44 protein-coding genes and 2 CRISPR repeat arrays (1 of these 46 only partly in view) are annotated in these 57,671 nt (G+C 63.9%); of the genes, 27 read left to right on the top strand and 17 right to left on the bottom strand.

Annotated elements, in window-relative coordinates; genetic code table 11:
* The 5 genes from recB to pdxA form a co-directional block, all read right to left on the bottom strand.
* A protein-coding gene (gene recB / locus H146_RS0106115) for an exodeoxyribonuclease V subunit beta (protein WP_019950983.1) crosses the window boundary here: on the bottom strand, positions 1-910 show its beginning. 2,921 nt of this gene lie to the left of the window's left edge; 910 of the gene's 3,831 nt are visible here — the first part of the coding sequence; it begins with the start codon at positions 908-910; its stop codon lies beyond the left edge, outside the window.
* Positions 907-4,539: an exodeoxyribonuclease V subunit gamma gene (recC, locus tag H146_RS0106110; protein WP_019950982.1), complete on the bottom strand. Its 3,633-nt coding sequence runs from the start codon at positions 4,537-4,539 to the stop codon at positions 907-909. The genes recB and recC overlap by 4 nt, the downstream gene beginning before the upstream one ends.
* A gap of 133 nt (positions 4,540-4,672) precedes the next feature.
* Positions 4,673-5,617 carry an NAD(P)-dependent oxidoreductase gene (locus H146_RS0106105; protein WP_019950981.1) on the bottom strand — a complete coding sequence of 315 codons (945 nt, stop codon included), beginning with the start codon at positions 5,615-5,617 and terminating at the stop codon, positions 4,673-4,675.
* A 28-nt stretch (positions 5,618-5,645) separates the two neighbouring features.
* The gene (locus tag H146_RS18610) at positions 5,646-7,388 is read right to left on the bottom strand and encodes a glycerol-3-phosphate dehydrogenase/oxidase (protein WP_019950980.1); all 1,743 of its coding nucleotides are present in this window, start codon (positions 7,386-7,388) and stop codon (positions 5,646-5,648) included.
* Between the two features lie 316 nt (positions 7,389-7,704).
* Positions 7,705-8,721, bottom strand: coding sequence for a 4-hydroxythreonine-4-phosphate dehydrogenase PdxA (pdxA, locus tag H146_RS0106095; protein WP_019950979.1), 1,017 nt, complete (start codon positions 8,719-8,721; stop codon positions 7,705-7,707).
* 175 nt (positions 8,722-8,896) lie between these two features.
* Between pdxA and H146_RS0106090 the strand changes: the two genes are divergently transcribed.
* Positions 8,897-9,850, top strand: coding sequence for a cyclase family protein (locus tag H146_RS0106090; protein WP_156826718.1), 954 nt, complete (start codon positions 8,897-8,899; stop codon positions 9,848-9,850).
* A gap of 63 nt (positions 9,851-9,913) precedes the next feature.
* Here the strand turns inward: H146_RS0106090 and H146_RS0106085 are convergent, their stop codons facing one another.
* The 5 genes from H146_RS0106085 to typA form a co-directional block, all read right to left on the bottom strand.
* Entirely contained in the window at positions 9,914-13,027 is a 3,114-nt protein-coding gene (locus tag H146_RS0106085; protein WP_019950977.1) for an efflux RND transporter permease subunit, read from the bottom strand.
* A complete protein-coding gene (locus H146_RS0106080; RefSeq protein ID WP_019950976.1) occupies positions 13,024-14,211 on the bottom strand; it encodes an efflux RND transporter periplasmic adaptor subunit in 1,188 nt (395 codons plus the stop codon). The genes H146_RS0106085 and H146_RS0106080 overlap by 4 nt, the downstream gene beginning before the upstream one ends.
* A gap of 230 nt (positions 14,212-14,441) precedes the next feature.
* Positions 14,442-15,074 carry a peroxiredoxin gene (locus H146_RS0106075; protein WP_019950975.1) on the bottom strand — a complete coding sequence of 211 codons (633 nt, stop codon included), beginning with the start codon at positions 15,072-15,074 and terminating at the stop codon, positions 14,442-14,444.
* A gap of 194 nt (positions 15,075-15,268) precedes the next feature.
* Positions 15,269-15,592 carry a hypothetical protein gene (locus tag H146_RS20200; RefSeq protein ID WP_019950974.1) on the bottom strand — a complete coding sequence of 108 codons (324 nt, stop codon included), beginning with the start codon at positions 15,590-15,592 and terminating at the stop codon, positions 15,269-15,271.
* 96 nt (positions 15,593-15,688) lie between these two features.
* The gene (typA, locus tag H146_RS0106065; RefSeq protein ID WP_019950973.1) at positions 15,689-17,521 is read right to left on the bottom strand and encodes a translational GTPase TypA; all 1,833 of its coding nucleotides are present in this window, start codon (positions 17,519-17,521) and stop codon (positions 15,689-15,691) included.
* Between the two features lie 227 nt (positions 17,522-17,748).
* On the opposite strand from typA, the gene H146_RS21280 reads away from it, so the two are divergent.
* The 8 genes from H146_RS21280 to H146_RS0106030 all read left to right on the top strand — a co-directional run bounded on the left by H146_RS21280 (position 17,749) and on the right by H146_RS0106030 (position 26,655).
* Entirely contained in the window at positions 17,749-17,943 is a 195-nt protein-coding gene (locus H146_RS21280) for a hypothetical protein (protein ID WP_156826717.1), read from the top strand.
* A gap of 70 nt (positions 17,944-18,013) precedes the next feature.
* Positions 18,014-19,420 carry a glutamate--ammonia ligase gene (gene glnA / locus H146_RS0106060; RefSeq protein WP_019950972.1) on the top strand — a complete coding sequence of 469 codons (1,407 nt, stop codon included), beginning with the start codon at positions 18,014-18,016 and terminating at the stop codon, positions 19,418-19,420.
* Positions 19,421-19,660: 240 nt separating this feature from the next.
* Positions 19,661-20,209, top strand: coding sequence for a DUF4124 domain-containing protein (locus tag H146_RS21845; RefSeq protein ID WP_019950971.1), 549 nt, complete (start codon positions 19,661-19,663; stop codon positions 20,207-20,209).
* A gap of 240 nt (positions 20,210-20,449) precedes the next feature.
* Positions 20,450-21,523 carry a nitrogen regulation protein NR(II) gene (gene glnL, locus H146_RS0106050; protein WP_019950970.1) on the top strand — a complete coding sequence of 358 codons (1,074 nt, stop codon included), beginning with the start codon at positions 20,450-20,452 and terminating at the stop codon, positions 21,521-21,523.
* Entirely contained in the window at positions 21,516-22,931 is a 1,416-nt protein-coding gene (gene ntrC / locus H146_RS0106045; RefSeq protein WP_019950969.1) for a nitrogen regulation protein NR(I), read from the top strand. The genes glnL and ntrC overlap by 8 nt, the downstream gene beginning before the upstream one ends.
* Positions 22,932-23,034: 103 nt before the next feature.
* The gene (locus H146_RS0106040) at positions 23,035-23,898 is read left to right on the top strand and encodes an isocitrate lyase/PEP mutase family protein (protein WP_019950968.1); all 864 of its coding nucleotides are present in this window, start codon (positions 23,035-23,037) and stop codon (positions 23,896-23,898) included.
* Between the two features lie 59 nt (positions 23,899-23,957).
* Positions 23,958-25,295, top strand: coding sequence for a deoxyguanosinetriphosphate triphosphohydrolase (locus tag H146_RS0106035; RefSeq protein ID WP_026351781.1), 1,338 nt, complete (start codon positions 23,958-23,960; stop codon positions 25,293-25,295).
* Positions 25,296-25,446: 151 nt separating this feature from the next.
* Entirely contained in the window at positions 25,447-26,655 is a 1,209-nt protein-coding gene (locus H146_RS0106030; protein WP_033195490.1) for an MFS transporter, read from the top strand.
* Between the two features lie 78 nt (positions 26,656-26,733).
* Here H146_RS0106030 and H146_RS0106025 read toward each other — a convergent pair whose 3' ends face one another.
* A complete protein-coding gene (locus tag H146_RS0106025) occupies positions 26,734-28,293 on the bottom strand; it encodes a carbohydrate porin (protein WP_019950965.1) in 1,560 nt (519 codons plus the stop codon).
* Between the two features lie 255 nt (positions 28,294-28,548).
* Between H146_RS0106025 and H146_RS0106020 the strand changes: the two genes are divergently transcribed.
* The 7 genes from H146_RS0106020 (at position 28,549) to betT (ending at position 38,075) form a co-directional block, all read left to right on the top strand.
* Positions 28,549-29,817 carry an ABC transporter substrate-binding protein gene (locus tag H146_RS0106020; RefSeq protein WP_019950964.1) on the top strand — a complete coding sequence of 423 codons (1,269 nt, stop codon included), beginning with the start codon at positions 28,549-28,551 and terminating at the stop codon, positions 29,815-29,817.
* A gap of 68 nt (positions 29,818-29,885) precedes the next feature.
* On the top strand, positions 29,886-30,848 hold the full coding sequence (locus tag H146_RS0106015) for a carbohydrate ABC transporter permease (protein ID WP_051090980.1): 963 nt from the start codon (positions 29,886-29,888) through the stop codon (positions 30,846-30,848).
* Entirely contained in the window at positions 30,845-31,687 is an 843-nt protein-coding gene (locus H146_RS0106010; protein ID WP_019950962.1) for a carbohydrate ABC transporter permease, read from the top strand. The genes H146_RS0106015 and H146_RS0106010 overlap by 4 nt, the downstream gene beginning before the upstream one ends.
* Before the next feature lie 42 nt (positions 31,688-31,729).
* Positions 31,730-32,860, top strand: coding sequence for an ABC transporter ATP-binding protein (locus H146_RS0106005; RefSeq protein WP_019950961.1), 1,131 nt, complete (start codon positions 31,730-31,732; stop codon positions 32,858-32,860).
* A gap of 155 nt (positions 32,861-33,015) precedes the next feature.
* On the top strand, positions 33,016-34,632 hold the full coding sequence (locus H146_RS0106000; RefSeq protein ID WP_019950960.1) for a glycoside hydrolase family 13 protein: 1,617 nt from the start codon (positions 33,016-33,018) through the stop codon (positions 34,630-34,632).
* Positions 34,633-34,681: 49 nt separating this feature from the next.
* Positions 34,682-35,749, top strand: coding sequence for a LacI family DNA-binding transcriptional regulator (locus H146_RS0105995; protein WP_019950959.1), 1,068 nt, complete (start codon positions 34,682-34,684; stop codon positions 35,747-35,749).
* A 265-nt stretch (positions 35,750-36,014) separates the two neighbouring features.
* Entirely contained in the window at positions 36,015-38,075 is a 2,061-nt protein-coding gene (gene betT / locus H146_RS0105990; protein ID WP_019950958.1) for a choline BCCT transporter BetT, read from the top strand.
* 71 nt (positions 38,076-38,146) lie between these two features.
* Here the strand turns inward: betT and H146_RS0105985 are convergent, their stop codons facing one another.
* Complete coding sequence (locus H146_RS0105985; RefSeq protein ID WP_019950957.1) at positions 38,147-39,334, bottom strand: MFS transporter; 1,188 nt, start codon at positions 39,332-39,334, stop codon at positions 38,147-38,149.
* 44 nt (positions 39,335-39,378) lie between these two features.
* Positions 39,379-40,386, bottom strand: a complete 1,008-nt coding sequence (locus H146_RS21705; RefSeq protein ID WP_281169608.1) for a TauD/TfdA family dioxygenase — start codon at positions 40,384-40,386, stop codon at positions 39,379-39,381.
* A 341-nt stretch (positions 40,387-40,727) separates the two neighbouring features.
* Between H146_RS21705 and H146_RS0105975 the strand changes: the two genes are divergently transcribed.
* On the top strand, positions 40,728-41,624 hold the full coding sequence (locus tag H146_RS0105975; RefSeq protein ID WP_019950955.1) for a LysR family transcriptional regulator: 897 nt from the start codon (positions 40,728-40,730) through the stop codon (positions 41,622-41,624).
* A 32-nt stretch (positions 41,625-41,656) separates the two neighbouring features.
* Here the strand turns inward: H146_RS0105975 and H146_RS0105970 are convergent, their stop codons facing one another.
* Both H146_RS0105970 and H146_RS18595 read right to left on the bottom strand, forming a co-directional pair.
* Complete coding sequence (locus H146_RS0105970; protein ID WP_019950954.1) at positions 41,657-41,920, bottom strand: ATP-grasp domain-containing protein; 264 nt, start codon at positions 41,918-41,920, stop codon at positions 41,657-41,659.
* 39 nt (positions 41,921-41,959) lie between these two features.
* On the bottom strand, positions 41,960-42,886 hold the full coding sequence (locus H146_RS18595; RefSeq protein ID WP_019950953.1) for a nuclease-related domain-containing protein: 927 nt from the start codon (positions 42,884-42,886) through the stop codon (positions 41,960-41,962).
* Between the two features lie 98 nt (positions 42,887-42,984).
* Between H146_RS18595 and H146_RS0105960 the strand changes: the two genes are divergently transcribed.
* Positions 42,985-43,851, top strand: coding sequence for an NAD-dependent protein deacetylase (locus H146_RS0105960; RefSeq protein WP_019950952.1), 867 nt, complete (start codon positions 42,985-42,987; stop codon positions 43,849-43,851).
* On the opposite strand, the gene H146_RS0105955 is transcribed toward H146_RS0105960, so the two are convergent.
* Together H146_RS0105955 and H146_RS0105950 are read right to left on the bottom strand one after the other, a co-directional pair.
* A complete protein-coding gene (locus H146_RS0105955; protein WP_019950951.1) occupies positions 43,841-44,248 on the bottom strand; it encodes a YbaY family lipoprotein in 408 nt (135 codons plus the stop codon). The two genes, H146_RS0105960 and H146_RS0105955, sit on opposite strands and share 11 nt — an antisense overlap.
* A 2-nt stretch (positions 44,249-44,250) precedes the next feature.
* Entirely contained in the window at positions 44,251-44,610 is a 360-nt protein-coding gene (locus H146_RS0105950; RefSeq protein WP_019950950.1) for a translation initiation factor, read from the bottom strand.
* Between the two features lie 342 nt (positions 44,611-44,952).
* Positions 44,953-46,407: a CRISPR direct-repeat array (repeat unit 33 nt; unit sequence GTCGCGGCCCGCACGGGCCGCGCGGATAGAAAC).
* 250 nt (positions 46,408-46,657) lie between these two features.
* Between H146_RS0105950 and H146_RS0105945 the strand changes: the two genes are divergently transcribed.
* The 9 genes from H146_RS0105945 (at position 46,658) to cas2 (ending at position 55,076) form a co-directional block, all read left to right on the top strand.
* Positions 46,658-48,925, top strand: a complete 2,268-nt coding sequence (locus H146_RS0105945; protein ID WP_019950949.1) for a CRISPR-associated helicase/endonuclease Cas3 — start codon at positions 46,658-46,660, stop codon at positions 48,923-48,925.
* A gap of 55 nt (positions 48,926-48,980) precedes the next feature.
* On the top strand, positions 48,981-49,172 hold the full coding sequence (locus tag H146_RS0105940; RefSeq protein WP_019950948.1) for a type II toxin-antitoxin system HicA family toxin: 192 nt from the start codon (positions 48,981-48,983) through the stop codon (positions 49,170-49,172).
* 4 nt (positions 49,173-49,176) lie between these two features.
* On the top strand, positions 49,177-49,398 hold the full coding sequence (locus H146_RS0105935) for a type II toxin-antitoxin system HicB family antitoxin (protein ID WP_019950947.1): 222 nt from the start codon (positions 49,177-49,179) through the stop codon (positions 49,396-49,398).
* Positions 49,399-49,767: 369 nt separating this feature from the next.
* The gene (gene cas5c, locus H146_RS0105930) at positions 49,768-50,436 is read left to right on the top strand and encodes a type I-C CRISPR-associated protein Cas5c (protein ID WP_019950946.1); all 669 of its coding nucleotides are present in this window, start codon (positions 49,768-49,770) and stop codon (positions 50,434-50,436) included.
* Positions 50,433-52,214: a type I-C CRISPR-associated protein Cas8c/Csd1 gene (gene cas8c / locus H146_RS0105925; protein WP_019950945.1), complete on the top strand. Its 1,782-nt coding sequence runs from the start codon at positions 50,433-50,435 to the stop codon at positions 52,212-52,214. The genes cas5c and cas8c overlap by 4 nt, the downstream gene beginning before the upstream one ends.
* Complete coding sequence (gene cas7c / locus H146_RS0105920) at positions 52,211-53,080, top strand: type I-C CRISPR-associated protein Cas7/Csd2 (RefSeq protein WP_019950944.1); 870 nt, start codon at positions 52,211-52,213, stop codon at positions 53,078-53,080. The genes cas8c and cas7c overlap by 4 nt, the downstream gene beginning before the upstream one ends.
* 10 nt (positions 53,081-53,090) lie before the next feature.
* Positions 53,091-53,732 carry a CRISPR-associated protein Cas4 gene (cas4, locus tag H146_RS0105915; RefSeq protein WP_019950943.1) on the top strand — a complete coding sequence of 214 codons (642 nt, stop codon included), beginning with the start codon at positions 53,091-53,093 and terminating at the stop codon, positions 53,730-53,732.
* Between the two features lie 2 nt (positions 53,733-53,734).
* Positions 53,735-54,775, top strand: coding sequence for a type I-C CRISPR-associated endonuclease Cas1c (cas1c, locus tag H146_RS0105910; protein ID WP_019950942.1), 1,041 nt, complete (start codon positions 53,735-53,737; stop codon positions 54,773-54,775).
* 10 nt (positions 54,776-54,785) lie between these two features.
* The gene (cas2, locus tag H146_RS0105905; RefSeq protein ID WP_019950941.1) at positions 54,786-55,076 is read left to right on the top strand and encodes a CRISPR-associated endonuclease Cas2; all 291 of its coding nucleotides are present in this window, start codon (positions 54,786-54,788) and stop codon (positions 55,074-55,076) included.
* Positions 55,077-55,277: 201 nt separating this feature from the next.
* A CRISPR array of direct repeats spans positions 55,278-57,671; the repeat unit is 33 nt; unit sequence GTCGCGGCCCGCACGGGCCGCGCGGATAGAAAC.

The raw sequence follows: 57,671 nt of genomic DNA, 5'->3' as shown, positions 1-57,671 counted from the left end.
TGAGTTTCTGGGCATTGAAGGCCTTGCGTTGGGCGGCATCTTCCAGCGTCGCTTCAAGCTCGTCGAGCCATGCCGGCCACGGCGCCTTGAGTTCGGCCAGCGCGCTGGCGTGCTGCTGGCGGTAGTGGGCCAGCGCTTCTTGCGGCGGTCGCGCCGTGGGCAGGGTGGCGGCGTGGCCGTGCAGCCGGGCGGCGCTGTTATGGAGCGCGTCCGGCGTTTGCCAGTAGCCGGCGACAATCGCCAGTGCCTCGGGGTCGAGGTCGTAGTAGAAGGTGCGCCAGTAGTCGCGGGCGATCTCGAGCTCCATCTCCGACTGGTCGAGCGTCAACTCGAGGGCGAACAGGCTGCCGCTGTCGAAGGCGTGCTCGCGCAGCATGCGGTAGCACCAGGCGTGAATGGTGGAGACCGCCGCCTCGTCCATCCATTCGGCGGCCAGCTGCAGGCGCCGCGCGCAGGCCGGCCAGCTGTCGCGGGGGTAGCTGTCGCGCAGCGCGATCAGCGGGTCGCCGCCCGGCGTTGCGGCCTCGGACGCGGTGTTGTCCACAGCCGGTTGGGCGAACAGGTCGCCCATCGGCGCGTTGTCGTCCGCCTCTGCGCGCGGCATCTCGGCGGAGAAGGCGGCGGCGGCCTGTACCAGCCGGGCTCGAATGCGCTCGCGCAGCTCCTGGGTGGCGGCGTTGGTAAAGGTGACGACGAGGATTTCCGGCGGCGTCAGCGCCCGGGGGAAGTTGATCGTGTCATGGTCGTCGCGCTGCCCGAGCACCAGCCGCACGTAGAGCAGGGCGATGGTGAAGGTCTTGCCGGTGCCGGCACTGGCTTCGATCAGGCGGCTGCCGATGAGTGGCAGCGCCACCGGGTCGAGGCGTGGCGTGGCGGCCTCCCGTGGCTGCCTGGAGTGGGCTGCCGTCATGGCGCGCCTCCCTTGCCGCGACGGCTGTTGCCGCCGCGTTTGACGGTGTCATGCAGCGGTGCGTAGAGCGCCGCGCACAGCTCGGTGAAGTGTCGGCCATCGGCACGGTGGCGCATCAGTCCCTCCAGGTGGCGCCACTGGCGGGCGATATAGGGGTCGCGCTCACGTTCGCCGCTCTTGTGGTCGCTGCCTTCGAACTCGCTGCGTGCCGCACGCCACGCCTTGAGGTCGGCGTCTTCTGCTGTCGACTCGTCGCCGAAAAGTCGGCCCATGGCGTTGTCGTCGCCGCCCTTCTCGTGCCAGGCGAAGGCGGTGTCGCGGGCCAGCGGCAGCGGGGCGCGCATGCCGCTGTACCAGGCGCTGGCGATGGCTTCCAGGTGGGCGCGCGCGGTGGCGGCGTCCAGCGGCGGCAGTTGGCCGCTGCCGGCGCGGGAGAGCAGTACCGTGGTCATCGGTCCAACGGCGAGCTGGCCGGCCAGATGCGCCACCCAGGGCGCCAGCCAGTGCTTCCAGTGGTATTTCTTGTCGCGGATCAGGCTGCTGGTCATCAGCACCAGCCGACAGTGTTCGCCGGCCTCGTTGCGGCGCAGGCTGTCCAGCCAGTCCTCGAGCTGCAGCGGCCCGGCGCCGGTGTTGAGCGTCAGCGCTACGGGGGTCGGCATGTCGAGGGCGTGGGGCCAGGCCCGGCGCTTTTCGGCGTAGTCGCTGAACAGCGTATCCAGCGGCGCCACCAGATCGTCGCGCATGCGCTCGGCGAAGCCGCCCATGGCAAGCGCGCCCTCGCGCTCCAGCCGCGCCAGAGTGCTCTCGACCGCGGGCATCGGTGCGTCGCCGCTGTCCACTGCGCGGCGTCCGGCTTCGATCAGTGCCTGCTGCAGCTGCCAGCGCGTCAGGCCATCGAGGGCGAAGGGTTCGTGATCGGGGCTCTCCTGCACCTCGCGCTCGAAATAAACCCCGAGCCGGGTGGTAAAGAAGGCTTTGGCCGGATCGCGCAGGAAGTCGGCGAGGCGTTTAAGCGTCAGCGCGGTGGCCAGCGTCGGCGGCGTCAGCGCGGGCGCCTCGGCGCGGGCGGCGGCCGGCTGATGCACCGCCTGCCACTCGTGGGCGTAGGTGAACAGTGCCGTGTCGCCGGCGAAGTAGCGGCGGCTGAACGGCTGCAGCGGGTGCTCGGTGGTGAGGGCGTCGACCAGCGCCGCGCCGCTGTCGCCGTCGTGCTGGCCGCCGGTTGGCGCGGCGAGCTGCCAGCTGCTGGCGATATGGTCGCGCAGCTGGCCCAGCAGTACCGAGGGCGGCCGTGGTGTGTTGTCGTGAATGCTGCGGCCGACCCAGCTGATCGTCAGCCGGTCGCGGGCGGAGAGCAGCGCTTCCAGAAACAGATAGCGGTCGTCCTCGCGGCGCGAGCGGTCGCCGGGGCGGTAGTCGCGGCCCATCAGATCGATGTCCAGCGGGCGCTGGGTGCGCGGGTAGTCGCCGTCGTTCATGCCCAGCAGGCAGACGTGGCGAAAGGGGATGGCGCGCATCGGCATCAGGGTGGCGATATTGACCGCACCGGCCAGAAAGCGCTGCGACAGGTGGTCGTCATCGAGCTGGCCGAGCCAGTGCTCGCGCACCACCGACAGCGGCAGCGCTTCCTGCAGCCCGGCATCCTCGGTGGTCTCCTGCCAGCTCTCCAGCAGGGTTTCCAGCCGGCTCAGGGTGGCCAGATCGGCCTCATCCTGTGCGATGAAGCAGTCGCTCAGCAGGGTGCGCAGCCGCTGGCACCAGGTGGGCACGTCGGCGGGCTCGGCAAGGGCGCGCCACTGCGCTTCGAGTACGTCGAGCAGGTCCATCAGCGGGCCGGCCAGCGCTGCCTCCAGGCCGCCGATGTCGTCGAAGGGTTCGATGCCGTGCCACGGCCCCTCGGCGCCGCTGTCAGGGGTGCTGCTGCCCACCGCGTAGCCCAGCAGCAGCCGGCGCAGGCCGAAGGCCCAGGTGTTGGCGCTCAGCCCCTCGGGCAGGTCGAGGCGGGCGCGCTGCTCGGCGTCCAGCCCCCAGCGAATGCCGGCGCCCTCGATCCAGCGGCGCAGTACCGGCAGCGCCTCGGCGTCCAGCTCGAAGCGCTCGCGCAGGGCGGGCACCTCCAGCAGGTCGAGCAGGTCACTCACCGTCAGCCGCGCCTGGGGCAGGTGCAGGAGCGACTCCAGCGCCACCAGCAGCGGCTGGCGATGGCGGCGGCTGCGGTCGGAGAGCGTAAAGGGAATGTGGCGCGGGTCGTCCGCTGCCAGGCGGCCGAACACCGCCTGCACGGCGGCGGCGTAGGCGTCGATATCCGGCACCATCACCAGCACGTCGCGCGGGCGCAGCTCGGGGTCGGCGTCGAAGGCGGCGAGCAGCTGATCGTGCAGAATCTCCACCTCGCGCAGGGCGCTGTGGGCGATATGAAAGCGCAGGCTGGGGTCCGCGGCCGGGTCCACGGCGGGCCACAGCGCGCGGCTCTCGTGGGACGGGCGCAGTTCCAGAATATCGTCCTGCAGCTGCTGCAGCAGGCCATTCGGGCCGTGGTCGAGGGGGGAATCGAACAGGTCGATACGCAGCGCCTCGGCGTCGAACAGCGCCCGGTAGTCCTGCGCCTCGTCGAACTCGTCGAGCAGACGCAGGTAGTCGCGGCCCTGTTTGCCCCACGCCGCCAGCAGTGGCTGGGCGTGAAGGTGTAGCTGGTTATCGTCCACGTCAGTGGGCATGCCGGGGCGCTGGTGCTGGCGCCGGCGCGCGGCGCGCAACAGGTCCTTGTGCTCGATGATGTCCGCCCAGTAGTGGCGGCAGGGGTTGTGCACGAACAGCAGCACCTGGGTGACCTTCGACACTGCGGCAAGTGCCTCCAGCGTCTGGCGCGGCAGCGAGGAGATGCCGAACACCACCACCCGGCGGGGCAGATCGGCGGGGCGGGTCTCCTGCGTCAGCTCGCGGCACGCCGCCACAAAGCGGTCATGCACCCAGGCGCGGCTGGCGGCGAGGCCATCGGCGCCCTGTCGTTGTGTAATGTCATCGCACAGGCGCCGCCACAGGGCCGGCTGCCAGCATTGATCGGCGGCCAGTGGTCGGGCCTGACCGCGGGCGTCGATCAGCTCGTCGCGGCCCTCGGCCCAGACGGTGAGCCAGTCGGCGCGGTAGACCTGATACTGATCGAACAGATCGGCCAGCCGTTCGGCGAGCTGGTGGCGCTTGCGCAGGTCGTCATCGTCGGCCAGAAAGCGCGCCAGTGGCGCAAAGGTGGGGTCATCCAGCAGTTCCGGCAGCAGGCGCATCAGCCGCCACACCAGCCGCGGCTTGTCGAGCGGCGACGCCTGCGGCACGGCGCCTTCGCCGTCGCGCTGGGTGAGCACTGCGCGGTAGGCCTGCCACAGATAGCGCGCCGGCATGGGCATCTCCATGGCCGCGGCGATACCCGCCCCTTCGGGGGGATCGGCGGCCAGTGCCAGCTTCAGCCACTGGCTGATGCCGTTGCTCTGCACCAGTACCACCTCATCCTCCAGCGGCCCCAGCGGGTGGCCGCGCAGCCACTCCACCGCCAGATCGCGCAGCGCCTCCAGCCGATTGCCGTGGATCACCATGAAACCGGGGCGGAGTTCTGGGCCTTGAAGCAGGGGCATGGCACGTCCTTGCGGGGCTGGAAGAGGCCTTTATGGTGCCGCAAATCTTTGGGGGGTTAAATGCGGCTCGGCTCTTCTGGCGCCACGACGCCATGTTGTGGTCCAGCGTTCCGGGCCACGGCAGAGCCGGGAATTAACCCCTCACCGGCGTGACCATCTCGCGTCCTTCGTCAAACGCCTTCAGGTTGTCGACGACCCGCTCGATGGTGGCATCCAGCGCCTGCGGCGAGAGGCCGGCGGTATGGGGCGTCATCACCAGTCTTTCCAGGGTTTTCATCGCCGCGGGAATCTCCGGCTCGCTCTCGAACACATCGAGCCCGGCGCCGGCGATGCGCTTTTCACGCAGCGCCGTGATGAGTGCCTCGCTCTCCACCACGCTGCCGCGCCCCACGTTGATGAAGGTGCCGCGCTCCCCCAGCGCCGCCAGCATACGGGCGTCGACCAGGTGGCGGGTGTCGGCGCCGCCGGGCAGGGCCGCCACCAGCACGTCGGCCTGCTGCGCCACGGCCAGCGGGTCGCGCTCGTGGCGCCACGGCAGCTCGGTTTTCGGGCTGCGGCTGTAGTAGACCACCGGCATCGAGAAGCCGTAATGGGCGCGGTGGGCGATGGCGCGCGCTATCGCGCCCATGCCCAGCAGGCCGAGAGTGGCGCCGTGCAGGTTGGGCGCGCTGCGGCGGATCGCTTGCCACTCGCCGGCGCGCAGGCCGGCGTCGCCTTCGCGAATGCGGCGCAGGCTGGCGAGCATCAGGGCGAAGGTGTGATCCGCCACCGTTTCGGCGTTGGTGCCGGGGCCGTGGGTGACGTGAATGTCGCGTGCCCGCGCGGCGGCCAGGTCGATGTTTTCATGGCCCACGCCCTGGGCGCAGATCAGGCCGAGCCGGGGCAGAGCATCCATCTCCTCGGCGGAGAAGCCGATGGTGCCGATGGTCAGCACCGCGCGGATACGCTCGCCGTATTCGGCGATCACACTGGCGCGGCGTTCGGCATCTTCGGCCATATGGACGTTGAATCCCGCCTCGGCGATTCGCGCCTGATGGCGGCGCGAGAGGGCGGTAACGACCAGCAGGTCAAGGGGCATGGGCAATATCCTCTACGAGCTATGATGTCTACCAGTTCAGCGTCTCGAAATCCCCTTCCTTGCTCTGCGGCGGCTGCGCTTCATGCTCGCTGGCGGGGTCGTTGGTGGCGCCCCGTGCGGGCAGCGGGCCGGCGCCGGGGTCTCGGGCGATGCCGTTGGTAACAGGGTGCTCGCGGAAGTATTCGTCAAAGCGCATCTGCGCCTCGTCACCGAACAGTATTTCGCACGCCTCCATCAGTCCCGCCGACTGCTGGATGGTCTGCTGGCGCGAGACGAGGCTGATCTTGGAGCGGCGGCGCAGGAAGTCCTCGAGTTTGGTGATCATCTCGCGCCGCGCTGCCTGGCGCACTTCGGCGCGAATGTACTCGGTCCCCTCGATCAGAATTTCCGCCTGACGCGGGTCCTCGCGAATGTTTTCCAGAATGCCGATGGCGTAGGCCGCGTAGCGCCGCCACAGCCGGATCGACAGCGGCTCGGAGGCGCCGGGGTCGGTGTGGTCGTCCAGTTTCATCAGGCTGGCCTGATGGAAGAACTCGTCGCGCACGGCGTCCACCGGCTCGCCATACCAGCGGTAGTCGCGAAAGCGGATATCGATGCCCATTCGGCTGACCAGTTCGGTGATCTCCTCGCCGACGTTGATGCAGTCGGTGAGCTTGCCGCCGAAGATGCTGATAAAGCCCTGGTCGATGTCGGTGTCGATCTCGTGCTTGCGCGACAGCTGCAGGAAGTCGCGGTCGTTGCCGCTGCTGTTCTGCACCGCCAGCGGCCGTACGCCGCAGCGGCTGGCGATGATGTCGTCGCGATCCAGCGGCTTGTCGAGACTCAGCCGTGCATTGATGTTGTCGAGCACGAATTTGATGTCGTCATCGTTGATGGCGGCGTGCGGGTCTTCGGTGCGGGTATCGGTGGTGCCGATGCAGGTGCGGTTGCCCATGGGGATGGCGAAAAAGAGTCGGCCATCCTCGTCGAAGAACGCCAGTACGCGGGTGTGAGGCGTGATCCGGTCGACGATCAGATGAATGCCCTTGGAGAGCACGTGGCGGTGCTCGGTCACCTTGCCGGCCAGGGCGTTGGTGCGGTCGGCCAGCGGGCCGCAGGCGTTGACCAGGGTCTTCGTTTTGAGCGTCCATTCGTGGCCGCTCATGGCGTCCTTCAGGCCCACGTGCCAGAGCTCGCCCTGGCGTTCGAAGCCGGTGGCCTCGACGTAATTGGCCGCCACGCAGCCGCTGTTCATGGCGGTGCGCACGAAGTTCCACACAAAGCGCGCGTCGTTGTCGTGGAGGAAGGCGTCGGAGTACTCGAAACAGCCGGTGGCCGGCGCGGTGTTGATCACCGGCTCTTCGCTGTTGACGGTGGACAGGCTCGGCAGTCGCGGCGGTCTGGTGAAACAGTTGCCGAACAGCCAATAGATCCAGGTGCCCGCCCACAGCATCAGTGGATGCCAGCGAAAGCCCTTTGTGATGGTGGTAAGAAAGCGGATCTCCTGCACCGTCGAGGGGTAGTGCTTGATCAGGTGGTTACGCGACACGCACAGTTCGCGCACCAGCTTGAAATCCCGCGACTCCATGTATTTGATGCCACCCCAGATGAGGTTGGACGACCACATGCTGGTCATGCCGGCGAAGTCGCCCTGCTCCACCAGGCCGACCTTCACGCCGCGCCCGGCCAGCGCCGCGGCCGAGACCGCGCCGTTGATGCCGCCGCCGATGATCAGGGTGTCGTAAACCTCGCCATCGGCGAGTTTTTCGATATTGCTCTGTCTGAGTTGCATCGCCTTGCTCCGCATTTCGAGACAATAGGGCGCCATGACGGGATATCCCGCAGAGGCGTTGTCATGCCGTTCAGTGTACAACCCTCTCAGTGTAAAACCGATGGCAGTCGTTGCATCAGGGCGGGCCGCTTTCAGCGGCGGAGTCTGCTGACAAAGTGTTCCAGCATTGCTGTCGGAGGGGAAAAGCCTTCCACGAGGGCGCTATCAACCCTTCCATGGGCGCTAAATTCGCCATCCCTGGCGAATAACCCTCGTTTCAGGCTGTTTCCGCTCCTCTCGGCCAGGTCTCAAGACCTTTGCGGGCGCTGGTCCGCTTTCAGTCGTGTTGCGCTGCCCGCACCATGGCCTCGGCGCAGGCCAGCGCCTCGGCAAGGCTTGCCGGGTCGGCGCGGCCCTGGCCTGCGATATCGAAAGCGGTGCCGTGATCGACGCTGGTACGGATGAAGGGCAGGCCGACGGTGATATTGATTCCCTCGTCGAGGCCCAGGTACTTGATCGGGATCAGCCCCTGGTCGTGGTACTGCGCCACGACGATGTCGAAGTCGCCGCGGCGAGCGTTCATGAAGACGGTATCGCCCGGCAGGGGGCCACAGGCGTCGATGCCCTCGGCGCGGGCGCGCTCGATGGCGGGGGCGATGATGGCCGCATCCTCGTCGCCGAACAGGCCGCCTTCGCCGGCGTGGGGGTTGAGCCCGGCCACCGCCACCCGCGGCGCCTGGATGCCTAAATCGCGACAGGCGCGCGCGGCAAGGCGAATGGCGCGCAGCTCGCTCTCTTGATTGACGGCGGCGATGGCGTTGCGCAGAGAAAGATGAATCGACACCAGCATCACCCGCAGCTCGCGGTTGGCCAGCATCATGCCGAAGTCCTTCGTGCCGGCGCGGTCGGCGAGGATCTCGGTGTGGCCGGGATAGACCACGCCGGCCAGCGCCAGCGCCGCCTTGTTGATCGGCGCGGTAACGATAGCGGCAATCTCGCCGCTCAGCGCCAGATCGATAGCACGGCTGACGTAAGCGTAGGCGGCGGCGCCGGCACGGGCATCGACGCGGCCGATGGGCAGGTCCACCGGCAGCGCCTCGCCGGTCTGCAGCACGTACAGCGCCTGCCCCTGGCCGCTGTCGGGCAGTTCGCTGGGGTGGGCGATGGTCTCGATGGCCGGCCTGAGCGCCATATGGGTGGCGGCGCGCCTGAGGATGGTGGCATCGCCGATAATCAGCAGCGGCGCCTGCTCCGGCGCGCGCGTCAGAGCGAGGCGCACGATGATCTCGGGGCCGATACCGGCCGGGTCACCCATGGTGATGGCGATGGGGGGGGCAGGCTGTAGGGCGGACATGCATGACTCCAGCGGTCGGCGGTGCAGGGGGCTCTGCTGCCGGGAATGGATACTGAAGAGAGAGTTTAACAATGATCCTGCCAGCGGTATGGCAAAGGTTTCGGGGTGACATCCCTGATGTAAGCTGAGATTGTATTCAGTGCCATTCGAATAACTTTCCCTGGAGATAACAACAATGAGGATGTTTCATTCGAGAATTGCGCATCGGAAAACGGCCACGCTTCTGATATTGGCCTGTTCATGTTTCTCCGCCCCACTGATGGCGGATGAAGATGCCCTCTGGCGGCTTTACGAGTCGTCGCTCAAGGATGCTCGTTATATTGATTTAACCCACCCCTTTGAGCCCGAGCAGCCAGTCTGGCCGGGCTTTGATAATGCCGAATTCCGTCCCGCTACAGCTGGTAGAACCATTGAGGGCTATGTTGAGAAAGGGGATGAATTTACCTATGAACAACATGGCTTTGTGGCTACGGCTTACACTCTGCCGACCGATCAGTACGGTACCCAGCTGGATCCGCCCGCGCACTGGAATCCGAACGGTGCCACGATCAGCGATATCCCGCCGACCTATGCCATACGTCCATTGGTGGTGGTTGATATCAGTGATCAGGTGGCGCAGGCCCCCGGCTATCATCTTCAGGTGTCGGATGTTGAGTCCTGGGAGGCCGAACACGGTCGTATCCCGGAGGGCAGCGTGGTAATGGTGCGTTCGGACTGGTACAAACGATGGCATGATCGCGAACGCTTCAATCAGAAACCGTTTCCCGGTGTGGGACTGCAGGCGCTCAAGTTTCTACATGAACAGCGCCATATCCTGTTTCATGGCCATGAACCGCTGGATACCGATACGACTCCCACCCTGGAGGGGGAAGCATGGCTAATGCATCATAACTATGCTCAGGCGGAAGGCGTGATGAATCTCGACAAGGTGCCCGAAAAGGGAGCCCTGGTCGCCATCGGCTTTGCCAGACCGCTGGGCGGCACGGGCGGCTATGCGCGTTATATTGCGATTGCTCCCGGCGACTGGTCTTATGGCGTGACTCTGGAACAGGCTCCCGGCGCGCCATTACCACAACAGTCGGCTCCCCTGATGCGGGATGCAAAAGGCGTAATGCGTCCCGGCGGCTGAGTCCTGTCTGCCACGCTACAGGATCTCGGCCACCTGCCTTGTCAGCTGGGCAAGGGCGCGGCGCTACTCCCGTGGCGACTCATCCGGCGTGCGCGCCTCCAGCGACTGTTGCAGCGCCCGGGCACGGTGGCCGGGCGGTTTCTGCATGCCGGCCAGCCACTGATAGGCAATGGGCACCACGCCCAGCGTCAGCACCGTGGCGCTGGCGCAGCCGGCCAGCAGGGTGACGCCCAGCCCGAAGCGGCTCGCCGAGCCGGCGCCGCTGGCGACGATCAAGGGCAGTGCCCCGGCCATGGTCGACAGCGAGGTCATCAGGATGGGGCGCAGGCGCACTCGCGAGGCTTCCAGCACCGCCTCGCGCAGCGCCATCCCCTGATCGCGCAGCTGGTTGGCGAACTCGACGATCAATATACCGTTTTTGGCCGATAGCCCGATCAGCATCAATAGCCCGATCTGGGCGTAGATGTTGAGACTCTGGCCCAGCAGCAGCAGCGCCACCCCGGCGCCCAGCATCCCCAGCGGCACGGTCAGAATCACCACCAGCGGGCTGATGAAGCTCTCGAACTGCGCCGCCAGCACCAGCCAGGTGACCGCGATGGCGATGACGAAAACCAGCAGCAGCTGGTTGCCGGCCTCGAGAAAGTCGCGAGTGGCGCCCTTGTAGTCGACCACCGCGCTCTCCGGCAGGCGCTCGTCGACGGTGGCGTTCATGTGATCGAGTACTTCCTGCAGACTGTAGCCTTCCGCGGGCTCCGCCGAAAAGGTCACCGCGCGCAGGCGGTTGAAGCGGTTGAGCGAGGAGGCGGCGGCAACCTCCTCGACTTCCACCACGTTGGCCAGCGCCATCAGTTCGCCGCTGCGGGTGCGCACCTGCAGCTCGCCCAGCGCTTCGGGGGTCAGACGCTGATCGCGCTGGCCCTGCAGGATGACGTCGTAGGACTGGCCGTCGCGTTCGAAGGTGGTCAGGCTGCGGCGGCCGAAGAAGGTCGCCAGGGTTTCGCCCACCGCCTCGGCGCTGACCCCCAACTGGCTGGCGCGGGTGCGGTCGAGGCGTACTTCGAGCTGCGGCGTGGTCTCGATCAGGTCCTGGTCAAGATCGGTCAGTCCCGGATAGCGGCGCCACTCTGCCATCAGGATGTCGCGCCACTCACCCAGGGTGTCGTAGCCGGGACCGCCGACCACGAACTCGATGCTGCTCGAACTGCTGGAGGAGAGGCCGCTGGGCAGCCAGTTGAAGACGCTCAGCGGCGAGAAGTTTGCCAGCCGTTCGCTGATCGCCCGGCTCACCTCCTGGGTACTCTCATCGCGCTCCTGCCAGGGGGCGAAGCTCAGAATCCAGCGCCCGGAGTTGACCGGACCACTGGTGCCGGGCCCCGGTATCCGCATCGAGACGTTGTCGATCAGCCCCTCGTCCTGCAGGATCGGCGCCAGCTGTTCGCCCATCGCCGCCATGCGCCGCACCATCTCCTCGAAGTTGGTGCCCTCGGCGGCGCGGGCGTAGAGGCGCAGGGCGCCGCGATCCTCGTAGGGCTCGTAGCTGGTGGGCAGCTGGATGATGGTCGCGGCGGTAACGATCACCATCGCTATAAAGCCGCCGCCGACCAGCACCGGCCGCGCCAGCATGCCGTCGAGATGGCGGCCGTAGAGGCGCGCCACCGCGCCCAGCAGCCGCTCCGCCGGCGAGCGCCGGCGGCGTTGGCCCATCGATAAAAGCCAGGAGGCGAGCACCGGTGTCAGGGTCAGCGACACGAAGGTGGAGAAGGCGATCGCCGCGGCGATGGTGACCGCGAACTCGCTGAACAGCCGCCCGGTCTGGCCGCTCATCAGGGTGATGGGCAGAAAGACCGCCATCAGCACCAGGCTGGTGGCGAGAATCGCAAAGGCGACCTGGCGAGCGCCGCGAAAGGCAGCCACCAGTGGCGGGTCACCCTCCTCGAGGTGGCGCTGGATGTTCTCGATCATGACGATGGCGTCGTCGACCACCAGCCCCACTGCCAGAATCAGCGCCAGCAGGGTCAGCATGTTGATGGTGAAGCCCAGCCACAGCAGCACCATGCCGCTGGCCAGCAGCGACACCGGGATGACCACCGAGGCGACCAGGGCAGCGCGCCATGAGCCCAGAAACAGAATGATGACGCCCACCACCATGGCGACCGCGATCGCCAGCGTTTTGACCACTTCGGTCAGTGCCGCCTCGATATAGCGGGTGTCGTCGGAGACGATGTCGATACTGAGCCCGGGCGGCAGTTCGCTTTGCATACTGTCGAGGGTGGTACGCACTGCGCGGGATACCGCCAGGCTGTTGGCGGTGCTCTGGCGGCGAATGGCGATCGATACGGTGGGTTCGCCGTTGACCAGAAACAGCTCGCGGCGCGTTTCCGGGCCGATCTCGACCCGGGCGACGTCGCCCAGGGTGACGCTGCTGGTGCCGCTGCCCCGGCGCAGCGGCAGGGCGCGAAAATCCTCGGCGCTGCGATAGCCGGTCAGCAGCCGCACGGTGAACTCGCGGGCGCTGGACTCGATGCGCCCGCCGGGATACTCGACGTTTTCGCTGGTGAGTGCGCCGGTGATGTCCTGCACGGTGATATCGCGCGCGGCCATGGCGCGGCGGTCGAGGTCGACGCGCATGGTAGGCAGCCGGTCACCCCACAGGCTGACCCGGGCGACCCCCGGCAGGGTCGCGAAGCGGTCGACCAGCAGCCGGTCGGCGTAGTCGGAGAGCGACATCGCATCCATGCTGTTGGAGCGCACCGAGAGAATCATCATCACTTCGTCGCCGCCGCCGTCCTTGCTGATTTCTGGGGCGCTGGCCTCTTCGGGCAGGTTGTCGGCCACGCCCGAGACGCGGTCGCGCACGTCGCTGGCGGCGCTGTCGAGATCGGTCTCGGTGGAGAAGGTCAGGCTGATATCGGCCTCGCCGTCTTCGCTCTCCGACTCGATGGTTGCGATGCCGCTGATGCCGGCCACCGCGTCCTCCAGCGGCTGGGTGAGGCGCGACTCCACCACTGCCGCCGAAGCGCCCTGCCAGGTCACTTCGATGGAGATCTCCGGCTCCTCGACGGCGGGATATTCGCGAATCGGCAGCTCCATGAATCCCAGGGTGCCGAACAGCACCAGCAGCGCCGAGGCGACCAGGGTGGCAACGGGGCGGGTAACGGCCAGATCGGTCAGCTTCACGGTGATTCGGCTCCGCTGCCGGTCGATGCGCTCTGCGGTTCGCCGCTGTCCTGAGCGAGGCTGCGCTGGAAGAGCAGGGCGGTGTCCAGGTGGGCGCTGTCGTCGAGCACCACCCGGCGCTCGGCGTCGAGCCGGGGCAGGCCGCTGACCACTACCCGGGCATCGGGCGGCAGGGGCGTCTCGCCACCGGGGGTTACCGCCGCCCAGCCGGGGCGGCGGGTGACGACCGCCACCGGCACGCGGCGCACGAACATGCCCGCATCATCCTCGGCCAGCATGAACACCCAGTGGCGCTCGGCCTCGCTCATCAGAGCAGTCTCCGGCACGATGCGCCGTAGCTGCGCTGGCAGCTGTACCGCTACCTCCATCAGCATGCCGGTTCTCAACCGCTGCTGCGGGTTGTCGAAGGCGGCGCGCAGCGTGAGGGTGCGGGTGTCGGGGTTGAGCCGCGGGTCGATGGCGACGATAGCCCCCTTAAAGCGCTGCTCGGGCCAGGCCGGCGAGGTGGCGGTGGCCGTCATGCCGATGGCGACCTGCCCCAGCTGACGCTCCGGCAGCGGGAAGTCGACGTGCACGCGGGAGAGCCGATCGAGGGTCACCAGCGGCGTGCCGGCACTGATCATCTCGCCGGGGCTGAGATCGGCAAGGCCCACCACGCCGTCGACCGGCGCGCGAATGGTGCGATCCTCCAGCGCCACCTCAAGGCGTGCGACCTCGGCCTCGGCGTTGTTGAGCAGGTTGCGCTGCTCGTCGAGCTGGCGGGTAGCGATCGCCCCACGGCTGGCCAGCGGCTCCAGCCGCTGCAGTTCGCGCCGCTCCTGCTCGGCCACCAGTCGCGCGGCGCGCAGCTCCTCGCGCTCCTGGCGGGCGTCGAGCTGAATCAGGATGTCGTTACGCGCCACCTGCTGGCCGCTTTCGAAGCGGATATCGGCGATGCGCTCGCTGACCAACGAGGAGATGTTCAGCGACTCGCTGGCAAGGACGCTGCCGAGGCCGCTGAGGGAGGCACTGACGTCGCGCTCGATCACCGGCGCGACGCCGACGGCGACCGGCTCGGGGGCGCGCTGCTCGGTCGGGGCGCTGTCGCGGTAGAACCACCACCACAGCACAAGCAGCGCCAGCGCGATCAGTACCAGCGCAGCGAGCCAGGCCAGCGGACGCCGGGCATCGTGGGTATCGGGCATGAAGGCGTTTTCCGATCATTGCGAGAGAACTGGGCATTGAGCATGTCAGTCAATCGACACCGGAGCGAGCCCCGAGCGCACAGGGAGGTGATTTTTTCAAAGCTGATTAAGCCAAAAGTATAGGGTCGGGGTGACGGTGCCGAGGCGGGATCGATCTCTTGTCTAAGGAGGCCTGCAACGACAACGCCCGGCGAGGCCGGGCGCTGGAGTCGCTTCCTGGAAGAGGGCGCTTACTTGTTCAGTTTGGTAAAGCGCAGGTAGGGCTTTTTCTCGTCCCAGCCCTGCGGGAAGAGTTTGGCGGCCTCTTCGTTGCTTACCGTGGGCACGATGATGACGTCGTCACCGTGGCGCCAGTTGACCGGGGTGGCGACCTTTTCGCCGTCGGTCAGCTGCAGGCTGTCGATGACGCGCAGAATCTCGTCGAAGTTGCGGCCGGCGCTGGCCGGGTAGGTCAGGGTCAGGCGCACCTTCTTGTTGGGGTCGATGATGAATACCGAACGCACCGTCAGGGTGCTGTCGGCGTTGGGGTGAATCATGCCGTATTTTTCGCTGACGCTACGGTCGGCGTCGGCCAGCAGCGGGAAGTTGAGCGCGGTGCCCTGGGTCTCCTCGATATCGCTGCTCCAGGCGTGATGCTCTTCCAGCGGGTCAACGGAGAGGCCGATCGCCTTGACGCCACGCTTGTCGAATTCCGGCTTGAGGCGCGCCACTTCGCCCAGCTCGGTGGTGCAGACCGGGGTGAAGTTCTTGGGGTGCGAAAACAGCACGACCCAGTCGTTACCGACCCACTCGTGAAAGTGGATCGTGCCCTCGGTGCTTTCCTGGGTGAAATCCGGTGCGGTATCGCCAAGTTGCAGCGCCATTTGTCACTCCTTGCTGAATCGATATCAATGACGGCCGACGGTGACCGTCGGCCGTGCCGTGGAAGTCCCTGTACGCATAATGGCGGCTACCACGGCCAAAACCAAACAACGATTTGTCCTTTTTTAATTCCTGAAAAGAATATAAAAAGGTTTTGCGAAGTGCCAAAAGCTATAATGCGGCAAGTATTCGGGCTTTAATCGTCGCCGTAGCGCAGCCAGGCACGAGCGTCATCCGGTACCAGTACCGTCTCGTTCACCGACAGCCCTTCGTGTTGATCGACGCGCCTGTCGTCATCATGGCTTTTGCGGTCGGTGACGCCGATACCGATAACCTGCGCAATGGAAGTGTCGTCCCCTTCGCGTTCCAGCACCTTGAGGCGCACGTTGGCCTCCCGGTAGCGGGCGGTGATGATGCTGCCCTTTTTGGGCTTGTCGTGTAGAAACTGGGTCAGCTCATCGTGGCTGGCGACGCTTTCGGCGCCCGGGCTGTCCCACTGGATCTGGCGTGCGTTGCTCATGGCGGTTCTCCTGCTCTGTTTTCTCAAGGATAGCAGTACACATAACGCAAAACGGCCTGCGCAGGGCAGGCCGTCATTGGTCGAAGGCAGCAGGGGTTACTTTTTCGCCCGCTTGCGCTCGTTCTCTTTCAAAAGCTTCTTGCGCAGGCGAATGTGGCTCGGCGTCACCTCGACCAGTTCGTCGTCGTCGAGGAACTCCACCGCCTGCTCGAGGGTGAAGCGCACCGGCGGGGTCAGCACGATGTTCTCGTCGTTGCCCGAGGCGCGCATGTTGTCGAGCTTCTTGCCCTTGGTGGGGTTGACCACCATGTCGTCGGCGCGGTTGTTGATGCCGATCAGCATGCCCTCGTAGACCTCGGTGCCGTGCTCGATGATCAGCTTGCCGCGGTCCTGCAGGGCGAACAGCGAGAAGGCCAGCGCCTTGCCGTCGACCATCGACACCAGCACACCGTTGCGCCGCTCGATGGTGGCATCGGGGCGGTAGGGGCCGTAATGGTCGAAGCGGCTGGTGAGAATGCCGGTGCCGGAGGTCAGCGTCAAAAACTGGCCGCGGAAACCGATCAGCCCGCGCGAGGGGATGATGAAGTCGAGGCGCACCCGGCCCTTGCCGTCCGGGTTCATGTTGGTCATCTCGCCCTTGCGATAGCCCAGCTCCTCCATGATGGCGCCCTGGTGCTGCTCCTCGCAGTCGATGATCACCTCTTCGTAGGGCTCCTGCTGCTCGCCGTCGATCTCGCGCACGATAACCTCGGGACGCCCCACGGCCAGCTCGTAGCCCTCGCGGCGCATCGCCTCGATCAGGACCGCCAGGTGCAGCTCGCCGCGCCCGGAGACCTTGAAGCGCTCCGCCGATTCGCCCTGCTCGACGCGCAGCGCCACGTTGTGGATCAGCTCCTGGTCGAGGCGATCGCGAATGTTGCGGCTGGTGACGTACTTGCCCTCGCGCCCGGCGAAGGGCGAGTCGTTGACCTGAAAGGTCATCGACACGGTGGGCTGATCTACCGTCAGGGCCGGCAGCGCCTCGACGGTCGCCGGATCGCAGAGGGTGTCGGAGATCGCCAGGTTATCGACCCCGGTGATACAGACGATATCGCCGGCGCTGACCTCGTCGGCCTGCACCCGCTCCAGCCCCAGGTGGGTCATCACCTGACCGATCTTGCCGCGGCGCGTGACGCCGTGACGGTCGATCACGGTGACCTGCTGGCCCGGTTTGACCCGGCCGCGCTTGACGCGCCCCAGGCCGATAACGCCCACGAAGCTGTTGTAGTCGAGCGCCGACACCTGCATCTGGAAGGGGCCGTCGAGCTCCACGGTGGGCGGCTCGACGATATCGACGATGGCGCGGAACATGGGGGTCATGTCCTCGGCCAGCGACTCCGGGTCTTCGCCGGCGATGCCGTTGATCGCCGAGCAGTAGATGATCGGGAAGTCGAGCTGCTCATCGGTGGCGCCGAGGTTGTCGAACAGATCGAAGATCTGGTCGATCACCCAGTCGGGGCGTGCCCCCGGGCGGTCGATCTTGTTGACCACCACGATCGGTTTGAGCCCCTGGGCGAAGGCCTTCTGGGTCACGAAGCGGGTCTGCGGCATGGGGCCGTCGACCGCGTCGACCAGCAGCAGCACCGAGTCGACCATCGACATCACGCGCTCGACCTCGCCGCCGAAGTCGGCGTGCCCGGGGGTGTCGACGATGTTGATGTGGTAGTCGTGCCAGCGGATCGCGGTGTTTTTGGCCAGGATGGTGATGCCGCGCTCTTTCTCCTGGTCGTTGGAGTCCATGATGCGCTCCTGGTTTTCCGCCTTGCGGTCCAGGGTGCCGGACTGTTGCAGGAGCTTGTCGACCAGGGTGGTCTTGCCGTGGTCGACGTGCGCGATGATGGCAATATTTCTCAGCTTTTCGATATTGCCGGAGGTCAGCGTATCGGACATAAGGCGTTTTTCACCCTGATAAATAGAACGCTTGTACGGCGAATTCACGCACGGCCCGAGTCAACGGGGCGTGCCGCCGGCGCGCAGGAAATTTGGGCAGGCATTGTATAGGCTAATACTACAGTCGAACAGCGATCATCGCGCTTGTGCGGCGCTGTCGGCGTTGTCAGCATTGAAGAGGCGGGGAAACAGTGGTTTCGTGCCGCTATGGTGCATAAAGAAGTTATATGAACTTTTTTGGTGCATTGAATGGCCTTGAATTACCCCTGAAGGCGGCCATGGCGCTGTCAAAGCGTTTTGAAAGCGACGTCAGAGGGCTGTTTTTAAAGGTCATGGCGACAGTGCGGCGGCGCGGTGCGCCACTTTGGCACGCTGCATGCATTATTCGGGAACACATCCTGGGCTGTCTGCACTGCCGTTGAGCGTGATACAAGGTTAACGGCATCTCGCCCATCCTTATCAAAGTCCAGGCTTTTCCACCGGAGGAGTAACATGTCAGAGAAAACGCTTGCCCTGATCGAAGAGAACGACGTCAAGTGGGTCGATCTGCGCTTTACCGATACCAGGGGCAAGGAGCAGCACGTCACCGTTCCGGCGCGCAGCGTGGATGCCGAGTTCTTCGAAACCGGCCAGATGTTCGATGGCTCCTCCATCGAAGGCTGGAAGGGCATCAACGAGTCCGACATGATTCTGATGCCGCAGGACGGTACCAGCTACATGGACCCCTTCACCGAAGATCCCACCCTCGTACTGCGCTGCGACATCATCGAGCCGGCCACCATGCAGGGCTACGAGCGTGACCCGCGCTCCATCGCCAAGCGTGCCGAGGCCTATCTCAACAGCACCGGGCTGGGCGACACCGCCTTTTTCGGCCCGGAGCCCGAGTTCTTCATCTTCGACCAGGTTCATTTCAAGAACGACATGAACCACGCCTTCTTCAAGATCTCTTCCGAAGAGGGGGCATGGTCCACCGACGGTGAGTTCGAAGGCGGCAACATGGGTCACCGTCCCGGCATCAAGGGCGGCTACTTCCCGGTACCGCCGGTCGACTCCTTCCACGACATCCGTAGCGCCATGTGCGCCACGCTCGAGGCTACCGGCCAGAGCGTCGAGGTGCATCACCACGAGGTGGCCAACGGCGGTCAGAACGAGATCGGCGTCAAGTTCAACACCCTGGTGCAGAAGTGTGACGAGGTGCAGGGTCTGAAGTACGTGGTGCACAACGTGGCCCACGCCTACGGCAAGACGGCCACCTTCATGCCCAAGCCGATGGCGGGCGACAACGGTTCCGGCATGCACGTTCACCAGTCCTTCTGGAAGGACGGCGAGAACATGTTCGCCGGCGACGAGTACGCCGGGCTGTCCGAAACCGCGCTCTACTACATCGGCGGCATCATCAAGCACGCTCGTGCCCTGAACGCCTTCACCAACGCTTCCACCAACTCCTACAAGCGTCTGGTGCCGGGCTTCGAAGCGCCGGTCATGCTCGCCTACAGCGCGCGTAACCGCTCCGCCTCGATCCGTATTCCGTATACCTCGAGCCCCAAGGCCAAGCGCATCGAGACCCGCTTCCCGGATCCGACCGCCAACCCCTATCTGGCCTTCTCCGCGCTGCTGATGGCCGGTATCGACGGTATCCGCAACAAGATTCATCCCGGCGAGGCGATGGACAAGAACCTCTACGATCTGCCGCCGGAAGAGGCCCTCAACGTGCCCACCGTGGCGTCCAGCCTCGAAGAGGCGCTCAACGCGCTCAAGGAAGACCACAGCTTCCTGACCGAGGGTGGCGTCTTCACCGAGGATGCGATCGAGGCCTACATCGAGCTCAAGATGGAAGAGGTTACCGCCGTACGGATGGTACCCAGCCCCATGGAGTACGAGCTCTACTACAGCGTTTAAGCGCGTGAGCGTGTAACGCCCTGCCTGATCAGCGCCCCGCGCCGGTATGGCGTCAGGGGCGCTGTCAGCGCTTCGAAAAGCCCCGCGAAAGCGGGGCTTTTTTAGTGGTGCGCCAGGCATGGCGCGCAGCGCCTTGACGGCGCTGTTCCTGAGGGTGGTGCCTCGGGATGACTCGTTTGTGTTGGTGGCGATGAGGTAAAGGATGTCAGGCTAGGGCTTTCCTGCCTGTGTGAGCTGCCCATGCCCGTCGCGCTGCTGGTGATCGTCCTGCTGTCGGTGATGTCGCTGCCCGTGGAGGGGGCGGTCTATCGGCATACCGATGCCGATGGCAATGTGAGCTGGAGCGACCATCCCGATGGGGAGGCGGTAACGCTGCCGCAGCCGGAGGTCATTGACCTGACCGGCACCCCCGACCCCGACCCCGACCCCGACCCCGACCCCGACCCCGACCCCGACCCCGACCCCGACCCCGACCCCGACCCCGTGCCCGCAGCCTTTACTCCCTATCGCCGGTTCGAACTCATGGCCCCGGGGGAGCCGCTCTCCGCCGCGCGTGGCCGGCGCGGTGTGGCGCTGCGAGTGATGCTGTCGCCCGGCCTGCGAGAGGGCCACCGGCTGCGCCTGAAGGTCGATGATCGGCACCATCAGAGCGCGCTGGCCAGCCGGGTGCTGATGGCGACCGGCCTCACCAGCGGCCGGCATCGGCTGGTCGCCGAACTGGTGGACGGGGCCGGTCGAGTGCGCCAGCGCTCGCCGGTGTTGACCGTTGAGGTGGCCACGCCGCACTGAGCTCCTCGGCGCCATATCCTCGGCATGCCATCCATCCCTTGCCACCCCGCTCGCAGTGATCGGGCTGCGTGAAGTGCAGCCCCTGTTTTATTTGCACATAAATGGTGCATAAACTGAGGGCGATGATGCCGCTGCGCTACTCCTGTGCCTTTTGCTGATGCCGGTTGTCGCTTGTGGTGCGCAGGCTGTGACATCTGGCGCAGTTCTTGCACTACGACAGGGAAAGGAGGCAGAGAGCGCATGTATCAAGGTCTGCTGGAACATCTGACGACCGCCGTGGTGGTGCTCGACGCCCGGCTGCAAGTCATCTGGCTCAACCCCTCGGCGGAGGATCTCATGGGGTTGAGCCTGGCGCGGGTGCGCGGTACCCGGCTGGAGTCGCTGGAGGACGACGGCGGCCGCTTGGCCAGGGCGCTGGCCGACCAGCACCCCTATACTCAGCGCGAGGCGACGCTCGTGCTGGCCAACGGCGAGCACAGCATCGTCGACTACACCGCCACGCCGCTCTCCGACAGCGAGCTGCTGCTGGAACTGGCCTGCCGCGACCGATTGGTGCGTATCTCCCGCGAGGAGGCGCTGATCGCCCGTCAGGAGATGGTCAAGGTGTTGACCCGCGGGCTGGCGCACGAGGTCAAGAACCCGCTCGGCGGCATTCGTGGCGCTGCCCAGCTGCTGGAACGCGACCTGCCCGACGAGGGGCTCAAGGAGTTTACCCGCATCATCGTCGAGGAGGCCGACCGGCTGCGTGACCTGGTCGATCGCATGCTGGGCCCCAACCGGCCGGTGGCGCAGCAGCCGCTCAACGTTCACGAAGTGACCGAGCGGGTGCGTCGGCTGCTGCTGGCGGAGACCGACCGGGTAACGCTTTCGCGCAATTACGACCCCAGCCTGCCGCCGATCATGGGCGACGCCGCCCAGCTGATCCAGGCGGTGCTCAACGTCTCGCGCAACGCCGTCCAGGCGCTGGAGGAGAACGACATCGCCGAGCCGCGAGTGACGCTGCGCACCCGCGCGCGGCGCCAGTTCACCCTCGGCGCCGAGCGCCACCGGCTGGTGTGCGAAGTGGCGGTGATCGACAACGGCCCGGGAATCCCCGAGTCGCTGCTGGAGTCGCTGTTCTACCCGATGATCTCCGGTCGTCCGGAGGGCAGCGGGCTGGGGTTGTCGATCGCGCAGTCGATCCTGCACCAGCACCAGGGGCTGATCGAGTGCGACAGTCGCCCCGGCCACACCGAATTTCGTCTGCTGATTCCCCTCGACGGGCTCAGCGATAACGATCATGGAAGATTTGATCAGGGAGAGAGCGATGACTGAGGTTGCCCGCGTCTATGTCGTCGACGACGACCGCGCCATACGCTGGGTGCTGGAGCGCACCCTGGCCCAGCCGGACATCGAAGTGGAGAGCTTCGAGCGCGCCGACCAGGCCGAGGAGGCGATCAACCGCCAGCCGCCGGATGTGCTGCTGACCGATATTCGTATGCCGGGCATCGACGGGCTCGATCTGATGGCGCGGGTGCGCGAGCAGCACACCGAGATGCCGGTGATCGTGATGACCGCTCACTCCGATCTCGACAGCGCAGTGGCCTCCTATCAGGGCGGCGCCTTCGAGTATCTGCCCAAGCCGTTCGATGTCGACGATGCCCTGTCGCTGGTGCGCCGGGCGATCGCCCACGCCCGCGAACGGCGCACGCCGGCGCGGGCGCCGGAGGGCATCCAGGCCGAAATCATCGGCGAAGCGCCGGCCATGCAGGAGGTGTTTCGCGCCATCGGCCGGCTGTCGCAGTCGCACATTACGGTGATGATCAACGGCGAGTCGGGCACCGGCAAGGAGCGCGTCGCCCGCGCGCTGCACCAGCACAGTCCGCGCGGCCGCGAGCCCTTTATCGCGCTCAACATGGCGGCGATCCCGCGCGATCTGATGGAGTCCGAGCTGTTCGGCCACGAGAAGGGCGCCTTTACCGGCGCCACCTCTCAGCGGCGCGGGCGCTTCGAGCAGGCCGACGGCGGCACCCTGTTTCTCGACGAGATCGGCGACATGCCGGCCGAGACCCAGACCCGCCTGCTGCGGGTACTGGCCGACGGCGAGTTCTACCGGGTGGGCGGGCACACGCCGGTGCGCGTCGATGTGCGCATCATCGCCGCCACCCACCAGCATCTGGAGCAGCTGGTCGAGGATGGCCGCTTTCGCGAGGACCTGTTCCACCGCCTGAATGTGATCCGCATCTATCTGCCCAAACTGGCCGAGCGGCGCGAGGACATTCCGCGTCTGGCGCGCCACTTCCTGGCCGAGGCGGCAAAGGAGCTCTCCGCCGAGCCCAAGGTGCTCACCGAGGCCGCCGAGACGCATCTGTCGCGGCTCGGCTGGCCCGGCAACGTGCGCCAGCTGGAGAACACCTGCCGCTGGCTGACGGTGATGGCCTCCAGCCGCGAGGTGCTGATCGATGATCTGCCGCCGGAGCTGCGCGAGGTCGACGCGGCAGTGGAGAGCGCCGGTGACTGGCGCGGCGCCTTCCGCGAGTGGGCCGACCGTGCGCTGGCCGCCGGTCATACCCACCTGCTGGAGGAGGCGGTGCCGGATTTCGAGCGTATTCTGATCGAGACCGCACTCAAGCACACCGGCGGGCGCAAGGGCGAGGCCGCCGAGCTGCTGGGCTGGGGACGCAATACCCTGACCCGCAAGCTGAAGGTGCTGTTACCGGCGCTGGCCGACGGCAGCGACTGACGGCGCGCCATTGGTGCCGGGGGCGACGAACGTATAAAGTAGGTTGCCCTTCACTCACGCCCGCAGCGGCCGCCCGGCGCGGCCCGGCCCATTTGGAGTTGTCATGGCCACCCCGTCTCAGCACGATCTGCGCAACCGCTTCCGCGAGCTGCTCGAGCGCGACCAATGCTTCTTTACCGCCTCCACCTTCGACCCCATGTCGGCTCGCATTGCCGCTGACCTGGGCTTCGAGGTGGGCATTCTGGGCGGCTCGGTCGCGTCGCTGCAGGTGCTGGCGGCGCCCGACTTCGCCCTGATTACCCTCAGTGAGTTCGTCGAGCAGGCGACCCGCATCGGCCGGGTGGCGCGGCTGCCGATCATCGCCGACGCCGACCACGGCTACGGCAACGCCCTCAACGTGATGCGCACCATCGTCGAGCTGGAGCGCGCCGGGGTGGCGGCGCTGACCATCGAGGACACCCTGTTGCCGGCCAAGTACGGCCGCAAGTCGACCGATCTGGTACCGCTGGAGGAGGGCATCGGCAAGATCGAGGCGGCGCTGGAGGCGCGTATCGATCCCGCCATGGCGATCTTTGCCCGCACCAACGCCGGGGTGCTCAACGAGGAGAACACCGCCATTCGGGTGCAGGCCTACGAGCGTGCCGGCGCCGACGGTATCTGCCTGGTGGGGGTGCGCGATTTCGATCATCTCGAAAGGATCACCGCCGGCGTCAACCTGCCGCTGATGCTGGTCACCTACGACAATCCGGAACTGCGTGATGCCGAGCGCCTCGCCCGTGCCGGCGTGCGGGTAGTGGTCAACGGCCACGGCGCCTACTTCGCCGCTATCAAGGCGACCTATGACTGCCTGCGCGAGCAGCGTGATATCGCCGCCGGCAATCTCGACGCCTCGCAGCTCTCGACCCGCTACTCGACGCTGGAAGAGAACCGCGAGTGGGCGCGGCGCTATATGGATGTGAACGAATAAACAGCACCGGGCGCTATACAGGGCGCTCGATACCATCGGCCCGCCGTAGCGAGGAAGGCATGTCCGCCATGAAATGGGAGCAGTTGCTCACCCCCACCCGGCTCAACGACAAGGACACCGCCCGCGAGCTGGAGATGGGGCGCTCGCCCTTCCACAAGGATTTCGACCGCATCGTCTTTGCCGGCTCCTTTCGCCGCCTGGGGCGCAAGACCCAGGTGCACCCGCTGACCGAAAACGATCATATCCATACCCGCCTGACCCACTCGCTGGAGGTCGGCTGCGTGGGCCGCAGTCTCGGCATGATGGTGGGCGAGCAGCTCGAACCGCGGCTGCCGGCGGGGGTGTCGTCGGCCGATCTGGGAGTGATCGTGCAGGCCGCCTGCCTGGGGCACGATATCGGCAATCCGCCCTTCGGCCATGCCGGCGAATACGCCATCCGCGACTGGTTCAAGCGCGCCGAGGCGGAAGGCAGTGGGTTCCTCGAAGGGCTCAGCGATACCCAGCGTAAGGACCTGCTCACCTACGAGGGCAACGCCCAGGGGTTCCGGGTTGTCACCCGGATCGAGTACAACCAGTTCCGCGGCGGCATGCGCCTTACCGCCCCCACCCTGGGGGCAATGCTCAAGTATCCCTGGACGGTGGAACACGCCGGCAAGGCCGGCAAGTTCGGCGCCTACCAGTCGGAGCGCGAGCAGCTCGCCGGCGTGGCCGAGCTGTTGGGGCTGAAAAGCCGCGGCGACAGCCACTGGTGCCGCCACCCCTTCGCCTGGCTGGTCGAAGCCGCCGACGATATCTGTTATGCCCTGCTCGATCTCGAGGATGGCCTTGAGATGGGCATTCTGCGTTTCGATGAAGTGGCCAGCGTTTTGACCCATATCGCCGGCGGCGCGCCGGCTGAGTACGCCCGCATGGAGCGCGATCAGGTCTCCCAGCGCCGGCGCGTGGCGGCGCTGCGCGGCGCGGCGATGGAGCGGGCGGTCAACGAGGTGGCGGCGGCCTTCGTCACTCACGAACAGGCGCTGCTGGAAGGGGGCCTCGAGGAGGACCTGCTCGATCTGTGCCACCCCGACCTGGGCTGGGGGGTGACGGAGGCGAAGCAGATCGCCCGCGAGCGCATCTTTCGCAACGCCCGCAAGGCGAAGCTGGAGATCGGCGCCTACACCACCCTGGGGATACTGCTCGAAGCCTTTATTGGCGCCGCCCACGAGCTACACCATACCGGCCAGTCGAGCTTCAAGCACCAGCGTGTGCTGGCGCTGATCGGTGAAAACACCCCGCAGCCCAGGTGGCCGCTCTACGACAGCTACCGGCGCATGCTCGACTTCATCGGTGGCATGACCGACAACTTTGCCGTCGATCTGGCCCAGGAGATGGGCGGGCGGCTGCGGGGGGAATGATGCGGGTTGATCATGGCGGCCGGCAGTGACGTGATAGCGCCGTAGCGTGAACAAGGCCGCGACACTCTATCGGTTGCGGCAGTGAAAGAACCCGAAGATAATCCTCGAGCGAGATCCACCTACCCGACGAGAAGCCACAGGGTTTTATATCGTGACCAGATCAACCTTTCGAACGTGGGGCGGCGTTGGCGTCCTCTGTCTGGCGTCCTTCACGATGGTGACCACCGAATTCGCGCCGATCGGGCTGTTGTCCCGGATCGCCTCGGATATTGATGAATCTCCCTCGATGGTCGGGCTGGCCGTCACTCTGTATGCCTGGATCGGAGCGGCCAGCGGCCTGTTATCCAGCTGGGTCAGTCACCGGATCTCGCGCAAGGCCCTGTTGATCTCCCTGATGCTGATTCTTGCTGCCTCCAGCGTCCTGGCGGCGCTGTCTTCCGATCTGTCGACCCTGCTGGGCGCTCGGGCCCTGGGGGCCATCGCCCATGGCGTGTTCTGGGCGAGCGTTGCCGCGACCGCGGCGCAGATGGTGCCAGAGGGACGGGTGGGGCTGGCGACGTCCATCGTGCTGGGGGGCATCACGGTAGCGACCGTCATGGGCGTGCCGCTGGTCAACCTGATCGGTCAGTACGTGGACTGGCGTACCGCCTTCGGGTGTCTGGCGGGCATGTCTGCCCTCTGTGCCGGCGCCCTTGCGTGGATGCTTCCCCCCATGCACCTGCCGTCGTCATCCGGCGCCAGTGGTTTCATGGCGACCATCAGGCGCCGGGACCTGAGAGTGACCTATGTCATCACCGGTCTGACGGCCGCAGCGCATTTCGGGGCGTATACCTTCATCGAGCCATTCCTGAGCGCCATTCCGGGCATCTCGGCCTATGCCGTTGCGGTCATGCTGTTTGCCTTCGGGGCTGCCGGCTTTGCCGGCAATCTGTTGAGCGCCCTGCTGATTGACCGCCATTTGAGAGTCTTCATTTTCATGGCACTGGTCGGTATGGCACTGGCCATCATGGCGCTGGGCCTGGGCGGTCCCACCACGGGAGTGTGGTGGATCGTCGGCCTGCTCATTGTCTGGGGCATGACCATATCTGCCCTGTTTACAGGCCTGCAGACCTGGGTGCTGTCACTGGCCGGTGAGCATACCGTACCGGCCACCGCCATTCACACGGCGGTCCTGAACGCGGCCATCGGCGTGGGCGTGATTGTCGGAGGCGGCGCCCTCGAGTCGGTCGGCATCGACGGTGCCATGCTGTCGGCCAGCCTGGTGATCCTGCCGGCGATCGTTTTGATGGTCGCCTCCGGGAGGCGTGGCGCATCACCTGCGCCGGCTCGGGAGGCGGGTAGTGGCTGGGATGAGGCGTGAAGGATCAAGGGCGTGAAGGATCGGGAGGGGCGCGGCCCGGCCGCGCCCCTTGTGTCCCTGTATCCGGTGCCTTGAGGCCTAGAACCAGATCTCCATCTGGGTGCCGAAGGTCCACTCGCTGCCGGTGAAGTCGTCGCTGCCCAGCGCATCGGTCTGGGTAAAGTTGTTGAGGTCGCTGTCCCAGTCGCTCCAGGTGACGAAGAAGCGGATCTCCGGGCGGTTCCAGAATCCCCCCACCATCGGCTTGAAGGTCGGCGCCACGGTCAGGCGGGTGTAGCCGCCCTCGACGTCGTTGAGCCCTTCATAACCTTTCGGGTCGAGATCCATCCACTGATAGCTGCCCTCGTACTGCATCTCGAAGTTTTCGGTCAGCTCGTTGGCCAGCCGCGCACTGAGGGTTGCCCAGTTGTAGCTGTCGCCACTGGCGTAGCGGTCTTTACTGGTCTGTGCCAGCAGCGTGGGGGCAATGCGCCAGTGCGGGGCGATATAGGTGGTGCCGTTGAGGGCCAGGCGTGCGGTATCGGCCTGCTCGAGCAGGTTGCCGTCCGATCCCATCGCCTTGACCTCGGCGCCCAGTCCGTGACCGTAAAGCAGTGCGGCGACCGTGGTGCCCTCGCGCAGGCCGAAGAAACTGTCGCCGTGGTAGGCCGCCATGGTATGGAAGCCCTTGTCGGCAGCGCCCGTGCCGACAACGTTGTCGCGTGAGTCGTTATCGCGCGCGTCGTTGTCGTTGGCCGACATACCGCTGACCATCCACTGCCAGTCGCCGAAGAAGTTGTTGCTGGTGAGAATCAGGTTGTCGGTGCTGCCCTGCAGATCCGGCGCATCGCTGGTAACCACCGGATAGTCGCTGAAGCTGCGACCGTAGAGTGACAGGTTGGTGGTGGCGTTATCACCAAGCGCCACGTCGTAGATACCGGCACCGGTGCCGGCGAGGAAGACGACATCGCTGTCGAGCCAGTGGATATCGAAGTTATCGCGGTCAAAGCGTTTGCCGGCCCAGATGGAAGCTCCCTCGAAAGCGCCGGTGAAGGTCGGCAGGTCGCTGAATTCGGCGTAGACCTGGCGCACATTGAGCTGTGACTCGTCGGCGGTCCAGTCGTTGAGAGAGGTGTTACCGTCGGCCAGCATGACGCGATAGCGCGATTTGGCGCCGTTTTCGTAATTCTGCCGATAGTCGAACACCGTTTCGACATAGGTGTCGGGCTCGTTGCCCAGCCGTCCCACCGAGCCGCCGGAGCGCCCCGCCGGGGTCAGGTAGGGACCGCCGGGCGCGCTTTTGAGATGGTCGTCGAGCAACAGGCCGGAGCGAGCATAGGCGCTCATCGACAGCCCTTCATCGCTCGGCGGCGGCGGTGGCGGATTTTCGCTATCGCGGGCCTCGATCTGGGCTACGCGAGCCTCCAGCGCGTCCTGATCGGCGCTCTGCTCACGACTGTCGGCCAGTGCCGCTTCGGCTCTCTCGGCGCGCTGCTGTGCCTGCTCGGCACGGCGCTCGGAAGCGGCCACGCGCGCCTCCAGTTCGGCAAGGCGCTGCTCGAGGGTCTGGTTCTGGTCGGCCATGACGCTGGTGGACGGTCCCAGTAGTGCGATGGCCACGGCGATAGCCAGTGGCCGGCGTGTCAGCTTTGATGACATGACGGTATTCCCCCAATTGTTTTCTTGTCGTGTTGCCGCCAGCGGCGGAATCACTGGTCCGTTTCAGTCACGAACGAGCGCTGAAGGTAAACTGTAGAAGAGGGCGTTGTTGAGCTGTTCATTGGTCGCATAAACCAAGGGTTATCAGTCCAAGGTCTTATGTATCGCCATTGTAATTGGGCGTAATTTTTCGGTGTCTTAAACGATTAAGCCGATACTGAAAAAAATTTACTTCGAGAAAGGGGTGTTGCCATTATGAAGGCCCGATTGCTTCCCGCAGGTTTTCTTCTGGTTGTCGCCAGCGCCGGCCAGGCGCAGGCGGCCGATCTCACTATCTCCTGCGGCGCCGTGGGTGCCGAGCTGCAGCTTTGCCAGGCAGGGGTGGCCCGCTGGGAAGCGCAGAGCGGCCACAGCGTCGAGGTGGTCTCGACACCCAATTCCGCCACCGAACGTCTGTCGCTTTATCAGCAGATTCTCGGCGCGCAATCCAGCGATATCGATGTGCTGCAGATCGACGTCGTGTGGCCCGGCATGCTGGCACCGCATCTGGTCGATCTCAATCAATACCTGCCGACGAATGCCACCCAGGACTTTTTCCAGTCCATCGTCGACAACAACACCGTTGACGGCCGGCTGGTGGCGATGCCCTGGTTTACCGATGCCGGTGTGCTCTATTACCGCAAGGATCTGCTCGACAAGTATGGTCTTGAAGTGCCCGCCACCTGGCAGCAACTGACCGAGGCGGCGCGCACGGTGCAAGCTGGTGAGCGCGAGGCGGGCAACAGCGGTTTCTGGGGCTATGTGTTTCAGGGGCGCGCCTACGAGGGGCTGACCGTCAACGCGCTGGAGTGGATCGCCAGCTATCCCGAGGGTGGCACCATCGTCAATGACCAGGGCGATATCACCATCGACAATCCGCAGGCGGCGCAGGCGCTGACACTGGCTGCCAGCTGGATCAACGATATCTCGCCGCAGGGGGTGCTTAACTACACCGAGGAGGAGGCGCGCGGCGTCTTCCAGTCGGGCAATGCGCTATTCATGCGCAACTGGCCCTACGCCTGGGACCTGGTGCAGTCGGAGCAGAGCGATATTCGCGACAATGTCGGCGTCGTGGCGCTGCCCGCCGGCGGTGAAAACGGTCAGAGCGCGGCGGTGCTGGGCGGCTGGAACCTGGCGGTATCACGCTACAGCGAGCACCCGCAGCTGGCCGCCGAACTGGTCGCCTTTTTGACTTCTCCCGAGGAGCAAAAGCGCCGTGCCATCGACGGCTCCTACAATCCTACGCTGCCGGCGCTCTATCAGGACGAGGAGGTGCTGGCCGCAGTGCCCTTCTTCGGCACCCTCTATAACACTTTCACTTCGGCGATCCCGCGTCCCTCGGCGGTGACCGGCGACAAATATCCGCGCGTCTCCAACGCTTTTTTCAATACCGTCCATGAAGTGCTGTCCGGGAATACCGAGGCGCAACAGGGGCTGGATGGCCTGCAGAGCGAGCTCAGGCGCATCAAGGGACGGGGCTGGTAAACGGTTGAAGAAGGAGGCGCGTTATGGCGACTCGGCAGCAGGCCGCGACGAGCGATGTCGCGGCCGATATGACGGATAGAGCGTTTTTGCAGCAGCAGGCTGACAGCCCGCGCCGCGAGCGAGGAACCCGGGTACGGCGGCGGCGGGTACGCGCCGCCTGGCTGTTTCTCGCCCCGATGCTGGTAGTGCTGGCAGCGGTTGCCGGCTGGCCGCTTGTGCGCACCTTCTGGTTCAGCATGACCGATGCCAGCCTGTCGAGCCTCGAGGGCGGGCAGTTTATTGGTCTCGAGAACTACCTGGTGTATGACAACGGCTGGTACGGCATCATGGCCGACCCGATGTGGTGGCAGTCGGTGTGGAACACCCTCTACTTCACCCTGGTGTCGGTCTCGCTGGAGGCGGTGCTGGGAGTGATCGTGGCGCTGGTACTCAATGCCCACTTTCGCGGCCGCACCCTGGTGCGCGCGGCAATGCTGATCCCCTGGGCGATTCCCACCGTGGTGTCGGCCAAGATCTGGGCGTGGATGCTCAATGACCAGTTCGGCATCATCAACCATATGCTGCTGGGCCTGGGGCTGATCGACGCGCCGCTCTCCTGGACTGCCGATGCCAGCCTGTCGATGTGGGCAGTGATCATCGTCGATGTGTGGAAGGCGACGCCCTTCGTGGCGCTGCTGGTGCTGGCCGCGCTGCAGATGCTGCCGTCGGACTGTTACGAGGCGGCGAAGGTCGACGGCATCCATCCGGTCAGGGTGTTCTTTCGCGTCACTCTGCCGCTGATTATGCCGGCGCTGCTGGTGGCAATCATCTTTCGTGCGCTGGATGCCCTCAGGGTATTCGACGTCATCTACGTGTTGACCTCCAACGCCGCCTCGACCATGACGATGTCGATCTACGCCCGTCAGCAGCTGGTGGAGTTCCAGGACGTGGGCTACGGCAGCGCCGCCTCGACGCTTTTGTTCATGATCATCGCGCTGATCACGGTGGTCTATCTGTATATCGGTCGTCGTCAGCTGGGAGGTGGCTCATGACCCTGCGCACGCTGAAAGGCATTGTGCTCAAAATCGGCTTCTGGCTGCTGGTGGCGGTGCTGATGGTGTACGCCATCTTCCCCTTCTACTACGCGCTGGTGACCTCGCTGAAGCCCTCCAGCGAGCTGTTTCAGGTGAGCTACTGGGTCGACAGTGTCGATTTCTCCAACTATGCCACGGTGCTCTCTCAGCCCACCTTCCTGGCGGCCATTCGCAACTCGGTGATCGTTGCCGTCAGCGTGGTGCTGATCGCCCTGCTGCTGGGTCTGACCGCCGCCTGGGCGCTGGGTCGGGTGCGCTTTCGCGGCCGCACCACGGTGATGATGATCGTGCTCGGGGTGTCGATGTTCCCCCAGGTGGCGGTGCTCTCCGGGCTTTTCGAGGTGATCCGCACGCTCGATCTGTACAACTCGCCGGGCGGGCTGATCCTCAGTTACACCATCTTCACCCTGCCGTTCACGGTGTGGATTCTGACCACCTTCATGCGCCAGCTGCCCGATGAGCTGGAGGAAGCGGCGATCGTTGACGGCGCCTCGCCGTGGGTGACGCTGACGAAGGTCTTCATGCCGCTTTTGTGGCCGGCGATGGCGACCACCGGGCTGCTGGCTTTCATCGCCGCCTGGAACGAGTTTCTGTTCGCCCTGACCTTCACGCTCACCGACTCTCAGCGCACGGTGCCGGTGGCGATTGCGCTGATCTCCGGCGGCAGCCAGTACGAGCTGCCCTGGGGGCCGATCATGGCGGCCTCGGTGATCGTCACCGTACCGCTGGTGGTGCTGGTGGTGATCTTCCAGCGCCGAATTGTCTCCGGACTGACCGCCGGTGCCGTCAAGGGCTGAGCATTGGTCGCAAGGGTTTCCCGTTGTTGGGCAGGAGGAATTATGGCTGGTGTAAAACTGGAACGGGTCAACAAGCGCTTCGGTTCGACCCGGGTGATCGATGATGTGTCGATGGCGATCGGCGATGGCGAGTTCGTGGTCTTCGTCGGCCCCTCCGGCTGCGGCAAGTCAACGCTTTTGCGGCTGATCGCGGGGCTCGAGTCGATCACCAACGGCGATCTGCTGATCGACGAGCAGCGGGTCAACAACCTGACGCCGCAGGAGCGCGGCATTGGCATGGTGTTTCAGTCCTACGCGCTCTATCCGCACATGAGCGTGTATCAGAACATCGCTTTCGGCCTCAAGCTGGCGAAGACCGACAAGCAGACGGTCGATGAGCGCGTGCGTCAGACGGCAAGGATTCTGCAGCTCGATGGCCTGCTGGAGCGGCTGCCGAAGGCGCTCTCCGGCGGTCAGCGCCAGCGCGTGGCGATCGGCCGGGCGATGGCACGCGAACCGAAGATATTGCTGTTCGACGAGCCGCTTTCCAACCTCGACGCCGCGCTGCGAGTACAGACCCGCAATGAGATCGCCGGGCTGCACAAACGTCTCGGCTCGACCATGATCTATGTCACCCACGACCAGGTGGAGGCGATGACGCTGGCCGACCGGATCGTGGTGCTCAACGCCGGCCACGTCGAGCAGATCGGCACCCCGCAGGAGCTCTACGAGCGCCCCGCCTCGCGTTTCGTGGCCGGCTTCATCGGCTCGCCGCGGATGAACTTCATTCACGTCGAGGCGCGCACCGGCAACGATCGCGGCTGTCGCATCAATGTGCCCGGGGTGGGCGAGCGCGACCTGCCGCAGCAGCTGCCGGCGGACGCTGTCGGCGAGCGGCTGGAGCTGGGCGTGCGCCCCGAGCACCTGCACCTGACGCCGGCTGCGCAGGGCGAGGGTGTCGAGGTCGTCAACGTCGAGTATCTCGGCAGCGAGGCCTATCTCTATCTGCAGATGGCCGACGGCGAGCTGCTGGTGTGCCGCACCGAGGCGCCCAGCCGCTTCGAGCGCGGCGAACGGGTAACGCTCGACTTCGACGCCGACAAGGTGCACCTGTTCGATGGTGAGGGCCGTGCGCTGCCGGTGGCCGATGCCGCGCGCCGCAGCGATCGCCACAGCGAGCAGGCGCCGACCTGACGGCGGCCGGCGCAGTCGCGTCATGCGCCATCTTTCTCTATACACAAGTTGACACCCTTTTCATCTATAACCGGCAAAGAGCGCGAACGCGATGGCGGCGAGCAGCATTGGCCATCGGGTATCGTCTCCGAACCCTTGCGATCACGGGAACTCTCATGATTCACCCGCAGTGGTGGCGCGACGCCGTCATCTATCAGATCTATCCGCGTAGCTTCATGGACGCCAACGGCGACGGCATGGGGGACCTGGCCGGTGTTACCGAACGCCTTGATTACCTCGCGGCACTCGGCGTCGATGCGCTCTGGCTGTCGCCCTTCTACCGCTCGCCGCAGTGCGATGCCGGCTATGATGTGGCCGACTATCGCGACGTCGACCCGCTGTTTGGCACCCTGGACGATTTCGACCGCATGCTGGCGGGTGCCCATGAGCGCGGTATGAAGGTGATCGTTGACCTGGTGCCCAACCACACCTCGAGCGAGCACGTCTGGTTTCGCCAGGCACTGGCCAGCCCGTCCGGCAGCCCCGAGCGGGCGCGCTATATGTTCCGCGAAGGACGCGGCGAACACGGCGAGCTACCGCCCAACAACTGGCAGAGCATCTTCGGCGGCCCGGCCTGGACGCGTATCGATGACGGCCAGTGGTATCTGCACATGTTCGATACCGGCCAGCCCGATCTCGACTGGCGTAACCCGGAGGTGCGCGAGGAGTTCGAAAACGTATTGCGTTTCTGGCTCGGGCGCGGCGTCGATGGCTTTCGCGTCGATGTTGCCCACGGCATGATCAAGCAGCCCGACCTGCCCGATTGGGACGGCGAGCAGGTAATGGTCGAGGGCGGCAACCGCGGCCCGATGTGGGACCAGGATGAGGTGCATGATATCTATCGGCGCTGGCACCGGGTGCTGGCCGAGTACGGCGACGACCGCATGATGGTCGCCGAAGCCTGGCTCAAGCCGGAGCGAGTGATTCGCTATATTCGCCCCGATGAGATGCAGCAGGCGTTCAATTTCGACTACCTGATGGCGCACTGGAAGGCCGATGAGCTGCGCAACGTAATTGACCGCTCGATCGCCAGCAGCAGTGAGGTCGGGGCCACCACCACCTGGGTGATGTCCAATCACGACGGCGTGCGTCACGCCTCGCGGCTGGGGCTCTCCGACCCCGGTGCGCGCCCGCAGAAGATCGGCGCCGAGGATGAACAGCCCGACGAGGCGCTGGGCCTGCGGCGGGCGCGGGCGATCATCATGCTGACGCTGGCGCTGCCGGGCTCGGCCTATCTTTACCAGGGTGAGGAGCTGGGCCTGCCGGACCACACCACCATGCCGGATCGCTACCGTCAGGACCCGGGCTTTCTACGCACCGGCGGCGAGGACGGCGGGCGCGACGGCTGCCGCGTGCCGCTGCCGTGGCGGGCGGACGCACCGGCCTTCGGTTTCAGCGATGGCGCTGCCGCCGAGCCCTGGCTGCCGCAGCCCGTCAGCTACGCCCGCTATGCGGTCGATATTCAGCAGGATGCGCCGGATTCGACCCTGTCACTCTATCGGCGCCTGCTGGCGCTGCGCCGCGATTACAATCTCGGCCGCGGTATGCTGGTCTGGCATGTGAGCCCGCGCGATGACGTCATGAGGGTCAGTAACGGCGATATCACCGTGGTGCTCAATCTGGGCAGTGCGCCGGTGGCGCTGCCCGAGGGGCAGGTGATCGCCCACAGTCTGCCGGAGGCGGCAGGCGGACGTGAGCTGGCCGGCAACGCGGCGGTATGGCTCCTGTCATGATCAAGACTGTCTGCGCCGGTAGTGCGAGCCGGCGTCGGTTGGATCGCGTATGAGCCCCCGTCGCCGCGCGGCGACGCGCATTACCCTCAAGCAGGTGGCCGCACGGCTGGGCGTGTCGGCGGCCACCGTCTCCAACGCCTTCAATCGTCCCGACCAGCTCTCTGCGCGCCGTCGCCGGGAGATTCTCGCCGCGGCCCGGGCGCTGGGCTACAACGGCCCGGACAGCCGTGGCCGCACGCTGCGTACCGGGCTCAGCCGGATCATTGGCGTCGTGCTCTCCGACGACCTCGGCTACAGTTTCTCCGACAGCGTGGCGAGCGAGTTTCTGGCCGGTATCTCGCAAGTGTTTGACGCCCACGACTACCGTATTCTGCTGCTGACCAACGCGACCCGCACCGATCGTCCCTTTTCGTCCTTCAACGGCGTGGCCGACGGCTACCTGGTCTACGGCTCGCTTCCCGACAACGATCAGTTGACACAGATCGGCGAGCCGCAGTCGCAGCCGGTGGTGACCGTCGATAACCTGATGCCGGGGCGGCCTTCGGTCGGCATTGATAATCGCGACGCGGCCTTCGAGCTGGCGCGCCGAGCGCTGGCCGGTGGCGCTCGGCGCCCGGCGGTACTGGCGCTGCGTCTGACGCTGGACGCTCCGGCGGGGAGCTGCGAGCGTCATAGGCCGTTGCAACATCCCAATGCCATGATGCTGGAGCGCCTCGCCGGCTTCGACCGCGCGCTGGCCGAGGCCGGCTTCGAGCCTGCCGCAGTGCCGCTTTACAACGTCGATGGCAACACCTTTGAAGCAGCGGCGCCGGTGATCGAGCCGCTGCTGGATGACGATACTCCCCCCGACCTGCTGCTGTGCATGTCGGACCGGCTGGCGCTGACTGCCCTGAGCCTGGCCGAGCAGCGCGGCATTCGGGTGCCGCAGGCGCTGCAATTGACCGGCTTTGATGGCATTGCCGAGGGGCAGCGCCGCCCGCCGTATCTGACCACGGTCTACTACGACAGCCGCGCAAAGGGCATTCGCGCGGCGCGCATGGTGACCGGCCTTGACGATGATAAGGAGGTGGTAATACCCACCTGGCTGATCCACGGCCAGACCTGTCCGATCGACTGACTTATCCGACATTCTGCCTATACCTGTAACCTTTCCGCCGCAGGGGCATCGCGCCAGAGGGGCCGCTACCAGGGCGATGACGGGCGTTCCATCGGCGTCGCATAAGCGTCGCTTCTACATCGATTGCGACCCGATAAGTGATTTTTTTTGAATGTCCGTTAAACTATAAACCGGCAGCGTATCCTTTGGCGCCGATCGGGCGCTCCGGATCGGAAGGTAACGCGCTACGTAATGGGGTTCTTTTAACAATCAATCGGGAAACCTTATGAGCACAGCAACGGACAAGGACAGGGTGAACGAGGACCGGCTCAATCCGGTCGTCTTCTACGGCTCCTTCATCGGCATCGTGGTGTTCTCGCTATGGGCGATGATCGCCACCGAGCAGGCCAGTGCGGTCATCAACGCCTTACTGGGCTGGATCTCCAATACTTTCGGTTGGTATTACTTCCTGACCGTGGTGATCTATCTCGCCTTTGTGGTGTTTCTGGGCGTGTCGCGCTTTGGCAAGATCCGTCTCGGGCCCGAGCACTCCCGACCGGATTTCAACATCTTCTCCTGGTCGGCGATGCTGTTCTCCGCCGGTATCGGGATCGGGGTTATCTTTTTCGCTCTCGCCGAGCCGCTGACCCAGTTCTACAACGCGCCCGATGCGCCCGAGGGGCAGATTGCCGCCGCGCGTCACGCCATGGAGCTGACCTTCCTGCACTGGGGGCTGTCGGGTTGGGGGATCTATACCCTGATCGGCATGTCGCTGGCCTTTTTCAGCTATCGTCACAATCTGCCGCTGACCATCAGTAGCGCGCTTTATCCCATCTTCGGCAAAAAAATCTACGGCCCCATCGGCCACGTGGTGGATATCGCCGCGGTGCTGGGCACGGTTTTCGGCATTGCAGCCAGCCTGGGTATCGGCGTGATTCAGCTCAACTACGGGCTGAACTTCATGTTCGGTATTACCGAGAGCGCCTGGACGCAGACCGCGCTGGTGCTGCTGATCGTGCTGTTTGCCACCATCTCGGCCGTCACCGGGGTCGAGCGCGGCATTCGCCGACTCTCCGAGTTCAATATTCTGCTGGCGATCGCACTGCTGCTGTTCGTGCTGTTTGCCGGCGACACCATCTTCCTGCTTAACGCCCTGGTGATGAACGTGGGGGACTACCTCTCCTCGTTCGTGTCGATGTCGTTCGATACCTACGCCTTTGATCGGCCGACCGACTGGCTCAACGCCTGGACGCTGTTCTTCTGGGCCTGGTGGGTTGCGTGGGGGCCGTTTGTGGGGCTGTTTCTGGCGCGTATCTCGCGTGGGCGCACCATCCGTACCTTTGTCGCCGGTACGCTGACGCTGCCGATCGCCTTCATGATGATCTGGATGTCGATTCTGGGTAACAGCGCCATCGATATGGCGATCAACGGGGCCAGTGATTTCGGCCAGCAGGTGATGAACAATCCGCCCGCGGGGATCTATCTGTTTCTGGAGACCTATCCCCTCCCGGTGCTGACTACCATCGTCGTCAGTATTCTGGCCATTGTGTTCTTCGTGACCTCGGGGGATTCGGGCGCGCTGGTGCTGTCGAACTTCACCTCGATTCTCAAGGATGTCAGCAGTGATGCGCCGATCTGGATGCGCATTCTGTGGTCGGCGGTGATCGGCGTTCTCACCCTCGCGCTGCTGTTGGCCGGCGGTCTCTCCACCCTGCAGAGTGCGGTGGTGATTACCGGGTTGCCCTTCTCGGTGGTGATATTTTTCATGATGGCGGGCCTCTACAAGGCGCTCAAGGTTGAAGCCTTCAAGGAAGAGAGCCATCGGCTGAGCCTTTCCAGCTCGCTCTCCGGTCGCATGGGCGGCAGCGGTGACAGCAGCAAGCACTGGGAGCAGCGTCTCGAGCGCTCCATGAACTTCCCGGATCGTCAGCAAGCGCGGCAGTTCATCGCCGAGACGGTGCAGCCGGCCATGACGTCGATCCGCGACAAGCTCAAGCAGCGCAATCAGAACGTCGAGGTCAATCAGGGCGAGCAGAACGACAACGACTACATCTCGTTGAACGTTGACTTCGGCGAAGAGCAGAACTTCACCTACCAGGTGTGGACACGGGCGTTCCCGCTGCCCGCCTTTGCCCTTTCCCGGAACAGTAATCGCGAGGAGTACTTCCGCCTCGAGGTGCATCTGCTGGAAGGCAGTCAGGGCTACGACCTGATGGGCTACAACACCTCGCAGGTCATCGAGGATATTCTCGACCAGTACGAGCGACACCTCGAATTCCTGCACCTCAATCGTATGGAGCCGGGCAGCATCAACATGCCCGACAGCCCGGAGCAGCCGCCGGTCTGACCGCGCTGCTTCACCATACTCCTGGCCCGGCCGCCCCTGTGCGGCCGGGTTTTTTTAAGTTGGCAACACGGTTACTGTTTGGCAGGGCGGTTGGCTCCCGCACTCATCGCGACGCCCAGGGCAACGAGGGTGAGAATGCCCGCGATAAAGAGATACAGGCCCGAGTCGCCCGTCAGGGCCATGGTTGCCGCCGCCGCCGTCGGGCCAAAGGTGGTGCCCAGACAGAAGGCGATGAGCAGTGCGCCACCTGCTCGCACGAAATCGCCGGGATCGAGTCTATCGTTCACATAAGCGACCCCCAGCGAATAGACCGGATGGCTGAACCCGCCCAGCAGAAAGCTGAATATCACCAGATCCCACAATCCTGACGCCATCGTGGCGATCACGACCGCCGCCAACGCCGAGCTTGCCGATGCGACGAAGAGCACTGGCAACCGCCCAAAACGATCCGCTGCCGCCCCCATGATGGGGTGGGCGAAAGTGGGGGCGATCAGCATGGAACCAATAAAGATCGCGATCTCCGAGGTGTCGAGGCCTGCTCTGTCACCATACACCCCGGCCATGCCGTAGAACGCCGCATTGACTGAGCCAGAGACGAACGCGGCCAGCATGCCAAGCGGTACGAGCGCGAGCAGGCGTCCAAAGGGCAGCGTCCCGGGTTCGTTTTGCACGGGTTCTTCCAGGGGACAGAACACCAGCGGGATGATCGCTAGCGTAAATAGCAATCCAGCCAGGATGTAAGGCTGACCATTGAGGCCCAGTCCCAGGACGAACGGGCTGATCGCGATACCCAGCATGCGTACCGCTTCGTAGATCGACATGCCACGCGCGCGGGTCTGGTTCGTCGAGGCGTAGTTGATCCAGCTCTCAATGACCACATAGTAACCGCCCAGACAAAACCCGGTGATGAAACGCATGAGTATCCACACCCTGGGGTCGTCCGACAGGGCCAGTGCCATAGTGCTGATGCCTGCCGTCGCCGCCAGGAATGAAAAGGTCCGAATGTGGCGTATGCGAGCAATGATCCGCTCGGTCAACAGAGAACCGGCAAAGGTCCCGGCAAAGAAAACGGACGTGATCAACCCGATGATAAGATCACTGGCGCCCTGATCCTGCAGTTTGAGTCCGATGAGCGGGAAGAGCCCACCCGTTGCGAGGCCAAACGCGAGAACACCGGTCAAGATAAAGCCGAAGGCCCGGAAAATTCCTGGTAGATTGGCATCAGGAGATATTTGAGTCTGTAATATTCGGGTTGACATGGTGCGATTCCTTCTGTGTGCGCGCTATTGGTGCAGGGGAATGATCAAATGAATTCCACGTGCTGATGGCAACGAGCTAGCGCGTTGCGTCTGCTCATCACTTCGGCGGTATCGAGATAGCAACCCTGGAAGTGTCGGTAACCGGTCTCCGGTTGGAAGGCTTCGCGACCATGAAGCATGCGCCGGTTGTCGAATACGAGCGCTTCTCCGGCGCTTGGTTTATGGCTTATCTTGAAGGTTGGGCTCTCGATTAGTGTGACGAAGCGCCTGATCGCTGATTGAATGGAGCGAATATTTTCGAAGCTTGAGTCAAGAGGCGCGATGGTGCTGTTTGACCAATTGATGTAGGTTGGCTCATTCAATTCATTGCATTCTATGATGGGGTGCCGTGCATTGAATTCGCTATCGGAATCTTGAAACCGGAATGGCAGCCGGTTTTGAGATAGACAGGAGAATACGTCGGGTTCGCTCCGCATCAGGTGTTCTGCCACGGCAATGCCATCGGCTAGTAGTGAGGCCCCTCCTACCGCATCGTTTGAAAGGCAATGCAGAATCTGTAGCCCTGGTGGCATTTCATAGTGAGGCAGGTCTGTATGGAGGGGCAGGAAATTTGCAGTATACGCATTTGAAATTGGCGCAGCTTTTGAGCGTACATCGAAATAGAATCCAAAATTGCTGGATCTGACGGTGCCAATGCGCTTTCCAAATTCGATAGCCATTCCTTTTTCTTGAGGGACCCCTTTTATTATCGACCAGCCCCGCTCAATATAGCCGTCGAGCCATGATAAAAGCGCGCTGTCATCGTTCATTACGTCGCTCCATTGCGCTTCAATAGGTTCTGGCCGGGCGGCGCGTGATGGTTTGATTGAGTTGATCGATGAATCCTGGTTGCATCGGTGGGCATGCAACCATCCTGCCCCGAATAGACTTGGATGTCCGCCATCCTCCCGCAACCAGCGAACCGATAAACCTCCCCCTTCATGAATCGCGATCCACTCAGGTCGGATATCAGATCTGACATCCAGGGGGTGTACCAGCCGTTCTCTCGACATGGGGTGCCGAGATGACGGGTGTGGATCATTTTCGCGAAGCCAAGTGTAGTGAAATGCACCTACATCCCCATTACACCAGACTAGACGGGCAGCTTTTTTGTCAATTTCTTGCGCTTTTATAAGATGGAGGTCGTTTCGATACACTCTCAGGTCATGCATTTCTGTTCTTTCGGTACCGTAGGTGCCAACGTTGCTACAAGTACAAGATTTTTCTGGCATCATGAGTGAGTTAGACATCGAAGCCCCCGACCGTTGTTGGAAGATGCCATTTAACCCTAGGGTGGCTGACAGCACTCGATAACCCCTTGACTCGGCACATTGCCTGTTCTAATTTGGAACATATGCGCTATGAAGCCGATATGGCCATATTTCACGCTATCTTGAGCGCCGGGAGTTTTTCTGGGGCTGCGGCCAATCTCGGCCTGACGCATTCAGCCGTCAGCAAGCGCATAACGGCGCTAGAAGGCAGGCTCGGCGTACAGCTTCTCATCCGTTCGACGCGGCATCTTCGATTGACGAATGCTGGCGAGCTGTATGCCGCCGAAACACGCGACATACTCGCTCGCCTGACGGCGGTGGAAACGGAAGTGGCCGAAGGCGCAGGCACGGTTCGCGGGCGGATCCGCGTGACGGCATCGAATGCGCTCGGCCGTATGCATGTCGTGCCGGCCCTTTTCGCGTTCATGCAGCGCTACCCAGAGGTGGAGGTCGATCTGACACTGACGGATACCGTCGTGGATATCGTCCAGGAGGGGATGGATCTCGCTATCCGCAGCGCCAGCTTGCAAGACTCGCGTCTCGTCGCTCGCAAGCTGGCAGCCAACCGGCGGATGGCCTGTGCGAGCCCGGTTTATCTCGCCGAACGGGGTACCCCGCAACGCCCCGAAGACATGCACAACCACGCCTGCCTTCGTCTAAACCTGGCCGGCAGTTTCAATCAGTGGGGGCTGGCCTCGGCAAGTGGCCAAAGGGTTCAGCTTGGCGCTGGTTTTTCCTGCAATTCGCTGGAAACTTTGCATGCGGCTTGCCGGCAAGGGCACGGTATTGCCTGGCTGCCCCTGTTTCTGGTGAAGCAGGATATCGAAGATAACGTGCTACTGCCGGTACTCGAGGCTTACCGCGACGCGACCTGCGATACGTCGATCTCGATAGTGCGTCCTCACATGCACTATGTGCCGAACCGTTTGAGGGTGCTGACAGACTTTATCGTCGACTGGTTCGATCGCCTGGCGTTTTGAGTTTGACGTCTCCCGGAGCCCTCCGTAGACCTTTATCGAAAAAGCGTCGTTTGCCCAATACCCGACATCCCTGAGCCGCCCAGCGGCGTCACTCGCCAGTAGCTGGCAAGAATGCGGTCCCCCACCAGCACGATACGCCGATCGCGATCGATCGGTAGCCTGGGCTGGGCGTAGAGCACCGGGTTATCCGCGGCGAAGCGCTCGAGCTCGCGACGCCGTTCGACCAGATGCACGCCATTGCCGCGGGCGCTGCGAATCTCCTTGAGAATCATCGGATAGCCGATTTCCGCCTCCACAACGTCGATGCCGGCGCGGCTCTGCCCGCGATCGCTTTATCAGGCGCCGGCGGGCTTTGCGCTGTCGGCGGACAGCGGCACATGCATGGGCCTGTCACCGGCCAGCGCTGCCAGCCGCTGGATGACGGCCGTGTGCTGCGGTGCCTCGAGCGGCGTACTGGCGCTGCGTTCGAGGCGCTCGATCAGCATCGACTCTTCGATGACGTCGATATCCGGTTGCTCACGCTCGATATCCAGCGACCAGCCGGGCAGCATCAGCATGCCGCGCACCGCAATATCGCTGCCGCAGTAGCGGGAGAGATCGATATGCAGCCAGCGTCGGGCGCGACGCGCATCGCGCAGCGGGCTACGCTCTTCATGATCGGGAAAGCACAGCCGTTCGCCGTCGAGACGCAGCCGCGGTGACTCGCTTGCCGACCCAGGCGGCGCGCGGCGCGCCTTGACGGTCAGGGCGAACACCCCCTGACGGGTGACGATCACATGGTCGATGCTCGCGCCCTCGGCGGGCACATCGTGAAAGACGTGAATCATCTGTTCGTTGGCGAGCATCAGCTGTTCGAGCTGCCAGGTGACGCTCATCGCGCAGGCCAGCCGCAGGCGCAGCCGCGAGATGCGGTAGGAGAGTATCATCATGAAGGCGCCGACGATCAGCGCCAGCACCGTGGTGGTCAGGCCGTAGAGGCTCCACTCGATCCAGTCCTGATGGGACGAGAAAAGCATCCGCCCCATGCCATAAATCAGCGGCGTAATGGCCACCACCGGGCCCAGCGCGCAGGCCAGAAACAGCTGCACGCGGGCCTCGGCCAGCCGCTCACGAAAGCGGTGGCCCGACTGGCGCAAGTGTTCGCCGGAAGCGGAGAAACCGGGCTTGTCCTGAAACAGATGGCGCAGACCCAGCACCACCACCGCGGTAGCGCCCAGCGGTGTCAGAAAAACGAGAGGCAGTACGTATTCGAGCCAGTCCATGCTTGTCCCCGAGTGATCGGCTTCAGTCTAGCGCCGCGAGCGCCGGGCATCCATGATCGTCACGACCGCCGGGGGCCGGATGACGCACAAGGAGCCACATGAGCAGTGATGCCACCGAGGCCTTACGGCAGCTGAGCGACATGGTACGCGAGCACGCGCCGCTGTGCGTGGTGACCGGTGCCGGCGTCAGTACCGCCAGCGGTATTCCCGACTACCGCGATGACCAGGGGGGCTGGAAGCGCCCGCCGCCCATGACCCATCAGGCCTTCATGGCGAGCCCCGCCGGCCGGCAGCGCTACTGGGCGCGTAGCCTGGTGGGCTTTCGTCTGCTCGCCGCCGCCGAACCGGGGCGTGCCCATCGGGCGCTGGCCGGGCTGGAGCGGCGCGGACTGATCGAGGGGCTGATTACCCAGAACGTTGACCGGCTGCATCAGAAGGCGGGCAGCCGCCGGGTGGTGGACCTGCACGGCCGCGCCGATCTGGTGCGCTGCATGAACTGCCAGCTGCTGGTGCGGCGCGAATTTTTTCATCGTCAACTGGCGCAGCTCAACCCGGACTGGCTGGGCATTGAGGCCGAGGTTGCCCCTGACGGTGACGCCTACCTGGAAGAGGTCGACTTTTCGGATTTTCATGTTCCCGGCTGCCCGCGCTGCGGCAGCGGCATTTTCAAGCCGGACGTGGTCTTTTTCGGCGACAACGTGCCGCGCTGGCGGCTGGCCCGGGCGATGCGAATGCTCGATGACAGCCGTGCGCTGCTGGTGGTGGGCTCCTCGCTGATGGTCTATTCCGGTTACCGTTTCGCCCGCCGTGCGGTCGAGCAGGGCATGCCGATCGCCTGTATCAATCGCGGCCGTACCCGCGCTGACGATCTTTTCGACCTCAAGCTTTCGTGTGCTGTCGATGAGACTCTCGAGGATCTGCTCGCCGGCCTCGAGACGAGCGAGGCCGGTGAGTTCAGGGGCTGACCGGCGCGAGCGGCACGCGTAACTCGCCCTGTGGTGCCTCGCCGCTCAGTACCGGCAGCGGTTCGAGGGTCAGAAAGCGGGTCTCGCCGTTGTCCTCCAGTGCCGCGCTCAGCGCGTAGCGGCGACCCTCCTCAAGGCTGCTGCGCTCATAGCGCAGTGTGAAGGGCACTGGCAGCCGGCCGTGAGTGCGCTGGGTGACCTGAGCGATCGTGCGCCGCCCGCCGGTCATGTCCAGCAGGCGTACTTCGAGTTGGCTCTGCGGACTGATGGCGGCATCGGACGCGACCACCGCCTCGCCGGAGAGCGTGGCAAATTGCGGGCCGCCGGAGAACAGCGAGCAACCGCTCAGAGTTGCCGCCAGCAGCAGCGCGGCGGTAGTGCGTATCACTGCTGCCATCTTCAACCTCCTGCCATGCGCACGGTAAAACCGCGCTTTTCCAGCTCGGTGCGCACGCTGTCGCGATGGTCGCCCTGAATCTCGATCACGCCTGCCTTGAGCGCACCGCCGCTGCCGCAGCGCTTCTTCAGCGCCTGGGCCAGGGTTTTCAGCTCCGCCTCGGCCAGCGGCACGCCCTGCACGGTGGTGACCCCCTTGCCCTTGCGGCCGGCGGTCTCGCGGCGAACGCGCACGACACCGTCCAGCGCGGCGAGGCGCTCCTCGTCGCGGTTTTGCTGCGCCTCTTCCTTGTCCGACTGGCGCAGGTCGCCCTGATCGGTGCTATACACCTGGCGGCTGAGCTGATCCCGCAGTGATGACATGGCCTCTCTCCTCTGGCGTTGGCGGCGTCTCAGCATAGCCCAGCGAGGGCGGGCGCTGAAATATGGCACTGATTAAACGGGATCGCTGTAACCGACCGGCCCGCGTGGTACTGGCCGAGGGCTCGCTGGTATGCTGCTACTGTCTCTTTGACCTGCCTTCTACTGCGAACCCCGGGTGTCCCGACTTCTCCGGCAGGGTTCGCCGCTCTTTAATACATTGATTTTAATATTGTTGTCTTGAACGAAGGTGGAAAAATCATCTCGCCGAGTGACATTGGACTGCGTTTCGCCGCAGGGCTGTGGTTTTTCCTGGACAAACAATGCGTTATGAATGGACGGTCGGTCGCGGCCCGCACGGGCCGCGCGGATAGAAACAGGGCATGGCCGGCACGTTCAAGCTCTACCCGTGTCGGTCGCGGCCCGCACGGGCCGCGCGGATAGAAACCCCCAACTCTACGACCTGCACCATCGGCGGCCTGTCGGTCGCGGCCCGCACGGGCCGCGCGGATAGAAACGCTGACGCGGAAGGAGACGACGCATGATCACGCTGGTCGCGGCCCGCACGGACCGCGCGGATAGAAACCCATCCCCGACAGTGCATTTTCGTCGGTACCACGAGTCGCGGCCCGCACGGACCGCGCGGATAGAAACATCAACGCAGTGGTAGTTGATTCAGACGGGAGCCGTCGCGGCCCGCACGGACCGCGCGGATAGAAACCTGCGTCTCATGGGTGGGCCGATGACCAGGCGTGTCGCGGCCCGCACGGGCCGCGCGGATAGAAACACCCCCAAGCGGGAACAGTTGCGCCTTCGGCGCAGGTCGCGGCCCGCACGGGCCGCGCGGATAGAAACGAGTATCGCTGGTCGACTACTGACACGTTCGGCGGTCGCTGCCCGCACGGGCCGTGCGGATAGAAACACCGCCGGAGCCACCGGAGCCGCCACCACTCTCATGTCGCGGCCCGCACGGGCCGTGCGGATAGAAACCCTCGCCGAAATCGATGCCGTTTGATGTTTCAGGTCGCGGCCCGCACGGGCCGTGCGGATAGAAACTGCTGGTGGCAGTCAGTCATGGCTGGCGCCTCGCTGTCGCGGCCCGCACGGGCCGCGCGGATAGAAACACCTCGCCATCTGGATCGTTGGACGGTGTCAGCTCGTCGCGGCCCGCACGGGCCGCGCGGATAGAAACTGATCGATCACTACCCCATGCCTGGATGGAGCGCACGTCGCGGCCCGCACGGGCCGCGCGGATAGAAACCGGTAACCACACTTTTTCGATCCCAGATGAGTTGTCGCGGCCCGCACGGGCCGCGCGGATAGAAACGATAAAACCCCGGCTTGTTTGGTCCAGAGAAATAGTCGCGGCCCGCACGGGCCGCGCGGATAGAAACAACGACGCGGGGACCGTGGTGGTATTGGTCGAGGTTGCGGCCCGCACGGACCGCGCGGATAGAAACCCATCCCCGACAGTGCATTTTCGTCGGTACCACGAGTCGCGGCCCGCACGGGCCGCGCGGATAGAAACAACGCCAAAATCGCGGCGGCCACACGCCAGGTCGATCGTCGCGGCCCGCACGGGCCGGGCGGATAGAAACCAGGCACCGTCGCCAGCGCTGCACTGAGCGTCATGTCGCGGCCCGCACGGGCCGCGCGGATAGAAACGGACCGACCGGGGCGGGCAAATCGGCAACCCTCGTCGCGGCCCGCACGGGCCGTGCGGATAGAAACGAAGAGGCGATGGGCGATGTGCGCAAAACAACGGAAGTCGCGGCCCGCACGGGCCGCGCGGATGCATATCAAGGTAGCGTCATACGTTGTGAATGCATCAGGGTGCCGTACGGCGCCCGACAATCAATGTTTTGATCTTGATGCCCAAGGATTCGATGTAGAACCCGACTTTGGTGGATTTTGCTCCCTTGAAAAGAGCCAGTTTATATTGGCTTTTATGTCAGCATATTCGTGCGAATCATCATTACAAATAGAGAACGGCAGTGGGAAGGCTGGCAGTGGGAAGGCTTGTCAACAGCTCTTGAAAAGAGATACGCCGATGACGTTTTACGCCCACAGTACAGATTCGAGCCACCATGACTGGCAGACGCTGGCCGATCATCTGCAGGCGGTGGCCGAGTTGGCCGCGCAGCGTGCCGATCGTTTTGGCATGGCAGATTCGGGTCGCGTAGCTGGGCTCCTGCATGATCTTGGCAAGTACAGCCACGACTTTCAGCGCCGCCTGGCGGGTTCGAAAGAGGCTGTCGACCACTCCACGGCGGGAGCCCTGGTGGCCCGCGAGCGCTTTCCCGGGGGCGTTGGCGAACTGCTCGCCTATGTGATTGCCGGCCACCATGCGGGACTTGCCAACGGTCGTGACGAGGGCGGACGTACGCCGCTTGCGCAGCGACTACAGGCCGAACTGCCGGCGCTGGACGAATGCTGGCGAAACGAGCTTGAATTACCCTCGCAGCTCAGGCCGCCAGCGGGTTTCTCGACCAGAAAGGATCGAGGGTTTTTCCAGCTCGCTTTTCTGACTCGTATGCTCTTCTCCTGCCTGGTGGATGCCGATTACCTTGATACCGAGCGTTTTTATGCCGCCACCGAAGGCAGGGAGGCGCCATCGCGCGGTGGCGGCCCCGGTCTCGATGTGCTGCGCGAGGCGCTGGATATCCATCTGAAGGAGAAGCAGGCGCAGGCGTCGGCCAGCGACGTCAACCGCTGCCGGGCGGAGATTCTCGATACCGTCCGAGAGCAGGCCGGGCTCGAGCCGGGGCATTTTACGCTGACGGTGCCCACCGGGGGTGGCAAGACGCTCGCTTCGCTTGCCTTTGCCCTTGACCACGCCCTCGCTCATGGTATGGATCGGGTGATTTACGTCATTCCCTTCACCAGCATCGTCGAGCAGAACGCGGAGGTGTTTCGCGAGGCGCTGGGCGAGTTCGGCAATTCTGCCGTGCTGGAGCACCATAGTGCCTTTGACAACCGCGAGCCACGCCATCGACACGATCGTGATAGTCGCGACAAGCTCAAGCGCGACAGTGAAAACTGGGATGCGCCGATCGTCGTGACTACGGCGGTGCAGTTCTTCGAGAGCCTTTTTGCTGCCAAAACCTCGCGCTGCCGCAAGTTGCACAATATTGCCCGCAGCGTGGTGATTCTCGATGAGGCCCAGACCATGCCATTACCGCTGCTGCGCCCCAGCGTGGCAGCACTGGACGAATTGGCGCGCCACTATCACACCAGCGTGGTGCTCTGCACCGCCACTCAGCCGGCGCTGGCGGAGAGCGACGACCCCGAGCGCAGCTTTGCGGGCGGGCTGCACCATCTACGTGAACTCGCTCCCGAACCGAGAGGCCTCTACCAACGGCTGGCGCGTGTCACTGTGCGCCATATCGGCACACTCGACGATAGCGGACTGCACGATGAGATGCTGGAAGTCGAACAGGCACTCTGCATCGTCAACAATCGCCGTCACGCTCGGGCGCTCTATCAGTCGATAGCGGACCAGCCCGGCGCTTTCCACCTGACCACCGCCATGTGTGCGATTCATCGCCGAAAGGTGCTGGCCGAAATTCGTCATACCCTGGCGGCAGGTAAACCCTGCCGGGTGGTTTCGACGTCCCTGATCGAGGCCGGCGTGGATGTCGATTTTCCTCGCGTGCTGCGGGCCGAGGCCGGACTGGATTCCATCGCCCAGGCTGCCGGACGCTGCAATCGAGAGGGCAAGCGTTCGGCAGCCGATAGCGAGGTGCGCATCTTCGCCACCGCCAATGACGACTGGGCACCGCCACCGGAGCTCAAGCAGTTTGCCCAGGCCACGCGAGAGGTGCTGCGCCATCACGGCGATGACCCACTTGCGCCTGATGCCATCGAGGCCTATTTCCGCCTGCTCTACTGGCAGCAGGGGCCGCAGCAACTCGATCGGCATGGCCTTTTGAAGCAGATCGAAGAGGGCCGGCTCGATGGCCTGCCCTTCGATACCCTGGAGCAGAAGTACCGGCTGATCGAGAACACCCAATATCCGGTAATCATTCCCTATGATGACGAGGCGCGTGAATCGTTGAGACATCTTGCTTTTACGGAGAAGGCGGGAGGCATCGCACGGCGGTTACAGCCCTACATCGTGCAGGTGCCGGAGCGCGGTTTTCGGGCACTGGAGCGAGCGGGGCTGATTGCTGCTATCGAGCCGGATACATTTGGCGAGCAGTTCATGGTGCTGATCGACGAGCGTCCCGGCGAGCTGAACGACAATCTTTACAGCTCTGCATCCGGGCTCGACTGGGATGAGCCGACCTTTCGTTCGGCGGAGTCGAATCTATGGTGAAGCGACTCATGGCCTGTTGTACGGTGTTGGAAGACAGGAGGACTGTCCTGTGCCAATGAAAGTCAAGGAGCTGATACGACTTGTTGAACAGGACGGCTGGGAGCAGGTGCGCAGCCGGGGCAGCCACCGGCAGTTCAAACACCCGTTCAAGCGCGGCCTGGTCACGATAGCCGGAAAACCGAGTACCGATATTCCGCCCGGGACATTGAACAGCATTCTCGAACAGGCGGGTTTGAAGGAGGAGTAAGCACATGCGTTACATGGTCGTACTCGAAGAGGGGGCAACGAGCTGGGGCGCTCGGGTTCCCGATATTCCCGGCTGCGTTGCCGTTGGCGACAGCCGCGAGGAGGCGCTGGCGCTCATCCGGGACGCCATCCGATTTCATCTCGAAGGGCTCGAGGAGGAGGGCGAAGCCCTGCCGACGCCTCACTCTACCAGCGAATTTGTCGATGTTACGGCTGCGCACTATTAGGACAGAATCAGCAGATACAGCAGACAGGAACTTTACATTTGCGGTATGGATCGGCATACTGCTCGCATGCCAACGTCGAGCAGATTGCTAGGTCTGACCATGGGTCGTGAAAATTCGCCAAAAAACTTTCGTTTTCGTTGCTTCATTCGAAATGACCTTCTCTTGTTGGCAGCTGAGTGGGGCAGCGTTAGTTTTAGGCTGAAAGCACCTATGAGTCGTGTTGGCTTTTGTGTCTCACTATTCATATCAGGCTGTGTATTCATGTCAGGTTGGTTTGGACCGTGAGCGGATTGAAACCTGTCAGCTGTTCCTGCTGATAAGTAAGTCGCCCTGATTCGTCAGGGCGCGGGTTTTTGGGAGTCCATCTCGATGAGTTATGGGATCAGACTACATATCTGGGGCGAGCGCGCCTGTTTCACTCGGCCGGAGTTGAAAACCGAGCGCTTCTCCTACGATGTGATCACCCCCTCGGCGGCGCGCGGCATTCTGGAGGCGATTCACTGGAAGCCGGCAATTCGCTGGTGTGTCGATCGCATCCATGTGCTCAAGCCGATCCGCTTTGAGTCGATCCGTCGCAACGAGGTCGCCGGCAAGCTACCCGCCAGCACTGTCAGCAAGGGTATCAAAAGTGGTCGTACTGACGAGGTGTGCTACTACGTCGATCAGAACCGCCAACAGCGCGCGGCCACCGTGCTGCGCGATGTGGGCTATGTGATCGAGGCGCATTTCGAGTTCACTGCCCGTGCCGACGACAGCGATACCGCCGGCAAACATCTCGATATTTTCAACCGCCGTGCCCGCCAGGGACAGTGCTTTCATCACCCCTGCCTGGGTACGCGGGAGTTTCCTGCCAATTTTGAGCTGATTGAAGCCGATGTGCAGATGCCCATCGTTGATAACGACCTGAGCGGCGAGCGTGATCTCGGCTTCATGCTGCACGATATCGATTTTGCCAATGGCAAAGCGCCGCGTTTTTATCGCGCCCGCATGATCGATGGGGTGATCGAGGTACCCCCCTTCGCGGAGGCACTGGCATGATCCTTTCCGCCCTCAATGATTACTACCAGCGGCTGGCCGCACAGGGCAAGGTACCGCAGCCCGGCTTCAGCAGTGAGAAGATCAGCTTTGCGCTGGTGTTTTCCCGTGAAGGCAGGCCGTTGCAGATCGATGACCTGCGGGATACCTCGGCCAAAAAGCCCCGACCGCGCTCGCTGCAGGTACCGGTCGATAAACGTCGCACTTCCGGCATTCATGCCTATCCACTGTGGGACAAGACGGCCTATGCCCTCGGTGCCACTGCCGGCGAGGGAAAGCGGCTGAATGAAGAGCACAAGGCCTTTCGAGTGCGCCAGCACGAATTGCTGGAGGGTGCCGAGGCGGCGGAATTATGCGCTTTTCTCGCGCTGATTGAGCAGTGGCGGCCCGAGCACCTTCAGACGCTTTCCGGTTACAGCGAGGAAGTGCTGGACAGCAATATCGTGTTCCGACTCGATGGCGAGCATCGTTTTTTACATGATCACCCCGAAGCTCGCAGGCGCTGGAGTGAAGCGCTGGAAGACGGCGACGGTGATGTGGTCGGCCAGTGTCTGGTCACCGGCGAACTCGCCCCGCTGGGTACGGACCATCCCGCCATTCGTAACATTAACGGTGCCCAGAGTTCCGGTGCTTCGCTGATCTCCTTCAACAGCGACGCCTATGAATCCCACGGCCACAAGGGGCAGAGCAACGCCGCCATTTCGAAGACGGCGATCTTTGGCTATGCCACTGCCCTGAATTATCTGTCGCGCCGCGATGCCGATAATCGCCAGCGTTTACAGTTCGGTGATACCACCGTCCTATTTTGGGCTCGCGCCAACGACACCGCCCAGGCCGAGGCAGCCGAGCACGTTTTCGCGGTACTTAACGATCCCCCGACCGACGAACAGGAGGCTGCACGGCTGCAAACCGCGCTGGCGCGTATCGCCGCGGGTGCGGCACTTGCCGATACCGAGCTGGGGCTGGCGGGTGACACGCAGTTCTTCGTACTGGGGCTGGCACCCAATGCAGCGCGGCTTTCGGTACGCTTCTGGTATGTCGATACGCTGGAGCAGCTGATGCGTCACGCGGCCTTCCACCAGCAGGACCTGAGCCTTGACCCTTCGCCCTGGAGAGGCGTTCTGCCACCCATCTGGCGGCTGCTTTACGCTACCGCACCCAGCCGTGACGGCAGAGCGAAGGCCGAGGATATTCCTCCTCAGCTGGCCGGCGAGATGGCCCGTGCCATCTTTACCGGCCGGCGCTATCCGCAGTCGCTGCTCGGCAACATTGTCATGCGCTTGCGTAACGACGGCGATATCAGTGGCGTGCGCGTAGCGCTGTGCAAGGCCGTGCTGGCGCGCAATGCACGTCTTGCGTCTCGTCTTTCATCTCAGGAGGTTCCCGTGAGTCTGGACCCGAATGTCACCCATCCCGGCTACCTGCTGGGGCGTCTGTTTGCCGAGTTGGAGAGCGCCCAGCGTGAAGCGCTTGGCAAGGAGATCAACGCTACCATTCGCGATCGTTACTACGGCGCCGCCTCGGCGACACCCGCCAATGTGTTTCCCATGCTCACACGCAACGTAGTGCACCACTTCGCCCGCATTCGCAAGGACAGGCGTGAAAACGTGGCCTACAGCATCGAGAAGAGAATCGGCGAGATCATGCAGAAGCTACCGGTCCAGTTTCCGAAGAATCTGAGCCTGCAGGATCAGGGACAGTTCGCGATAGGGTATTACCAGCAGAAATGGACGCGACGCTCCAGCCATGAAGACACCGCTACCGAAGGAGAATCGTCATGACCGCTATCGCCAACCGTTACGAGTTCGTGCTGCTGTTCGATGTGACCAACGGCAATCCCAACGGCGACCCGGATGCCGGCAATCTGCCCCGCCTCGATCCGGAGACCAACCAGGGTTTGGTGACTGATGTCTGCCTGAAACGCAAGATTCGCAACTATGTGGCACTGGAGAAGGAAGATGAACCCGGCCACGGAATCTACATGCAGGAGAAATCGGTACTCAATCAGCAGCACCAGAAAGCCTATGAGGCGCTCGAGATCAAGCCGGAGGCCAAAAAGCTGCCGAAGGATCAGGCGAAGGCGCGCGAATTGACCGCCTGGATGTGCGGTAACTTCTTCGATGTGCGCACCTTTGGCGCGGTCATGACAACCGAAGTCAACGCCGGGCAGGTGCGCGGCCCGGTGCAGCTGGCCTTTGCCACTTCCATTGACCCGGTGGTGCCGATGGAAGTGTCGATCACACGCATGGCGGTCACCAACGAAAAAGACCTCGAAAAGGAACGCACCATGGGCCGCAAGCATATCGTGCCTTACGGCCTCTATCGTGTTCACGGTTATGTATCGGCCAAACTGGCCGAACGCACCGGCTTTTCCGATGACGATCTCGAGCTGCTGTGGCGCTCGCTGACCAATATGTTCGAACACGACCGCTCTGCGGCACGTGGCGAGATCGCCGCCCGCAAGCTGATCGTGTTCAAACACGACAACCCCATGGGCAACGCGCCGGCCCATCGGCTGTTCGACAGCGTTCAGATCACGCGCGTCGAAGGGGAGCAGGAGACACCGGCACGCAGTTATCAGAACTACGTTATCGCTATCGACCGGGAGGCCATTCCGGCCGGTGTCAGTGTCGAAGAGCGTTTGTAGGCCGGCGCCAGTGGAGGACGAGATTCGTCTGATTCCGCTCTCGGCATTGCAGCACTACCTGTTCTGTCCGCGCCAGTGTGCGCTGATCCATCTGGAGCAGCTCTGGGCGGAAAACCGTTATACCGCCGAGGGTCGGATTCTGCATGAGCGTGCCGACCGTGCCGGTCATGAACGCCGGCGGGGCGTGCAGACCGCCATGGCACTGCCGCTTTCGCATGCCGCACTGGGGCTGACAGGCGTTGCCGATGTGGTTGAGTTCGATGAACGAGAAGCGCCTGTCGTAATTCGGCCTATCGAATACAAGCGTGGTCGTCCCAAGTCCCATCGTGCCGATGAGGTCCAACTGTGTGCCCAGGCGCTGTGTCTCGAGGAGATGAGGGAGACTGTGATCCAGGAAGGCGCGCTCTACTATGGCAAGACCAAAAGGCGCAAGGCGATAGTTTTCGATGAGGAGCTGCGAGCACTGACACTGGAAGTTATAGCGGGCGTACGCCAGCTTTTCGACGGTGACATCACGCCGCCTGCGGTATACGAGGCAAAGCGCTGTGACCGCTGCTCACTGATGGAACAGTGTCAGCCGCAGGTGATGGGCAAACGGCGATCGGCAGGGCGCTGGCTCACGCGGCAGTTGGATAACCTGCAGGACGACTGATCATGCGACGCCAGCTCAATACACTCTATATCACGACTGATGGCGCCTGGTTGAAAAAGGAGGGCGCCAATATTGTCATGCAGGTCGAGGGCGAGGAGCGCGCGCGTTTGCCGATCCATATGCTGGAGTCGCTGGTCTGCTTTGGCCGCGTACTGGTATCGCCGCCGCTGATGGGGTTCTGCGCGGAACAGGGGGTGACGATCACCCATCTGTCGCCGCAGGGAAAGTTTCTCGCCCGTATTGAGGGGCCTGTCTCCGGCAACGTACTGTTGCGCCGCACGCAGTATCGTTTCAGCGATGACGCCGAGCGCTGTGCCGCCATCGTGCGTGGCCTATTGGCCGGCAAGGTGCACAATCAGCGCGCGGTGATCGCCCGGGGCTTGCGCGACTATGGCGCGAAACTCGAGGCACCGGATCGCCGGCAACTCGAACAGTCGCGCACGCGCATGAGCCGCATTGCGCGTAACCTGCTGCATACCGAATCGAGTGATGAACTGCGGGGGCTCGAAGGCGAAGCGGCGCAGGTCTATTTCAGCGTTTTCGATCATCTGATTCGCTCGAGCGGTGAAGCCTTTCGCTTCAAGGGGCGCAATCGGCGACCGCCACGCGACCCGGTCAATGCGCTGCTGTCGTTTCTTTATACCCTGTTGACGCACGACTGTCGTTCGGCCCTGGAGGGTGTCGGGCTCGATCCTGCGGTGGGTTTTCTGCATCGCGACCGCCCCGGGCGGCCCAGCCTGGCGCTGGATATTGCCGAGGAGTTTCGGCCGCTGCTGGGGGACCGTCTGGCGCTTTCGCTGATCAATCGGCGCCAACTGGGCGAGAAGGATTTCACGGTGGCCGAAAGCGGCGGTGTCAGCCTGACCGATGAAGCACGCAAGACGGTACTCACAGCCTATCAGGAGCGTAAAAGAGAAGAAGTTCATCACGCCTTTATCGACGAGAAAGCGCCTATCGGTCTACTGCCTCATCTACAGTCACAGCTGCTGGCGCGTCATTTGCGAGGTGACCTCGACGCTTACCCGCCCTTTCTCTGGAAATAGGAGATCCCGCATGCTGGTACTGGTCAGCTACGATGTCAGCGTCACTTCCGAAGGTGGCACCCGTCGCCTGCGTCAGGTATCGAAAGCGTGCCGCGATTTTGGTCAACGAGTGCAGTTCTCCGTTTTCGAGATCGAGGTTGAACCGGATCAATGGGCTCGGCTGCGTCAGAGACTGATCGATACGATTGATGATGAAGTCGATAGTCTTCGCTTTTACTTTCTGGGTCGGAATTGGCAGCGGCGTATTGAGCATATCGGTGCCAAACCGGCGCTGGACATGAACGGCCCACTGGTATTCTGAGCCCGCCTCATTGACCTTCCTTCTTCTGCGAACCCCTGGTGTCCCGACTTCCCCGGCAGGGTTCGCACTTCTTTAACATTTTGATTTTTATATTGTTGTCCTGACCAAAAGTGGAAAAATCATCGCGTCGAATGAAATTGACATCCGTCTCGCCGCGGAGCGGTGGTTTTCCCCGGTCAAACAATGCGTTATGAATAGACAGTCGCGGCCCGCACGGGCCGCGCGGATAGAAACGCTGCGATAGGCCTGGGCGATAGCCATCGTGCGGCCGTCGCGGCCCGCACGGGCCGCGCGGATAGAAACTGCATTCGACGAGGATTTAGAAAAAGCACTGGCGGTCGCGGCCCGCACGGGCCGCGCGGATAGAAACGCCTCCAACGCCTCGGAGTTGATGGTCGTCTACGAGTCGCGGCCCGCACGGGCCGCGCGGATAGAAACTTGTTGCTGAGACTCCGGCAGCAGCCCCATTGCCCGTCGCGGCCCGCACGGGCCGCGCGGATAGAAACAGGCCGACAGGCTTTTGGCCAGCGCCCTCGGTTGGTCGCGGCCCGCACGGGCCGCGCGGATAGAAACTCTCATATAGATATAGAGCAGGATATTTATCATGGTCGCGGCCCGCACGGGCCGCGCGGATAGAAACAAGATGGCGACGTATGAAGAGACAGTGGGTTATGTCGCGGCCCGCACGGGCCGCGCGGATAGAAACTACAGAAAGCAGCCATAGGCTCATCGTGCCCTCTCGTCGCGGCCCGCACGGGCCGCGCGGATAGAAACATGACCGCCTGATAGTCATCGGCGGTGCCGTCCACGGTCGCGGCCCGCACGGGCCGCGCGGATAGAAACGCCAGAAATGCCCACTTCTTCGACATCCTTGAAGGTCGCGGCCCGCACGGGCCGCGCGGATAGAAACAGTGGGGGCAGAGCGCTTGATAGCAGGGCTGTCGGTCGCGGCCCGCACGGGCCGCGCGGATAGAAACTGAGCGCAGCCGGACGACGTCAGCACTGAGACTGGTCGCGGCCCGCACGGGCCGCGCGGATAGAAACCCTGGTGCTGGATGGTGGTTATATATTCCAGCCCGGTCGCGGCCCGCACGGGCCGCGCGGATAGAAACGGCCGCCGTTGCCTTGTGGCGATGGCCGCCATTGGGTCGCGGCCCGCACGGGCCGCGCGGATAGAAACGAGTACGGGCGAGCTGGTGACCGCTTTCCAGAAGTCGCGGCCCGCACGGGCCGCGCGGATAGAAACTCGAGCGGCCCTTGTGCACTCTGCTATGGCACCGGTCGCGGCCCGCACGGGCCGCGCGGATAGAAACTATTTCTTGATTTAATTGCATGACCTTGTTAGGCCGTCGCGGCCCGCACGGGCCGCGCGGATAGAAACCTCGATCTCGTCTGGTGTCCAAAGCAGCTTATCCAGTCGCGGCCCGCACGGGCCGCGCGGATAGAAACTTGGGGGACAATGCAAGCTGCGTCACTTAACTCAGTCGCGGCCCGCACGGGCCGCGCGGATAGAAACATTACCTCGCTGGCCGCCCTATCGCTCTACTGGCGTCGCGGCCCGCACGGGCCGCGCGGATAGAAACTATAATCCAGGGCTTTAATGGATCTGGAGAACCTGTCGCGGCCCGCACGGGCCGCGCGGATAGAAACACAGCCCAGCTGCTGGTCACCGACTACGCCGATGACGTCGCGGCCCGCACGGGCCGCGCGGATAGAAACATCGCAAGCGGCGCGCGAATGCCGCACCTCAACTGGTCGCGGCCCGCACGGGCCGCGCGGATAGAAACGGCATCACGCTCGCTCATGTAAACGTTGCGGCGTTGTCGCGGCCCGCACGGGCCGCGCGGATAGAAACTCCAGTGCCGTGCCGCTGCGCGTTTGTGCAGTACGTCGCGGCCCGCACGGGCCGCGCGGATAGAAACCTCCCGGTGGATCACCGTTATGACACCTATCAGACGGTCGCGGCCCGCACGGGCCGCGCGGATAGAAACGACTGTTGCCGACCGTGTCGATCCAAGCGGGATTCGTCGCGGCCCGCACGGGCCGCGCGGATAGAAACGTCTCTCCCTCGACCATTCGGCGTACCGACTCGGTCGCGGCCCGCACGGGCCGCGCGGATAGAAACACGCTCGTAGGGATTGATCGGTTGATCGTTCATCGGTCGCGGCCCGCACGGGCCGCGCGGATAGAAACAACGAGATCGCGCCGAAGGTAGGCGTAACCGCCGGTCGCGGCCCGCACGGGCCGCGCGGATAGAAACGCCATCTGCTCGACGAGCCCGAAAGTTACCGCCGTCGCGGCCCGCACGGGCCGCGCGGATAGAAACTCCAGAATGATCACCCGGGGTTTCACCCGGGCTGGTCGCGGCCCGCACGGGCCGCGCGGATAGAAACGGCAAAGTTGGCGAAAGCCAGCTGCATCTCTCCGGGTCGCGGCCCGCACGGGCCGCGCGGATAGAAACCCATTCAGCGATTCGATGGTCGAGCTACTGAGTCGTCGCGGCCCGCACGGGCCGCGCGGATAGAAACAGATGGAGCATGTGACCAACGAGGAGGCAACCAAGTCGCGGCCCGCACGGGCCGCGCGGATAGAAAC

It is taken from the genome of Kushneria aurantia DSM 21353 (assembly GCF_000382245.1).
Taxonomy (GTDB): domain Bacteria; phylum Pseudomonadota; class Gammaproteobacteria; order Pseudomonadales; family Halomonadaceae; genus Kushneria; species Kushneria aurantia.
Note: the sequence above shows the minus strand (reverse complement) of the source record. Positions and strands in the feature narration are given on the sequence as shown.

Coding starts and splice junctions, on each gene's coding strand:
- recC (WP_019950982.1), bottom strand. CDS start 4,539: ATGCCCCTGCTTCAAGGCCCAGAACTCCGCCCCGGTTTCATGGTGATC.
- H146_RS0106105 (WP_019950981.1), bottom strand. CDS start 5,617: ATGCCCCTTGACCTGCTGGTCGTTACCGCCCTCTCGCGCCGCCATCAG.
- H146_RS18610 (WP_019950980.1), bottom strand. CDS start 7,388: ATGCAACTCAGACAGAGCAATATCGAAAAACTCGCCGATGGCGAGGTT.
- pdxA (WP_019950979.1), bottom strand. CDS start 8,721: ATGTCCGCCCTACAGCCTGCCCCCCCCATCGCCATCACCATGGGTGAC.
- H146_RS0106090 (WP_156826718.1), top strand. CDS start 8,897: ATGAGGATGTTTCATTCGAGAATTGCGCATCGGAAAACGGCCACGCTT.
- H146_RS0106080 (WP_019950976.1), bottom strand. CDS start 14,211: ATGCCCGATACCCACGATGCCCGGCGTCCGCTGGCCTGGCTCGCTGCG.
- H146_RS0106075 (WP_019950975.1), bottom strand. CDS start 15,074: ATGGCGCTGCAACTTGGCGATACCGCACCGGATTTCACCCAGGAAAGC.
- H146_RS20200 (WP_019950974.1), bottom strand. CDS start 15,592: ATGAGCAACGCACGCCAGATCCAGTGGGACAGCCCGGGCGCCGAAAGC.
- typA (WP_019950973.1), bottom strand. CDS start 17,521: ATGTCCGATACGCTGACCTCCGGCAATATCGAAAAGCTGAGAAATATT.
- H146_RS21280 (WP_156826717.1), top strand. CDS start 17,749: ATGAACTTTTTTGGTGCATTGAATGGCCTTGAATTACCCCTGAAGGCG.
- glnA (WP_019950972.1), top strand. CDS start 18,014: ATGTCAGAGAAAACGCTTGCCCTGATCGAAGAGAACGACGTCAAGTGG.
- H146_RS21845 (WP_019950971.1), top strand. CDS start 19,661: ATGCCCGTCGCGCTGCTGGTGATCGTCCTGCTGTCGGTGATGTCGCTG.
- glnL (WP_019950970.1), top strand. CDS start 20,450: ATGTATCAAGGTCTGCTGGAACATCTGACGACCGCCGTGGTGGTGCTC.
- ntrC (WP_019950969.1), top strand. CDS start 21,516: ATGACTGAGGTTGCCCGCGTCTATGTCGTCGACGACGACCGCGCCATA.
- H146_RS0106040 (WP_019950968.1), top strand. CDS start 23,035: ATGGCCACCCCGTCTCAGCACGATCTGCGCAACCGCTTCCGCGAGCTG.
- H146_RS0106035 (WP_026351781.1), top strand. CDS start 23,958: ATGTCCGCCATGAAATGGGAGCAGTTGCTCACCCCCACCCGGCTCAAC.
- H146_RS0106025 (WP_019950965.1), bottom strand. CDS start 28,293: ATGTCATCAAAGCTGACACGCCGGCCACTGGCTATCGCCGTGGCCATC.
- H146_RS0106020 (WP_019950964.1), top strand. CDS start 28,549: ATGAAGGCCCGATTGCTTCCCGCAGGTTTTCTTCTGGTTGTCGCCAGC.
- H146_RS0106015 (WP_051090980.1), top strand. CDS start 29,886: ATGACGGATAGAGCGTTTTTGCAGCAGCAGGCTGACAGCCCGCGCCGC.
- H146_RS0106010 (WP_019950962.1), top strand. CDS start 30,845: ATGACCCTGCGCACGCTGAAAGGCATTGTGCTCAAAATCGGCTTCTGG.
- H146_RS0106005 (WP_019950961.1), top strand. CDS start 31,730: ATGGCTGGTGTAAAACTGGAACGGGTCAACAAGCGCTTCGGTTCGACC.
- H146_RS0106000 (WP_019950960.1), top strand. CDS start 33,016: ATGATTCACCCGCAGTGGTGGCGCGACGCCGTCATCTATCAGATCTAT.
- H146_RS0105995 (WP_019950959.1), top strand. CDS start 34,682: ATGAGCCCCCGTCGCCGCGCGGCGACGCGCATTACCCTCAAGCAGGTG.
- betT (WP_019950958.1), top strand. CDS start 36,015: ATGAGCACAGCAACGGACAAGGACAGGGTGAACGAGGACCGGCTCAAT.
- H146_RS0105985 (WP_019950957.1), bottom strand. CDS start 39,334: ATGTCAACCCGAATATTACAGACTCAAATATCTCCTGATGCCAATCTA.
- H146_RS21705 (WP_281169608.1), bottom strand. CDS start 40,386: ATGTCGAGAGAACGGCTGGTACACCCCCTGGATGTCAGATCTGATATC.
- H146_RS0105975 (WP_019950955.1), top strand. CDS start 40,728: ATGCGCTATGAAGCCGATATGGCCATATTTCACGCTATCTTGAGCGCC.
- H146_RS18595 (WP_019950953.1), bottom strand. CDS start 42,886: ATGGACTGGCTCGAATACGTACTGCCTCTCGTTTTTCTGACACCGCTG.
- H146_RS0105960 (WP_019950952.1), top strand. CDS start 42,985: ATGAGCAGTGATGCCACCGAGGCCTTACGGCAGCTGAGCGACATGGTA.
- H146_RS0105955 (WP_019950951.1), bottom strand. CDS start 44,248: ATGGCAGCAGTGATACGCACTACCGCCGCGCTGCTGCTGGCGGCAACT.
- H146_RS0105950 (WP_019950950.1), bottom strand. CDS start 44,610: ATGTCATCACTGCGGGATCAGCTCAGCCGCCAGGTGTATAGCACCGAT.
- H146_RS0105945 (WP_019950949.1), top strand. CDS start 46,658: ATGACGTTTTACGCCCACAGTACAGATTCGAGCCACCATGACTGGCAG.
- H146_RS0105940 (WP_019950948.1), top strand. CDS start 48,981: ATGAAAGTCAAGGAGCTGATACGACTTGTTGAACAGGACGGCTGGGAG.
- H146_RS0105935 (WP_019950947.1), top strand. CDS start 49,177: ATGCGTTACATGGTCGTACTCGAAGAGGGGGCAACGAGCTGGGGCGCT.
- cas5c (WP_019950946.1), top strand. CDS start 49,768: ATGAGTTATGGGATCAGACTACATATCTGGGGCGAGCGCGCCTGTTTC.
- cas8c (WP_019950945.1), top strand. CDS start 50,433: ATGATCCTTTCCGCCCTCAATGATTACTACCAGCGGCTGGCCGCACAG.
- cas7c (WP_019950944.1), top strand. CDS start 52,211: ATGACCGCTATCGCCAACCGTTACGAGTTCGTGCTGCTGTTCGATGTG.
- cas1c (WP_019950942.1), top strand. CDS start 53,735: ATGCGACGCCAGCTCAATACACTCTATATCACGACTGATGGCGCCTGG.
- cas2 (WP_019950941.1), top strand. CDS start 54,786: ATGCTGGTACTGGTCAGCTACGATGTCAGCGTCACTTCCGAAGGTGGC.